At 45.7% G+C, this 56329-nt stretch carries 60 protein-coding genes (2 of these 60 only partly in view); 22 read left to right on the forward strand and 38 right to left on the reverse strand.

The window, feature by feature from the left end:
- Nucleotides 1-1130 carry the 3' portion of a D-alanyl-D-alanine carboxypeptidase family protein gene (locus tag L3V30_RS13940; protein WP_237309128.1) on the forward strand. The gene continues 28 nt to the left of window position 1, outside the view, so the window shows 1130 of its 1158 coding nt (coding positions 29-1158); its start codon lies off the left edge, out of view; it ends in the stop codon at nt 1128-1130.
- Between the two features lie 84 nt (nt 1131-1214).
- Here L3V30_RS13940 and L3V30_RS13945 read toward each other — a convergent pair whose 3' ends face one another.
- Nucleotides 1215-3872, reverse strand: coding sequence for an alpha-amylase family glycosyl hydrolase (locus L3V30_RS13945; protein WP_237309129.1), 2658 nt, complete (start codon nt 3870-3872; stop codon nt 1215-1217).
- Between the two features lie 129 nt (nt 3873-4001).
- On the reverse strand, nt 4002-5465 hold the full coding sequence (locus L3V30_RS13950) for a helix-turn-helix transcriptional regulator (RefSeq protein ID WP_237309130.1): 1464 nt from the start codon (nt 5463-5465) through the stop codon (nt 4002-4004).
- Between the two features lie 167 nt (nt 5466-5632).
- Between L3V30_RS13950 and L3V30_RS13955 the strand changes: the two genes are divergently transcribed.
- Together L3V30_RS13955 and L3V30_RS13960 are read left to right on the forward strand one after the other, a co-directional pair.
- Nucleotides 5633-6286: an oxygen-insensitive NAD(P)H-dependent nitroreductase NfsB gene (locus tag L3V30_RS13955; RefSeq protein WP_053808262.1), complete on the forward strand. Its 654-nt coding sequence runs from the start codon at nt 5633-5635 to the stop codon at nt 6284-6286.
- Nucleotides 6287-6355: 69 nt separating this feature from the next.
- A complete protein-coding gene (locus tag L3V30_RS13960; RefSeq protein ID WP_237309131.1) occupies nt 6356-6646 on the forward strand; it encodes a putative quinol monooxygenase in 291 nt (96 codons plus the stop codon).
- On the opposite strand, the gene L3V30_RS13965 is transcribed toward L3V30_RS13960, so the two are convergent.
- A complete protein-coding gene (locus L3V30_RS13965) occupies nt 6643-7566 on the reverse strand; it encodes a LysR family transcriptional regulator (RefSeq protein WP_005484216.1) in 924 nt (307 codons plus the stop codon). The two genes, L3V30_RS13960 and L3V30_RS13965, sit on opposite strands and share 4 nt — an antisense overlap.
- Nucleotides 7567-7698: 132 nt before the next feature.
- Here L3V30_RS13965 and L3V30_RS13970 point away from each other — a divergent pair, with 132 nt between their 5' ends.
- Nucleotides 7699-7917, forward strand: a complete 219-nt coding sequence (locus L3V30_RS13970) for a VF530 family protein (protein WP_069537417.1) — start codon at nt 7699-7701, stop codon at nt 7915-7917.
- A 437-nt stretch (nt 7918-8354) separates the two neighbouring features.
- Here L3V30_RS13970 and L3V30_RS13975 read toward each other — a convergent pair whose 3' ends face one another.
- Complete coding sequence (locus L3V30_RS13975) at nt 8355-8807, reverse strand: thioesterase family protein (RefSeq protein WP_237309132.1); 453 nt, start codon at nt 8805-8807, stop codon at nt 8355-8357.
- 210 nt (nt 8808-9017) lie between these two features.
- Here L3V30_RS13975 and L3V30_RS13980 point away from each other — a divergent pair, with 210 nt between their 5' ends.
- Nucleotides 9018-9782, forward strand: a complete 765-nt coding sequence (locus L3V30_RS13980; protein ID WP_237309133.1) for a ferredoxin--NADP reductase — start codon at nt 9018-9020, stop codon at nt 9780-9782.
- Nucleotides 9783-9916: 134 nt separating this feature from the next.
- On the opposite strand, the gene L3V30_RS13985 is transcribed toward L3V30_RS13980, so the two are convergent.
- The 10 genes from L3V30_RS13985 to L3V30_RS14030 form a co-directional block, all read right to left on the reverse strand.
- Entirely contained in the window at nt 9917-10588 is a 672-nt protein-coding gene (locus L3V30_RS13985) for a DUF2057 domain-containing protein (protein ID WP_237309134.1), read from the reverse strand.
- A gap of 216 nt (nt 10589-10804) precedes the next feature.
- A complete protein-coding gene (locus L3V30_RS13990) occupies nt 10805-11953 on the reverse strand; it encodes an AI-2E family transporter (protein WP_005396613.1) in 1149 nt (382 codons plus the stop codon).
- Nucleotides 11946-12632, reverse strand: coding sequence for a potassium channel family protein (locus tag L3V30_RS13995; RefSeq protein WP_005396612.1), 687 nt, complete (start codon nt 12630-12632; stop codon nt 11946-11948). The genes L3V30_RS13990 and L3V30_RS13995 overlap by 8 nt, the downstream gene beginning before the upstream one ends.
- 16 nt (nt 12633-12648) lie before the next feature.
- Complete coding sequence (locus L3V30_RS14000) at nt 12649-13539, reverse strand: HlyD family secretion protein (RefSeq protein ID WP_006740779.1); 891 nt, start codon at nt 13537-13539, stop codon at nt 12649-12651.
- Between the two features lie 12 nt (nt 13540-13551).
- Nucleotides 13552-13755, reverse strand: a complete 204-nt coding sequence (locus tag L3V30_RS14005; RefSeq protein ID WP_005462724.1) for a DUF1656 domain-containing protein — start codon at nt 13753-13755, stop codon at nt 13552-13554.
- Nucleotides 13755-15398 carry a TolC family protein gene (locus L3V30_RS14010; RefSeq protein WP_237309135.1) on the reverse strand — a complete coding sequence of 548 codons (1644 nt, stop codon included), beginning with the start codon at nt 15396-15398 and terminating at the stop codon, nt 13755-13757. Before L3V30_RS14010 ends, L3V30_RS14005 begins: the two co-directional genes overlap by 1 nt.
- 10 nt (nt 15399-15408) lie before the next feature.
- A complete protein-coding gene (locus L3V30_RS14015; protein WP_237309136.1) occupies nt 15409-17583 on the reverse strand; it encodes an FUSC family protein in 2175 nt (724 codons plus the stop codon).
- Between the two features lie 388 nt (nt 17584-17971).
- Nucleotides 17972-18841 carry a DMT family transporter gene (locus L3V30_RS14020; protein ID WP_170902735.1) on the reverse strand — a complete coding sequence of 290 codons (870 nt, stop codon included), beginning with the start codon at nt 18839-18841 and terminating at the stop codon, nt 17972-17974.
- A gap of 141 nt (nt 18842-18982) precedes the next feature.
- Complete coding sequence (gene yidZ, locus L3V30_RS14025; protein ID WP_237309137.1) at nt 18983-19951, reverse strand: HTH-type transcriptional regulator YidZ; 969 nt, start codon at nt 19949-19951, stop codon at nt 18983-18985.
- Nucleotides 19926-21116: an MFS transporter gene (locus tag L3V30_RS14030; protein WP_237309138.1), complete on the reverse strand. Its 1191-nt coding sequence runs from the start codon at nt 21114-21116 to the stop codon at nt 19926-19928. The genes yidZ and L3V30_RS14030 overlap by 26 nt, the downstream gene beginning before the upstream one ends.
- A 132-nt stretch (nt 21117-21248) precedes the next feature.
- On the opposite strand from L3V30_RS14030, the gene L3V30_RS14035 reads away from it, so the two are divergent.
- From L3V30_RS14035 to L3V30_RS14045, 3 genes are all read left to right on the forward strand, one after another.
- A complete protein-coding gene (locus tag L3V30_RS14035; RefSeq protein ID WP_237309139.1) occupies nt 21249-21719 on the forward strand; it encodes a GNAT family N-acetyltransferase in 471 nt (156 codons plus the stop codon).
- Nucleotides 21720-21837: 118 nt separating this feature from the next.
- Nucleotides 21838-22920, forward strand: coding sequence for a type I restriction endonuclease (locus tag L3V30_RS14040; RefSeq protein WP_024701019.1), 1083 nt, complete (start codon nt 21838-21840; stop codon nt 22918-22920).
- A gap of 185 nt (nt 22921-23105) precedes the next feature.
- A complete protein-coding gene (locus tag L3V30_RS14045; RefSeq protein ID WP_025499054.1) occupies nt 23106-23561 on the forward strand; it encodes a GNAT family N-acetyltransferase in 456 nt (151 codons plus the stop codon).
- Nucleotides 23562-23571: 10 nt separating this feature from the next.
- On the opposite strand, the gene L3V30_RS14050 is transcribed toward L3V30_RS14045, so the two are convergent.
- Nucleotides 23572-24084 carry a DUF2799 domain-containing protein gene (locus tag L3V30_RS14050; RefSeq protein ID WP_226421305.1) on the reverse strand — a complete coding sequence of 171 codons (513 nt, stop codon included), beginning with the start codon at nt 24082-24084 and terminating at the stop codon, nt 23572-23574.
- Nucleotides 24085-24426: 342 nt separating this feature from the next.
- The gene (locus L3V30_RS14055; protein ID WP_237309140.1) at nt 24427-25101 is read right to left on the reverse strand and encodes a fructose-6-phosphate aldolase; all 675 of its coding nucleotides are present in this window, start codon (nt 25099-25101) and stop codon (nt 24427-24429) included.
- Nucleotides 25102-25315: 214 nt separating this feature from the next.
- Here L3V30_RS14055 and L3V30_RS14060 point away from each other — a divergent pair, with 214 nt between their 5' ends.
- Nucleotides 25316-26245, forward strand: coding sequence for a glycyl-radical enzyme activating protein (locus L3V30_RS14060; RefSeq protein WP_237309141.1), 930 nt, complete (start codon nt 25316-25318; stop codon nt 26243-26245).
- A 2-nt stretch (nt 26246-26247) separates the two neighbouring features.
- A complete protein-coding gene (locus L3V30_RS14065; protein ID WP_237309142.1) occupies nt 26248-28671 on the forward strand; it encodes a formate C-acetyltransferase/glycerol dehydratase family glycyl radical enzyme in 2424 nt (807 codons plus the stop codon).
- A 49-nt stretch (nt 28672-28720) separates the two neighbouring features.
- On the opposite strand, the gene L3V30_RS14070 is transcribed toward L3V30_RS14065, so the two are convergent.
- The 4 genes from L3V30_RS14070 to L3V30_RS14085 form a co-directional block, all read right to left on the reverse strand.
- Nucleotides 28721-29803 carry a saccharopine dehydrogenase NADP-binding domain-containing protein gene (locus L3V30_RS14070; protein ID WP_237309143.1) on the reverse strand — a complete coding sequence of 361 codons (1083 nt, stop codon included), beginning with the start codon at nt 29801-29803 and terminating at the stop codon, nt 28721-28723.
- Nucleotides 29804-29827: 24 nt separating this feature from the next.
- Nucleotides 29828-30772 carry an SDR family oxidoreductase gene (locus tag L3V30_RS14075; RefSeq protein WP_237309144.1) on the reverse strand — a complete coding sequence of 315 codons (945 nt, stop codon included), beginning with the start codon at nt 30770-30772 and terminating at the stop codon, nt 29828-29830.
- A 253-nt stretch (nt 30773-31025) separates the two neighbouring features.
- On the reverse strand, nt 31026-31463 hold the full coding sequence (locus tag L3V30_RS14080) for a MerR family DNA-binding transcriptional regulator (RefSeq protein ID WP_109169236.1): 438 nt from the start codon (nt 31461-31463) through the stop codon (nt 31026-31028).
- A 98-nt stretch (nt 31464-31561) separates the two neighbouring features.
- Nucleotides 31562-32107 carry a TetR/AcrR family transcriptional regulator gene (locus L3V30_RS14085; protein ID WP_065646206.1) on the reverse strand — a complete coding sequence of 182 codons (546 nt, stop codon included), beginning with the start codon at nt 32105-32107 and terminating at the stop codon, nt 31562-31564.
- A 98-nt stretch (nt 32108-32205) separates the two neighbouring features.
- Here L3V30_RS14085 and L3V30_RS14090 point away from each other — a divergent pair, with 98 nt between their 5' ends.
- The 4 genes from L3V30_RS14090 (at nt 32206) to L3V30_RS14105 (ending at nt 33759) form a co-directional block, all read left to right on the forward strand.
- The gene (locus tag L3V30_RS14090) at nt 32206-32679 is read left to right on the forward strand and encodes an HPP family protein (RefSeq protein WP_048625404.1); all 474 of its coding nucleotides are present in this window, start codon (nt 32206-32208) and stop codon (nt 32677-32679) included.
- A gap of 139 nt (nt 32680-32818) precedes the next feature.
- Nucleotides 32819-33034 carry a TIGR02450 family Trp-rich protein gene (locus tag L3V30_RS14095; RefSeq protein WP_237309145.1) on the forward strand — a complete coding sequence of 72 codons (216 nt, stop codon included), beginning with the start codon at nt 32819-32821 and terminating at the stop codon, nt 33032-33034.
- 118 nt (nt 33035-33152) lie between these two features.
- Nucleotides 33153-33530 carry a PH domain-containing protein gene (locus L3V30_RS14100; protein WP_005396583.1) on the forward strand — a complete coding sequence of 126 codons (378 nt, stop codon included), beginning with the start codon at nt 33153-33155 and terminating at the stop codon, nt 33528-33530.
- Nucleotides 33531-33540: 10 nt separating this feature from the next.
- Nucleotides 33541-33759: a DUF6500 family protein gene (locus L3V30_RS14105; RefSeq protein ID WP_054866829.1), complete on the forward strand. Its 219-nt coding sequence runs from the start codon at nt 33541-33543 to the stop codon at nt 33757-33759.
- Here the strand turns inward: L3V30_RS14105 and L3V30_RS14110 are convergent.
- The 9 genes from L3V30_RS14110 to fliD form a co-directional block, all read right to left on the reverse strand.
- Nucleotides 33756-34043 (reverse strand): hypothetical protein, encoded by a 288-nt coding sequence (locus L3V30_RS14110; RefSeq protein ID WP_031780567.1) that lies wholly within the window; start codon nt 34041-34043, stop codon nt 33756-33758. The genes L3V30_RS14105 and L3V30_RS14110 overlap by 4 nt on opposite strands.
- A 78-nt stretch (nt 34044-34121) precedes the next feature.
- Entirely contained in the window at nt 34122-35114 is a 993-nt protein-coding gene (locus L3V30_RS14115) for a flagellar motor protein MotB (RefSeq protein WP_005396581.1), read from the reverse strand.
- Nucleotides 35114-35971 carry a flagellar motor stator protein MotA gene (motA, locus tag L3V30_RS14120; RefSeq protein WP_005396580.1) on the reverse strand — a complete coding sequence of 286 codons (858 nt, stop codon included), beginning with the start codon at nt 35969-35971 and terminating at the stop codon, nt 35114-35116. The genes L3V30_RS14115 and motA overlap by 1 nt, the downstream gene beginning before the upstream one ends.
- A 10-nt stretch (nt 35972-35981) precedes the next feature.
- Nucleotides 35982-36710: a FliA/WhiG family RNA polymerase sigma factor gene (locus L3V30_RS14125; protein ID WP_237309146.1), complete on the reverse strand. Its 729-nt coding sequence runs from the start codon at nt 36708-36710 to the stop codon at nt 35982-35984.
- 12 nt (nt 36711-36722) lie between these two features.
- Entirely contained in the window at nt 36723-37223 is a 501-nt protein-coding gene (locus L3V30_RS14130; protein ID WP_005398533.1) for a flagellar basal body-associated FliL family protein, read from the reverse strand.
- A 22-nt stretch (nt 37224-37245) separates the two neighbouring features.
- The gene (locus tag L3V30_RS14135; protein ID WP_237309147.1) at nt 37246-38319 is read right to left on the reverse strand and encodes a flagellar hook-length control protein FliK; all 1074 of its coding nucleotides are present in this window, start codon (nt 38317-38319) and stop codon (nt 37246-37248) included.
- Entirely contained in the window at nt 38316-38636 is a 321-nt protein-coding gene (locus L3V30_RS14140; protein WP_005398525.1) for a hypothetical protein, read from the reverse strand. The genes L3V30_RS14135 and L3V30_RS14140 overlap by 4 nt, the downstream gene beginning before the upstream one ends.
- Complete coding sequence (gene fliS, locus L3V30_RS14145) at nt 38620-39006, reverse strand: flagellar export chaperone FliS (protein ID WP_005375014.1); 387 nt, start codon at nt 39004-39006, stop codon at nt 38620-38622. The genes L3V30_RS14140 and fliS overlap by 17 nt, the downstream gene beginning before the upstream one ends.
- A 19-nt stretch (nt 39007-39025) precedes the next feature.
- The gene (fliD, locus tag L3V30_RS14150; protein WP_104970451.1) at nt 39026-40363 is read right to left on the reverse strand and encodes a flagellar filament capping protein FliD; all 1338 of its coding nucleotides are present in this window, start codon (nt 40361-40363) and stop codon (nt 39026-39028) included.
- Nucleotides 40364-40776: 413 nt separating this feature from the next.
- Here fliD and L3V30_RS14155 point away from each other — a divergent pair, with 413 nt between their 5' ends.
- Nucleotides 40777-41064 (forward strand): hypothetical protein, encoded by a 288-nt coding sequence (locus tag L3V30_RS14155; RefSeq protein ID WP_053807552.1) that lies wholly within the window; start codon nt 40777-40779, stop codon nt 41062-41064.
- Nucleotides 41065-41123: 59 nt separating this feature from the next.
- On the opposite strand, the gene lafA is transcribed toward L3V30_RS14155, so the two are convergent.
- From lafA to L3V30_RS14200, 9 genes are all read right to left on the reverse strand, one after another.
- A complete protein-coding gene (gene lafA, locus L3V30_RS14160; protein WP_053807553.1) occupies nt 41124-41978 on the reverse strand; it encodes a lateral flagellin LafA in 855 nt (284 codons plus the stop codon).
- Between the two features lie 305 nt (nt 41979-42283).
- Complete coding sequence (locus tag L3V30_RS14165) at nt 42284-43054, reverse strand: EAL domain-containing protein (RefSeq protein ID WP_047009608.1); 771 nt, start codon at nt 43052-43054, stop codon at nt 42284-42286.
- Nucleotides 43055-43073: 19 nt separating this feature from the next.
- Nucleotides 43074-45164, reverse strand: coding sequence for a flagellar biosynthesis protein FlhA (gene flhA, locus L3V30_RS14170; protein ID WP_237309148.1), 2091 nt, complete (start codon nt 45162-45164; stop codon nt 43074-43076).
- Nucleotides 45165-45195: 31 nt separating this feature from the next.
- The gene (flhB, locus tag L3V30_RS14175) at nt 45196-46323 is read right to left on the reverse strand and encodes a flagellar biosynthesis protein FlhB (protein ID WP_237309149.1); all 1128 of its coding nucleotides are present in this window, start codon (nt 46321-46323) and stop codon (nt 45196-45198) included.
- Nucleotides 46320-47096, reverse strand: a complete 777-nt coding sequence (gene fliR, locus L3V30_RS14180; protein ID WP_237309150.1) for a flagellar biosynthetic protein FliR — start codon at nt 47094-47096, stop codon at nt 46320-46322. The genes flhB and fliR overlap by 4 nt, the downstream gene beginning before the upstream one ends.
- Entirely contained in the window at nt 47096-47365 is a 270-nt protein-coding gene (fliQ, locus tag L3V30_RS14185) for a flagellar biosynthesis protein FliQ (protein ID WP_005375036.1), read from the reverse strand. Before fliQ ends, fliR begins: the two co-directional genes overlap by 1 nt.
- Nucleotides 47366-47378: 13 nt before the next feature.
- Nucleotides 47379-48137: a flagellar type III secretion system pore protein FliP gene (gene fliP / locus L3V30_RS14190; protein ID WP_005398045.1), complete on the reverse strand. Its 759-nt coding sequence runs from the start codon at nt 48135-48137 to the stop codon at nt 47379-47381.
- An 18-nt stretch (nt 48138-48155) separates the two neighbouring features.
- A complete protein-coding gene (fliN, locus tag L3V30_RS14195) occupies nt 48156-48527 on the reverse strand; it encodes a flagellar motor switch protein FliN (RefSeq protein WP_005398044.1) in 372 nt (123 codons plus the stop codon).
- Nucleotides 48524-49342, reverse strand: coding sequence for a flagellar motor switch protein FliM (locus tag L3V30_RS14200; RefSeq protein ID WP_005398043.1), 819 nt, complete (start codon nt 49340-49342; stop codon nt 48524-48526). Before L3V30_RS14200 ends, fliN begins: the two co-directional genes overlap by 4 nt.
- A 384-nt stretch (nt 49343-49726) precedes the next feature.
- Here L3V30_RS14200 and L3V30_RS14205 point away from each other — a divergent pair, with 384 nt between their 5' ends.
- The 7 genes in view from L3V30_RS14205 to fliI are tightly spaced (at most 15 nt apart) and all read left to right on the forward strand, a layout consistent with a single transcriptional unit that may run on beyond the window.
- Entirely contained in the window at nt 49727-50746 is a 1020-nt protein-coding gene (locus L3V30_RS14205) for an OmpA family protein (protein ID WP_139060533.1), read from the forward strand.
- Nucleotides 50746-52077 carry a sigma-54 dependent transcriptional regulator gene (locus L3V30_RS14210; protein ID WP_237309188.1) on the forward strand — a complete coding sequence of 444 codons (1332 nt, stop codon included), beginning with the start codon at nt 50746-50748 and terminating at the stop codon, nt 52075-52077. The genes L3V30_RS14205 and L3V30_RS14210 overlap by 1 nt, the downstream gene beginning before the upstream one ends.
- A 15-nt stretch (nt 52078-52092) precedes the next feature.
- Complete coding sequence (fliE, locus tag L3V30_RS14215) at nt 52093-52449, forward strand: flagellar hook-basal body complex protein FliE (protein WP_005375045.1); 357 nt, start codon at nt 52093-52095, stop codon at nt 52447-52449.
- A gap of 3 nt (nt 52450-52452) precedes the next feature.
- Nucleotides 52453-54201: a flagellar basal-body MS-ring/collar protein FliF gene (gene fliF, locus L3V30_RS14220; protein WP_237309151.1), complete on the forward strand. Its 1749-nt coding sequence runs from the start codon at nt 52453-52455 to the stop codon at nt 54199-54201.
- Nucleotides 54170-55183, forward strand: a complete 1014-nt coding sequence (locus tag L3V30_RS14225; protein WP_005394839.1) for a flagellar motor switch protein FliG — start codon at nt 54170-54172, stop codon at nt 55181-55183. The genes fliF and L3V30_RS14225 overlap by 32 nt, the downstream gene beginning before the upstream one ends.
- Nucleotides 55184-55187: 4 nt before the next feature.
- Nucleotides 55188-55943 carry a flagellar assembly protein FliH gene (fliH, locus tag L3V30_RS14230; RefSeq protein ID WP_005394841.1) on the forward strand — a complete coding sequence of 252 codons (756 nt, stop codon included), beginning with the start codon at nt 55188-55190 and terminating at the stop codon, nt 55941-55943.
- Nucleotides 55936-56329: the 5' portion of a flagellar protein export ATPase FliI gene (gene fliI, locus L3V30_RS14235; protein WP_005394843.1), read on the forward strand. 953 nt of this gene lie beyond the right edge of the window; 394 of the gene's 1347 nt are visible here — the first part of the coding sequence; the start codon lies at nt 55936-55938; its stop codon lies off the right edge, out of view. The genes fliH and fliI overlap by 8 nt, the downstream gene beginning before the upstream one ends.

Genomic DNA, 56329 nt, shown 5'->3' on the forward strand with positions numbered 1-56329 from the left:
TTGTGACTTGTTTAATAAGCGTACCTACTTTTGCCGTTGTTACGCCCAACCCACCTCAATTAAAGGCGAAAGGTTACGTATTAATGGACTTTCAATCCGGTGCCATTATTGCCGAGCATAACGGGCGAGCAGGCCTTGCTCCGGCTAGTTTAACCAAGTTGATGACCGCTTACGTCGTTGGACAAGAAATCAAAGCGGGGCGTTTGAAATGGGATGATGTTGTCACCGTGAGCGAAAACGCGTGGTCGGCCAAGTTTCCCGGATCTTCTAAAATGTTCATCAAACCGAAAGATGAAATTAGTGTTGCGAACTTAATGCGCGGTGTGATCATCCAATCGGGTAATGACGCGTGCGTTGCACTGGCTGAGCACGTTGCTGGCAGTGAACGCGGCTTTGTCGCCTTGATGAATGGCTGGGCGGAGAAGTTAGGGCTGCAAGACACTTATTTTGTAAACTCCCATGGTCTCGATAGTGAAGGCATCCAAACCTCACCCACCGATATGGCAAAACTCATGCAGTCGATCATCAACGATGTTCCCGCTGTGTATGCGCTATATAGTGAGAAAGTCTTCAAGTGGAACGACATTACGCAGTACAACCGCAATAAATTACTGTGGGACAATTCCATTGACGTCGACGGGGGCAAAACCGGTTACACCAGCAATGCGGGATACAGTTTGGTGAGCTCCGCCAAAGAAGGGAAAATGCGGTTGATTTCGGTAGTGATGGGCACGCCAAGTAAACAGGCTCGAACGAGCCAATCCAAGAATTTGCTCAGTTATGGTTTTCGTTTTTATGACACCAAACAAGTTGCCAAACAAGGGCAGGTTGAGTCTAAAGTTCGCGTTTGGAAGGGAAATGCCAATCAAGTTGAGGCGATCTTCGCTAATGATGCCTATCTCACTCTGCCTCGTTCTATGACGGCTGGACTTGATAAGAGTGTGGTGTTAAATGAACCGTTGATTGCGCCGCTCGCACAGGGGGATCAAATTGGTAAGGTCGTTTGGAAAAGCGATGACAGTACCGTGGCGAGTTATCCCTTGGTCAGCAGCCAAGCGGTAGAAGAGGGCTCGTGGTTCGCTCAGCTTTGGGACAGTTTGGTGCTGTGGGTGAAATCGTTCTTTAACTAAAATAAAAACGAGCAGAAGTGTCTTTCTGCATTCTTTGGTTGATGACCGCCCAGCTAAACGCTGGGCGGTGTCTTATTTAACGGTTTATTCCGACAAGGTGGTGATTGGTAAATCGTCCCAAATCTTACTTTCATCCGATGCGCCACCGGAGAAGTTCCAAGGGCCTTTGTTTTGTTCCAGTGGACGGTAAGTGGCAGACAATCCATCCAAGTCCCAAGTTGTCACATAGAATCGAATGCCATCCAGTGAATCAGGTCGACCCAGCGCGTCACTCGCAAAGTCCATCGAAATAGTGTTATTGGCTTTGTCTACTGTCACTGTTGGTGCTGGCGTGACCGCTTCTCCCCATGTCGTCGCATTTGCTCCTTTGGTGTTGTAAATCGAGCTTTGCCAGCCAAAAACAACCGCATTACGACTCCACGTTCCGCTTGGTATAGAAGCGTTGATCTTCGGTAGCTCAGACAAGTTAGTTGCGGCTTCTTCAGGTAAATCAATAAAGATGGTGAAACCAACGTGGTCAAAGCCGTTTGGCGGCAACCAAGTATCGGTGATTTTGTCCATGGTGAAGGTCAAACGTACGTTACTGCCAACGGTAAACACTTCTGCTTTGTTTATCGCGAGCTGGCTGTTGTCTTTGTCGAACGTTGGATCGGTTGGTAATGAGTAGTTACCGTTTGGACCGCCCATGCCGTCTTGTGCATCGCCCGCATCATCAATGGTGTCATCCGGCGAGCTTGACCAGCTTAGGTTCGAGACAAAATTCACGTCCTCGATGCCTGTTTTTTTCTCGGTGGAATAAATCGCGAAGCGGTGCTGTTGTTCGCCAATAGCAAAGTGACGAGTCGACAGCGTGACACTAAACTGACCATCAGCACCTACAGTAATGGTTTGCGCTGTTTCCAAGTTACCATCGACGACGAGGTTCAACTTCTCGTTGGCGTTCGCACTACCCGCGATAACAATATCACCAGTGATGGTTTGTCCTTCCCAATCCTGCGCTAGTTGGATGTTGAGGTCTGGGGTCTCTACAGATTGGTTGTTGCTTGTTTTTGAGTAAATCACTGCAGACTTGGCTGGTAGCTCAAGGGTTACGTTACCATTTTCATCTGCGACTAACTGTTCTGGAGCGTTTGCCCAGTTCGATATGATTTGTTGTTTGAAGACGGTGCCGCCAACTTGTTCTACATTGAGTTGGTTCATCAACATCGGCGAGTTGGATGTATTCATCACAACCAAGACTTCGTCGTTATCCAACGTTCGGGTAAAGGCGAAGACGCCCGCGCCCGCTTTATCGCTGCCAATCACTTTTATTTCGCCACGTGTCATGACTTTGTTTTCAGTGCGTAGCTTAGCAAGCTCTTGGATGAACAAGTACATCTCGCTGTTTTGGTCGAATGAGTCTACGTAGTTGCCATCTTCACGGTACCCTCCGGCGAACATCGCATCACGCGCCGATGACATCGCCTGTTCAGTACCTTGGTAAATCACAGGAATACCCGGCACGCTCATCATGGTGATCAGTGCTTGTTTCATGTCATTCACGCTACCTTGCGACAGAAAACGCGGCATATCGTGATTATCAATGAAGTTCGGCATGATGTATGGATTTGGGAACATCTCCATCATTTTCTCAAGACGGAAACGTAAATAGTCGGTCGGTTGTCCTGATGCAAATACGCGCGTCATGGTCGCTTGCAATGGGAAGTTCAATACCGAGGTTAGCTGTTTCGGCGAGCCACTTTCACCGATGTAAGTCAGCATCTTCTCTTCGCCTTCGGTGTGGTAAGGCGTCGATGTTTCGAATACTTCACCAAAAGTGAGGAAGTTGTCATGACCGGTATCAACCGCTTGCGTCATCACACCATCGTCGGCGTGTAGGAAGTCGTTCCAGAAATCGTGTTCAACAAACTTCACCGTATCGATACGGAATCCGTCGACGCCGACTTCGCGAATCCATTTTCGGTAGCTCTCTTTTAGATAAGCGCGTACTTCAGGGTCGGACGTATTGAGGTCATCTAAATCTGAGAGCTGCCAGGTTTTCTCTTGTACCGGATCGTTGTGGTCGGTGATGGTTGGCGTCCAGTGGTAGCTGCCTGTGCCGTCTGTTTTACACTCGTTCATGTTGAGGGGGTACGGCAGCTCTTGCCCGGCGGGTAGTGCATTTTCAATCAAACGGAAACCTTGGCAAGGTAGGCTTGGATCATAACTGTAAGGATCATCGTAGGTAAAGAAGTTGCCTACATGGTTGGTCACGATGTCCTGAATTAAGAACATGTTACGCGCATGCACTTCGCGTGCTAACGCTTGGTAGCTTTCCATGTCACCGAAGTGTTCATCCACTTTTTGAAAATCGCGCGCCCAGTACCCGTGGTAGCCGCCGTAGTTTTGCTCTGCATCCCACCATTGGTTAGCAACTGGCGGAGTAATCCAGATCGATGTGGCACCGAGATCTTCGATATAGCTTAACTTATCACTCACACCAACGAGGTCGCCGCCGCTGAATTTTTTATCCGAAGTCGGATCGAATTCGTTTTGCCCTTGATCATTAAGAGCGCTGTCGCCGTCGTTAAAACGGTCGATCATCAGGAAGTAAATGATTTGATCTTGCCAATCAGGAGATGCCACGTGGCTGCCTGTATCGATTGGTGTGGTTTCGTCGCTTCCACAGCCAGAAAGAGCAAGAGCGATCGCTAAAGGAAGTATTTTTATTTTATTCATTGGGTTAGGTAGAGTTTCAAACACAGTTTTTGCCTCCGTTATGCAGCAATGCATAAACGATAAAGCAAAGGTTTGAAATTGAGAGTGTTATTTCACGCCAAAAAAGACGTGAAATGATGTCACGAAGAGATGATTTTGATCTGACCGACAGTTTTAATTGAGCGGTTGCACAATAGGATATTGTATCGGGTAATGCTCTTTCGCGAGCTCGTTGCCGGATTCATCATAAAGGCGGAAACGGCACTGCTTTGCAGTTTGAGTGAGCGATAATTGCAGCACCCAACAAGCATAATGTAGCGAGTGTTTGGTTAAGCGCATTGCGTGAGGTGTGGGGTCATCATCGACGTAACAGTCAATCCTCACAACGTTTTCAAGTCGGCATGCCAGTTCGATAAAGAGCGTGTATTGCGCCCCAATATTAATAAGTTGCCTTGTCGGGACAATGTATTCCGTTGCGCCAATCAAAAGCCCTTTAGAAACCATGTAATCACGCTGGTGGTTGTTATCAATGTAGCGAGCACCATCGACTTCATAACACAGTCTAAACGTCAGTGGATGAGCGACAGGAAGCTCTGTTGTCGCCCATAGTTCGGTGCCATTATTCAGAAAACGCTCGAAGAAGGCTGGGTAGCGACGCCACGCGCCATCACGGTCTCGACACTCAACGGAGACCACTTTTTCAAACGCAATATTATCCACTTCCATCCAGATTTTACCGACGGGTTGGTCAATATCGTTATCGGCTAAAGTATTGGCTTTGGCATAGTACAAGCGGATCGGTTGCTGATTTAGCTGAGTTCGGTTATCCAAACATTGTTGGCGATACTGCATGGGTGAAAACGGATACCAACGACGAAAAGTGCGGTGAAAGTTCGATGGTTCTTCATAACCGAGTTGATAGGCGATTTGCTGCGTTGTGAGTTGGGTGTCGGCAAGCAAAGTGAGTGCTTGCTTTCTTTTAGCGAAATCAACGCATTGAGAGTAGCTCATTTGCTTTTCTTGCAGTCGACGTTGCAGGGTGCGTTTGGAGACGCCCAGTTGCATTGCCGCTTGCTCTAACTTGAGCGCGTAATTGCTGTTTTTGATGAACAAGGCGTTCAAAACACTCAGCAACTCTGGTTGTTCAATTGGTTGGTGGGAAAGCAGCAAATAAACATGTTTCACCAAATCAAACACGCTTGAACTCGTTTTAGAATCTCGCGTTTCCTCTAGAAAAATATCGGCCGCGAGTGGATTGTTGGCGTTAACTTGTACCTGTATTGATTCGCTTAGCTCAAGCATCTCCAACTGCATTTTGAGCAAGCCAAACACCGACTCCGCCCAATTTGGCATATCGGCCGTTCTGCATTCGACTTGTAGATGGATTTGGGCATCACCATGTTGAAATGTGACGTACAAACGGCGGTCGAATAATGAAACACTTTTACTCCACCAAAGCAGCCCTTCTTGGAGGTTAGGCGCTTCTTTCAACATCATGCATTGCAAGGCAACCAACTTCTCAATGTGCCAATATTCGCCGGCAATTCGCAGATGATTGTGACCAAGCTTTTTGCACAGAAAGGATGTAATAACGTTATCTTGAGGCAGCATGAGTTGAGTTCGGTTGCGAGCAAACATGCATTATTGCTGAAAGGATGAAGAAGTTCAGTGAGAACGCTCAAAGCCTTTCTTATCGTTATATTTTCAAATTTATTTTGAAAATGTTTTTAATCGAAATCGGTTTTTCCCTTTATCTCATGAGGTTATGCTGTTACACAGCTTAAATTCATTAATTGGAGAACCTCATGGATATCGTACAAGCTGCAAAATCTCGTTACTCAACGAAAGTGTTTGACCCAACGCGCAAGCTATCTCAAGAAAAAATCGACGCAGTTAAAGAGCTGATTCGTTTTAGTCCATCGAGTGTGAACTCTCAACCTTGGCATTTCATTCTGGCAAGCACAGAAGAAGGCAAACAGCGCATCGCTAAAGCGGCGCAAGAGAACTACGCGTTTAACGCGGCGAAGATTCTCAACGCTTCTCACGTATTGGTGTTTTGTGCAAAAACAGGCATTGATAACGACTACATTGAAGCGCTAATGGCGCAAGAAGAAAAAGATGGCCGATTCCCAACTGAAGAAGCGAAAGCGGCAGTGCGCGGTGGTCGTAGCTACTTTGTAAACATGCACCGTTTTGATCTGAAAGATGCGAACCATTGGATGGAGAAACAAGTTTACCTCAACGTGGGTACGTTGCTGCTGGGTGCTTCGACGCTAGAAATCGATGCAGTGCCAATTGAAGGGTTTGATCCCAAAGTGCTGGATGAAGAATTTGGCTTGCGTGAAAAAGGTTACACCAGCGTTGTGATCGTGCCGCTTGGCTACCACGCGGAAGATGACTTCAACGCGAAAACGCCAAAGTCTCGCTGGGACGCAGAAACCGTATTCACCGAGATCTAATTCGAGCTTACTTGCAGGTGACGTAGAACCCTGTAATCAATATATAAATCGCAAAAGAGTGAAAAAACGATGATCCACTTAGTTGCAGAAGTGAAAGCCTATCCAGACAGTAAGGATCAGGTGGTGAATTTGCTTGCTGGTTTGCTAGAGCCAACTCGGAAAGAAGAAGGCTGTTGCCAATACGAGTTGTATCTTGACGAGAAAGTTGAAGGCCTATTTATGTTCCAAGAAATTTGGGCATCGCAAGAGGCATTGGATCAGCACTTGCAAAGTCCACACATGGCGACGTTTCTTGAAACATTGGAAGAGAATGATTGGGTTGAATATACCCAGATTCGTCCTCTTCGATTTATCGCCTAATGACAGAAGGTTGCTAGCACGTTGGCGCGTTGCTGGCAGCATTTTTGTTGGATAAAGTCGCGGAAAGTCCGAATCGTTGGCGTCAGTAAGCGACGATCGGCACACACCATGTAGAGTGGCACTGGGCCGCAATCCCACTCTGGTAACACTCGCACCAATCTTCCCTCGATTAAGTCTCGGCTGATGTCCATCAACGATTTATTCGCAATGCCTTTGCCTTTGATCGCTAACCGGTGTGGCAAGTCACTATCGTTGCTCATCAAGTTACCGCTGACCACGACTTGTTCTTTCTCGCCGTCACGCGTGAGCGTCCATTTGTTGTAGACCGAATCCGCGACCATGTAGCACAAGCAGTTGTGTTGCGTTAGATCGGCAGGAGAGGTGAGTTCTGGATGTGTGGCTACGTACTCTGGCGATGCACATAAGATCCGTTCGTTTGACCCACACAAAGCCAACACGACCAGATTGGAGTCGGCCGGCTCGCCGTAGCGAATCGCAATATCGACAGGCTTGGTGTACATATCCGTCAAGCTATCGGACAGCTCTAGTTTGATGGAAACATTTGGGTAGAGATCGATGAACTCATCCACCCAATCGAGCAACATGTTGCGACCAAAATCGGAGGGCGCGGTAATGTGTAGCTGACCAGACAGTTCACCGCGCGCACTTGAGATCTGATCCAACCCCTCTTGCAATGTTGCCAACGCTTGCGTGGTTTTGTCCAAAAACAGTTCGCCCTCTGAGGTTAAACGCAGGCTTCGGGTAGAACGCACAAACAGCGGGAAACCGATTTGCCCCTCAAGACGCTTAATCGATGCACTAATGGCGGCAGGTGTCATGTCCATGCTGTTAGCAGCTTTTGAAAAGCTGCCTTGGCGCGCGGTTTCGACAAAAATATTGAGGTCGTTGAGGGCTTTCATAATGAAAAGGGCTTTTAAGAAGTTTGGGTTACTATAGGGGAGAGTCGCACGGCAATTCAAGGTTAAAACATTAGGTTGCACGGCGAGTTTGGGTTAGATTAGCGCGCAACTTCACTTTACCGGATCAATAGCATGAACCAACAGCAGCCGAACAACCCACTTCACGGGTTGAGTTTAGAAAAAATCGTCACCCGACTAGTTGAACACTTTGGTTGGAATTGCATGTATGAGCGCGTTCGAGTGAACTGTTTTAAGAAAGATCCGTCGATCAAATCTTCGCTGAAGTTTTTGCGTAAAACGCAATGGGCAAGAGATAAGGTGGAAGCGCTATACATCGAGACGTTCTGCTAATCACTCTATGGCCTGCAGCAAGCGGTAATAGATTCTTAGTCTCGCCTTGGCTCGCTAGAATGACGCAGCTTTTCTTATCGCGTAGGCTGGAAGAGTAGCTCTGCTATTACGTCTAAAGCGAGATTCCGAATGACTCGCTTGTGCTCGTCCGGGATGGTTTTTTTAGATAGTGTTTTAGAGTCAGAACCTAAACGAGGTTCGTCATTCTGAACAGCGAGGAACGAGCGTGATTCAGAATCTACTCTCAGATTGTATTGAGTTTATTAATCGCTCTAGGGTCTGCAGCAAGCGGTAAGTAGATTCTTAGTCTCGCCTCGGCTCGCTAGAATGACGCTAGTTCTCTTATCGCGTAGGTTGGAAGATTAGCCATACGTTATTCCCGACAGCGATGAAGAAGCGCTGTCGGGGGAATCTCGCCTTTAATCTCTCGTTTCTTGCTACTCTAAATGATGCGTGCTACCCACAGTTCCTTCCAAGTCTAAAATCGACTGGCGAACGTTGTCTGGAATCACAGCTTTTACGTTGTTCTTAAAATCAAACATCACACCAGTAGCGGTGGCGATGGTCGCAATCTTACCCCACTTCTTACTCAGCACTTGGTATTCCATCGTGATGCGATCTTCTTGCATGTCGATCACGCGCGAGCCGACTAATAACGTGTCTGGGTAAGTGACAGGAAGCTTGTAGCGGCATTGCGTCTCGCTCAGTACTGGTCCAATTTGCGAGGTTTGCAGGTCGACCAGCAGATTAATTTTGTTGAAGTAATCTAAACGCGCTGTCTCGAAGTAGCGAAAATAGACCACGTTATTGACGTGTTGCAGAGCATCCATTTCACCCCATGCGACTTTGATCTCTGTGATAACGGGAAAGTCCTTTAACAGTGTGTCCATTTTTAGTGCTCCTTTTTCATCTGCATTGCCACAAATTGCGACGCGACTTATCACTTTGAGCATTTATTCTAGATGTAATCATTTAATATGTAATAAAATTGTTTTTAAAATGTGAAATTAAATGGCAGTCTGATTATGTAAACTAGAAACTTTACATAATCGAATTGAAGGCGTAAGTTTAACTAAGAGTAACCAAATAGGAGGTGTCTCATGACTGAGCTGAAAGGTTTCAATCTAGCCAAGGTGGAAAAACGCATTGACTGGACTGGCGAGCTGTTCAGTTTAAGGGTCTCAGGCGCGCCTCTTACCTTTAAAGCCGGTCAGTTCACCAAGCTTGCTTTGCTTGATGATGAAGGCAAGCTGATAAGTCGTGCTTACTCTGTGGTTAATGCGCCAAGCGAACAGTTCGATTGGTTGGAGTTCCTAATAGTAGCCGACCCTCAAGGACAACTTTCTCCAAGGCTTCAAAAGCTTAAATCTGGTGATAGCATTTATGTCGGTGAGACCGCACATGGTGACTTAATCCTCGACTCTATTCCTAAACAGGCTCATGATCTGTGGCTGCTATCTACAGGTACAGGTATTGGACCGTTTTTATCGCTACTGGATGATATAAACTTACCACCTCATAATGAGCGAATTGTGCTTGTTCATGCGGTTCGCTACGAAAAAGATCTGGTCTACAAATATCTGATTGAGCAACTACAGCAACGATATGAAGGCAGACTAAAGTACATCCCGATAGTCAGTAGGGAAGTGGTGGATGGTCAGTTACAAGGTCGAATTCCCGAACTCATCGAATCGGGTAGACTGTCCAACGCTGCTGATGTGCCATTCTCTGCTCAAAGTAGTTTTGTCATGATGTGTGGGAACCCGCAGATGATCAAAGATACCTTGCCAGTCTTACAAGGGCTTGGGTTGGAAAAGTATCGTCCTAAAACAGGAGGCAATATCATCTATGAGCGTTACTGGTAGCGTTTGGTTAAATTGATATAACCATATTGAACACATGATGATCACCAATACCAAAGTCGTTCAAACGTCCTAGCTTGTTCGATCAAAAAAGCCACATGAAGTAGCTTTTTTAATATCGATAGAGTCAATCAGACTTATTGTTGATTAACGTACGCTTTAAAGCGAGCTTTGGTTTCTGCGTCTGCTTTTTGGTACCAGAAGTGCAGCATCTCTTCTGCTGTCGAATCTGATTTAACCGCAGTCGCTCTTGCTTGTTTCATATCTTCAGGAATCTTTGCTGGTAGTGTGACTGGTTGAGCAACGACTGCACCAGCAACAGCGATAGCAGCAACGCCGCCTGTTTTGTTGTAGCTTTCCACTTCACGCACGTAATCACGACCGATTTGCATACCCGGTTTGATCAATTTGTCTTGCTCAACGGCGACGGTGTTGCCTGAATCATCAACCAGTTTCCAATCTAAGTCCTTGATCTTTTCTTCCGCATCGCGAAGGTTGCGGTATTCTGGCATTTGTAGCGTCAGCTCGGCATTGGCAGCGTCAAATCGTGTAACGATAACATCGCTTTCAACACTTAAACGGTCATTGCCTTGGTTAAAGTAAGGGGCGAAGCGAAATACGACTTGGTTAACGCCATCAGGTAACGTTAGTGTTCTTTCCGAGGCGAAAAAACCACCCGAAAGGTCTGCTTTTTCACCGTTAGCCGCTAATACTGAAACGTTGTCAGGAACACTCACGGTTACATCTGCGAATGCCATGCCACTCATTGCGAGAGCAAGCGCACAAGTTAAAGGCTTGATCAATTTCATTGTTTTTATCCTAAGCAAATTAGTGGTCATCGAGAGTGCATCGTTCATTGCCCGATTGCAACTCCCAAGTGTAAGAAGTATGAAAATTTAACAAGAACGTCATTTTTATCGCATTTATTACGGGGAAACTGTGATCCAAATAGAATCAAACCGCTGCAATAGAGCGGTTTGATATCATAAGTTATAGATTAAATTTCTTTCTAACTTATTGATTTATTATATGCCAGCACCGTGTCCAGGCTCTGATTGGTCATCAGAAGCGTCTTGTTGTTCTGCCATTTCTTCTTGCTGTTGTGCTTTCTCAATGCTCAACCACCAAACAAATAACTCATACCAAATCGCCAGGATAACAGCACCTAAGAACAGACCAACGATGCCGTAGAAAAGCATACCACCGATGGCACCGAGCAGAATCACAGGCATTGGTACGTCGACACCACGTCCCATTAACATTGGTTTGAACAGGTTTTCAGAAAGAGCTGCAACTACTACCCAGACAGTAAACATGGTGGCTGTCGTTGTATCTTGAGTCATGTACATAAAGCCAATCACTGGTAGTACGGCAAGCAGCGCCGGTAGCTGAGCGATACACAAGATCATCAGAATCAGAGTGAGCAAACCAGCTGCCGGAACGCCAAATACAAAGAAACCAGCACCGATCAATAGCGCTTGAATCGCCGCCACACCGACTACGCCAAGCAGTACGCTTTTAATGGTTGCTGCGATAAGCGTGGTCCAGCTTTTAGCGTTTTCACCAGCGGTACGAATAGCGATGGTTCTTAGCCCTGATGCTGCAGATTCAGAGTACGTCATAAAACCTGCTGCAATCGCAAGTGATAAGATTGAAAGCAGTAAACTTCCCAATACACCGCCAAGTGTGCCGAGCAAAGAAGTGAGCGCGGACTTTATCTGCGGCATAAAGGTTTGAATCGCTTGTTCAAGGTTAGTCGCGAATAGGGTCCACACCTCATAGAGCTTATCACCTACGACAGGCCAATCCGCAACGGAAGGTTTTGGACCAGGGATCTTCACTTGTCCGTTTTGCAATACTTCAAGCGCATGCGTTGCACCATCTACAATGGAGCCTGACACCATAACAAGTGGTGTGACTAAGAGTGCAATACCAAGTAAAGCAATCGTCGTGGCTGCCAGCCCTCTGCGACCGCCATATGCACGCTCCAGCTTTTTTGTAAGTGGCATTAAAGCGACGGCTATAATTGCACCCCAAATAACGGGAAGAATGAAGGGTTTGATGATGTCGTACGTAAACATCAGCAAGACGAAGATCAAGCCAATGCGTATTGCCGATTCCACCATATTACTGATGAAAAGCTTACTGTCGATTTTTACCGATTGTTTATCCATTTTTGTTTACCTGATGATCAATGTTAGAACTGACGAGACTTGAAACAACAATCGCCATATAGAACACACCTGTAATGGCCTCTAAATACACCACGACTTGAGCCAATGGTGTTAGAGGGCTGATATCGCCATAACCAAGCGTGGTTAAGGTGACGAAACTAAAATACGCCGCATTAGAGAAATTCTGCCCCCAAGAAATGGCTTCCATACCAGTGAATGAGGTTGGTGAGAACTCTAGAAGAATGAGATAGGCAATTGCCCACATCAGACCAAGCAGTAAGAAAAGCGCGACTGAGCCAATGACTTTGTTGCTATTGACGTGGCCAGTGAAAAGAATCTGCCTTGCGATGGATTTAAAAGTGCCGAAAAAGAATGCGAAGGTGAGGGCAAGCATCACTACATTCATCTCTCGGATGTTGAAAACGGTCTTGATAACAATCACAAGAACCCAAACGCCAAACAGGGTATAGAGGAAACGAGACCACATTTTGTCGAAGCGAAGGCTGGCAAAACAGACAATGAACGTGAGAACCGTGAACGCCTGCAGTATGTGTTCAATCGTACCTTCACCCACCACTTGTGCCATTGCACTCCCTAGCAACAAAATCACCAGCGCTAAAGTTAGATAGAAGAAGTTGTTTTCTTCATTAATGTTTTTGAGTTTTTTACCAATGACCATGGTTCTTCTCACTTAGTTACTGTTCATTTTCTGCCGATGAATCTTTCATCACCATGATGGACGCAGAAAGCCCGAATCGAAGATCAACATCTTCTGGAAGTTCTTGGATTGAGATTCGCACCGGAATACGTTGTGCTAAGCGAATCCACTGAAATACAGGGTTCACGTTTGGAAGAAGGTTGTAGCCGACCGTGCCGTCTTTCGGCGCAATACCCCAACCGATAGAGTCAACCGTTGCGTCAATTGGCGTGTCTGGGTGAGACATCAAAGTGACACGTGCTTGGCTACCCGGTTCGATTTGCGCGAGTTGGTTTTCACGGAAGAAACCAAACACCCAGAAACTGTTCTTGTCGATCAGCGCCAGCAGTGGCTGGTTTGCGACCGCTTGCGTACCGTTTCGAATATCGAGGTTAGACACAAAACCATCGACGGTCGCATAAACTTTGGTAAAGCTGAGGTTAAGGCGCGCTGATTTTAATTGCTCTTCTGCAGATTTGATTTGCAGTAGCGATTCTTCGTAAGCGATTTCACGACGAATCAGATCCTTGTGAGAAACCGCGCCGCGGTCTTTGGCGCGAATATCTTTAAGGCGGTCGTATTCGATTTTTTTACCGCGAGAGCTAACAATGGCGCGTTCTAGTGCCACTTCGGCTTGAGACAAAGCAACTTCGTAAGTCGCAGGGTCGATTTCAAACAGTAAATCGCCTGTTTTCACTTCTTGGTTGTCTTGCACCGCGACATTTACAATTGGGCCTGATACACGAGGAGCTACTTTGATGACGTTCGCGCGCACTTGGCCGTCGCGTGTCCAAGGGTTATTAAAATACTCTTCAAATTTTTGATAGCCGAGCCAAGCTGCGCCACCAAGAATGACAAGATTGAGTGCGATTACGAATAGTTTTTTCATCTTGTTTGGCACCTAAAATTGAATATAAAAGCTGTCGATGGCCACCACATAACCGACCATGATGGCAATAAACGTCAGAGACGGAAAAGCAATGAAGCGAGACAGACGTGTCTTGTTCAATATCATCACCGTTATCCACGTTGCCGTGACGGCGAGAAAGAGCACCAGTAACGTGGGAGAAAAGTAAATGTCTCCCCAAGAGAGTTCATGAGGCATTAGAGATCCTCCGTTTTGTTCTCATCACTGGTCTCATCCGGAGTTTCGAGGCGCAAAGGCGGCAATACGCGGTTTTCTTCATTTAAATAACCATCCCAGTCAGTTCGTTCTGTCATTTGCTTGGCAATAGATTCACTGAGGAAGGGTTTGCCTGTTTGGGTTTGCCAGCCTCCACCTAGGGCTTTGTAGAGCGCTACAACTTGGTTCGCGACGTTCCCTTTGATCGTTGCGTAGCTGTCTTCTGCACGGGTCATTTTCTCTACCGAGTTGAGCAGACGTTCAAAAGAGATTTGGCCGTTTTCGTACTGCGTCATGGAGATGTTGAATGCACGAATGGAAGAGTTGACCGATTGCAGACGTAAATCTTTTTGCTGCAAATACAGGTCATACGCTTCGATCGCATTGGTCACTTCGTTCACGGCTTGCAGCACTTTTTTGTTGTAGTTAGTCAGTGTTTCTTGGAAGCGAGCATCTTCGAAACGAATGTTATTTTTCACGCGCCCGTATTGGAAAATGTTCCAACTGAACGTTGGGCCAACCACCATGGTGAGCGAATCGCTAAAACTGAAACTGCTGCCATCGGGAACCGAACTGTCGATACCGATGGAGCCGAACAGTGAAAAGCTTGGGTAAAGAGCGGTTTCCGCCACGCCAATTTGCGCACTCTGCGCGCGAGCTTGCATCTCAGAGACTTGTAAATCCGGGCGGCGCATCACTAAGTTCGCATCCACTTGGGTATCCAACAGCGGTGGACGCGGCACAATGGAGCGCTCGTCGGTGCCCGATAACGCCGATTTTCTGCCTGTCGATTTGAACTGTTTTTCGTAGTCAGCAATTTGCTTATGCATTCCATCTGATTGCAGCAGCTCGTCTACTTCTTCCGGTAATGCACCTAGTAATAACGCCAACGCGGTACGTGATTGTTTCATCGCGACTTCGATACTCGGTAATGCCGCTTTGGTGGTATATAGTTGGTTTTTCGCCTGTTGAACGTCCAATTCTGTAACGTTGCCAGAGTCGAACTGCACCTGTGTAATGCGGACGACACGCTCTTGAATTTCGATGTTGCGACGAGACAGCAAAATGCGCTCTTGGAACGTGCGATAGTTAATGTAGTTACGCGCCACTTCGGCGGTGATGGTGACCATTATGTCGTGATACGACGCGATGGATGCGTAATAACCCGCTTCTGCCGACTCAATACCGCGAGCATACTTGCCCCAAATATCCATTTCCCACGCAGCATCAAACGACAGAGCGGCGTTGTTTACACCCTGATCATTCACGTAGGCACGCGCTAGATTTCCTGACACGGTTTGAACTTGCGGGTATTGCAAGCCAGTCGAAATGCCAAGCAATGAACGAGCTTGGACAATACGCAGTCCCGCGGCTTCTAAATCGAGGTTTTGTTTGCTCGCCAACTCAACCAGTTGATTGAGAGTTGAGTCATTAAATTGCTGCCACCATTGTTGTAGCTGTTGCTCTGATTGCTGCGTATCTTTGGCTGCTTTTTGCACCGACCAGTCACTTGGCATTGGCGCCTGCTTTGGATGAACATAATCTGGTCCGACTGTGGTACACGCACTGAGCCCGAGCAGAGAAAGTATGGCGAGGCTTGGTTTAGTTAGTTTTGGAAGCATCATATCCCCACCTTTAAAAACGCTTCTGTTGTAAGTTCACCCAATCGATATCCTCGTAGGTTTGCTTGCAATGCTTGATTGCTTCGAACACGTTCCGTTTTAAATTCAGCAAGATATAAAAACCGGCTATCTCTGAATAAGCGTAGTCAGATAAATCTAACTCACTAAAAAAATCTTCCAGTTTATCTTCGAATGATTGGTAGTCCTGACTGTATTGGTCGAATACGGAATCGAGTTCTTGTGTTGCTTGGTGGCTGGCTAAAGCGCCCGCCATCAAAGGAATGATGGAATCGCGGTGTTGTTGGCGAAGCTGAGTGATCAGCGGATTGGTCAGCAACTTTTTCTCGGCGGCCATTAAGATGTTGATGTGATTACTGAGTACATCACACGCTTTGCTAAACGCGCCAATCGCTTCTGGCGTGGTTTTGTCAAAGTGTTTGTGGTTGATTTTCGAACCCCACACCTTGAGCTTTTTCGATGAAACGTTGAGCGTCACCAAATGCAAGGCCCGTTTGAGCGGCGTGATAATCGAGCTGGATTGCTTCTGATAGGAGTCAAACAGCTCCCGAGTGTGCCTAAAATAGCGCTCTTTTATGGTCAAAAAGAGGTGTTCTGGTCGTGAGCTAAACGGGAAGTAGTGCGCGAAAATAATCATGAACACCACCATGTAGAACAACAGCATGATCGTCATGAGGATGCCGAAGTGATAAAACATGTTGTTGTCTAAACCGAGAACAAACAAGCCCACCATGTAGAAAATCGTCACTGGCCCGTTGAACAGATAAAAGCCGATAAAAGTGTAGATAAAAATGAACAGGCCAAGTTCTAACCCGAGATCCAATTGCGGAAGAATGAAGACGTAAGAAGGCACCGCGAACAAGAAGCCGAAAGTGAACAGCACAAGCAACAAAATCGGGTGCACAGGTACGAACGACAGCAAAGACATAAACATGGTCGAGAAGACTACGAACGAGTAGCCGCCTGGTGGATTGAAATAAATCCAAATCAGTCCTGCAACCCAATAAGTGACAAAGGTTTTGACCGCGGTTTTAAAGTTTTCTGCGTCCCACCATAGAAACTTGCCTTTCGGTTTTGGCAGTGGCACGTCAAAGGAGACATTGTTCGTCACAGAGTCAATGCAGCTAATGCTCTCCGCCAAACGCGACAAGTTTTGATGCATGAGCCCCAAGAGGTGCCCCAGCATAAGCGCAGATCCTTTCTCTAGGTGCGCTGCGTCTTCAAGCAACGCTTGGTTGTATTCGACTTTGAATTCTTGAGCACGAAAAGCGGGCTCTTTTTCGTCCCAGACTTGTTGGCAGGTATCAAATAGCGCGTCAATTTCCGCAACGGCTTGATCAAAGTTGCTGATGCTTTCACGGTCTTGCTGGTGGCTAAAGTGGCTGTGCGCCGCGACGGTCAATTGTTGCGTTACCTGCTTGTTCAAATGAACCGCAAAGCGCCACTCTTTCATGTAGGCCGACACGTCGCTGCATTCCACACTGACTGTAGCAAAACGCTGTTCGAGCGCATTTTGGGTGGCAAACATCTGTTCGATAAGAGAATCCACGCTAGGTTGTGGCTCTCCTGCTTCTGGATTTTCTTCTCCCTCTTGTTGAGGAGAGACTTGTCCTGCCGATTTTTGCTCGAAATTTTGCAGGATAGCGGTGAACAACGCGCGTTGTGCTTGGTTGAGTTGTTCGATGAGCTGTCTTAGATTTTGTTCTGTTTTGGTCGGGAATAAGAAAGTCCCCACGAGTGTGTAAACCACCACCCCAAACACCGTCATATAAGCGCGGTCAACGCCATAAAGAAACGCACCTTCTGCGTCACCGCCATTGGACATCATCAGCGTCATCACACCGGTCAGCATGAGTAACGTTGGATCTTTTTGATAGGCATTACGGAAGTAAAAAATGAAAGAGACCACAACCGACACGCTCAGCATGTACAGCAAGCGGTCTTGAGCAAACAATCCCACCAGTAACAAGCCAACGACGGCGCCAACCAACGTACCGAACACACGTAAGGTACCTTTGGCGAGGGATTCACGACGACTGCCTGTGGATGCAATCAGCATCACTGTGGTTGCGGCCGTCGATGCTTGCGGCCAACCCATGGCAAACGGGATTAGATAAGCCAGAGTCAGGCTAAGCGATACTTTAATAGCGAATTTTATTTTGTCGTTCATAGTGTCAAAGTTTGCTCAGGCTTATCGTTATAAGTTGATGAATTTCTTATGTGAATAATCAGAATCTTGTTCTGAATAAATTCGGGGGGCGGAATATAGCGGGTGAAAAAGTGTGCTTTGTAAACCCTTTGTCAAAACACAAAGTGCGTATTTGGCTCGATCTCGCGCTAGCCCTTGGCGTTATTGACGAAACGCCTAAAACGAGCAAAATCGCGATCTGTGACAATTCTCACTTTTGAAACAAAATCGTCGTGTTGTGTGAGCCAATTCTCACCTTATACCCTTCGCCTGATACTAAAGCAGGCCGCTCGTACCATCTGCAATGAGCTTTGCTGCTTTAAAAAGCATAGATGATGAATGGGTATTTGAGAGGGAAAGTTATTACTTTTTATCGGCTTGCCGGTTGTTTGCTTGTTTTTTTGGATCGAGATAAAAAAACCAAAGCGATACCACCAAGAATGATGCCACTGGTTAAAAGTGTATGCAGTGAAAGAGACTCGTGGAGTACGACGGTACCTAACAGCAAAGCAATGGCTGGCACGGAAAGTTGGCTGACGGCGGCTTGAAGTAAAGAGAGCTTACGCATGACTTGATACCAAAGCGTATACCCAAGGCCAGATGCAATGGCGCCAGACGTGATAGCGAGCAAGATTCCGCTCAAAGAGAGATAGATTGAGGACAGCATCAACGGTGATAGGAGTATGCCAATTATAGATGCAGCGATAAACCCCCATGTGATGCCACTACTTGGAGAAGGCGCTTGTTTGCCGAGCGCAGTAAACGCAGCCCAACAAACGCCAGAAATCAACATGAGAAGTGCAGAACAGATGTCGGGGCGAGTGGCAGATGGCAACATTAACCAAACAAAGCCAGCAATCGAAAGGCCGATACCGATGATTTCGAGAAACTGAAAGCGCTCACCTTGCCACCAATAGATGGCCAGTAACGTCAGTTGCACGGCACCAAACAAAAGCAAAGCACCGGTTCCTGTCGCCAGTTGTAAGTACGCGAAAGAGAAAAGGGCAGCGTAACCAAATAAAGCCATGCCAGAAAAAAAGCGAAAGCGAGAAGTTGGCCGATCGGTTTTCCACTGACCTCTCACGACAAGCAATGCGATTAAGGTAATCGCGCCAGATATCAATCGAACGAGAGTGAAGCTTCCTGCATCAATCAACCCTTCGGCCAATGCAAGTCGGCACAATAATGAATTGGCAGCGAACGCCAGCATCGTAATAGCAGTGAGTAAAAAGGTCGACATCCTTGGCCCTTAACGCAGAAATATGGATTGAGTGTAGCGTCAAACGACCTTTTTCATTAGTTGATAAAGTGATTAGTTATAGCCATCAGAGCGAGAAAATCATCAAAAATCACCAGAGAAAACCTGACCTTAGCCTGAGTGTTACTGTGGTAGGGGTGGTTGTTCGTACAATGACTTGATGGTGTTTTTCAACCATAGCAATTTGGGATTGTACGCATTGCGTTTATGCCAAATCATGGTAAATGGAATCAGTAACTTGTCTTGTTGAGTTTGGTCTAACGGAATTGGCAAGCACACCAAATCGAGATGCAGCTTTTCTGTGTAGCTTTTGCAATAGTGCGGCGCGGTGGTGATCATGCCATGAGTCGGCTGCGCTGCCATAAAAAGGGATTGCTCAAAGTTGGACATCGTCAGCCCGATAGAGCGCTGTAGCCCTAGTTCCGTTAACACTTCATCCAACGCCCAAGTTTCACTTTTTTCCCAAACAATATTGATGTGTTGGTAGTTCAGAAAGGTCTCGAGATTCCACTCTTGCTGTAATGCCGGATGATCTTTATGTAAATACACCATCGGCAGGTCATAAAATAGAATCTCAAAATCCAAGAAATACGGCAGAAGATCCAACGACTCTTTCGATCTAGGGTGACTTTCTCGGCCGGTAAAACCGATATCCGCCTCGCCTCGAATGATGGCGTCGAGTGAATCGTAATCCCAGTTACTGGTTTTTACTTTCGCTTCAGGGTATCGCTGGTGGATAGCGATGATGAGTCTGTCCAGCACCGTGAGCACTAATGGCGACTCAATCGTGATATCAAAACGCACTCCTTTAGGCGTAATATCGCTGCGTTTTTCTGCAATCTGGCTGCCAATTTGCAGCCATTCTGCAAGATCTTGCTCCATGCTTTGTGCCAAAGGCGTTGGCGCAAGACCTTTAGGTGTTTTGACAAACAAAGGATCATCGAACCAATGACGAAGTTTGTTGAGCGACTTACTTACGGTAGAGGGCGTAACGTTCAGCTTTTTCGAGGCTCTCGAGACGCTTTGCTCTTGCAGCAATAATTGCAGAGTGAACAGTAAGTTTAAATCAAGTCGCGCTAGGGATTTCTTCATAATGGGTATCGTGAACAGGCTTTGGAATCAATAGTATTAGAGCAAGGCTGATTACGCTACCTAACACTAAGATAAACACCAACATATTCAGAGCACTAACGCCGATGAAACCCATAAACCAAATATAGAACGCGGAACTACAAACTTGAGCAATGCCCAGTAACGAGCTTGCCACGCCAGCTTGTTGAGAGAATGGGCTGAGCGCTTGGCTCATGGCCACGCCAAAGCCACAAGCGAAGCCAGCGCAAATCAGCCCAAGTCCGAATACATAGTAAAGAGATTGTCCATCATGGAAATGGGCAGCACTGAGTACTATGGCTGCACAAGCGAGCAATACTTGAGAGGTGATCATTAAGGTTCGCTGCTTAAAAATCCCCAATGCCAATGGCGCCGAGAACGAAATCAACATGCTGATCGTCGCAGTCCCTGCCATGATGGAAGAATAGCCGCCGCGATCAAAACCAAGCATGCTCATCACGACAATTGGTGAAGCGTTAACAAAGGTCAGAATGGTGGTCACTCCAAGTGCAGTAATGATCAGCCTACTGATAAAAAATCGCTCGAAGAAAGTCTCTTGATGGCTCTCTGGCGTTGTCTGTTCTTCACCTTGTTGGCTGGGTAGTGATTCCTTGAGAACAAAAATGGCCAATACACTGACGAGAATGCCCATTCCTGCCATTGTGGTAAACAAACTCGGCCAAGGAAATTTCAGCATAATCAAGTGACCAATCACGGGTGCGATCACTGGGATGATACAGGTGATGCCATTGAGCATCGACAATACTTTCGCGCGGCGCTCATCGTCTAACGTGTCGCGTAAAATCGCGAACGCGACGACATAGCAAGATCCAGCTCCGATGCCTTGGCAAAAGCGAGCAATCAAGAAAGCGTTTGGTTGCTCAGCCATCCCGCCGAGAAAAGACGCGAGCACGAAGATCATCGCGCCGACGACGGCAACAGGCTTTCGTCCCACAGAGTCTGCAATTTTCCCCGCGAATAACATGGTGGTAGCCATGCCAGCTAAATAGATCGAAAACGCAATATGCAACTGAGATTCACTGGCGTTGAGATCTGACGCAATTTGAGGCAAACCAACAAGATACAAATCAATGGCAGTAGGGTAGAGTAAAACGAGTGCAAAACTACAAAGTAAAAAACGGGACATGGAAACCTCTCTATCGAATGGCGAGGATAATAGAGTGCTAAACGTTTGCCTGCGAGTGGGAAATACGACACTAGGTATTTCTATTTACGACATACCCTGTATGAATTGAGCATAAAAACAACAAGGAAGATTATGATTACTATTGAAAAGTATTCGCCCGAGCGACATGAACAAACTTGCGAACTTAGCGTGCTAGAAGAGCAATCGCAGTTTACGGTCGCGGATGTGGGTGAAATGCTGACACGTCTTGAACCTACAGAACTTCCGCATCTGATTTTGGCAGACGATGACGTGGTTGGTTTTTTTCTGTTCGATGCTGCTTACAGCGAGAAATACGATTTTTGCCCGAAAAACAGCTTAGGCGTGCGTGCTTTGCTGGTGGATCACCGTCATCAAGGCAAAGGCATCGCCAAGCAAGCCATTCAACAGTTTGCCGATTTCGCCAAACGCCATTATCCCGAGTTTGGTGCGCTTTATCTCACCGTGAATTGCCGCAACATACCCGCTTATCAGTGCTATTTAAAATCAGGGTTTGAAGATACCAATGAGCTTTACCACGGCGGCCCCGTTGGACCGCAGCACATTATGAGACAACCGCTTTAAGTTCGCTGTTGGGTGAGTGTTTGCATATGGCATTCAAACTTTTAACTACACAACATTTTAAGACACCAGTGTCATATATACTTTAAGTGTTTAAATGAACAATATGATGGAGTGTCTTATGGATTTTATAGAACGAGTTCAAGCTCTTTCCAAAAAAATTCCCCAAGTATCAGCGAGTTTAGCTACAGAAGAAGCAACAAAAAACGCATTAGTAATGCCATTTTTGCACTCTGTATTAGGTTATGATGTCTTTAATCCAAATGAGGTTATCCCTGAGTTTACTGCTGACATTGCTACGAAGAAGGGAGAAAAAGTAGATTACGCGCTGATTAAAGATGGGGTTGTACAAATTCTTATCGAGTGTAAAAAATTTGGTGAGCCATTGGCCACTAAACATGCTAATCAATTGTTTCGGTATTTTTCAGTAACCAATGCACGTATTGCGATTTTAACTAATGGATCTGAATATCAGTTTTTTACGGACTTAGACGCTCCAAATAAAATGGATGAAAAGCCGTTTTTGACTTTGGATCTTGCCAATCTTGATGAGCACGTAATTCCCGAAGTGAAAAAGCTTACCAAGTCTTCTTTTGATGTTGAGTCTGTAGTTGATGCTGCCGGCGAGCTCAAGTACCTCAATCAAATTAAAAAAGCACTTCATGAACAGTTTCAGAACCCTGAAGAGGAGTTTGTAAAATTCTTTACTTCAAAAGTGTACGATGGCGTCCAAACCGCAAAAGTCAAAGCACAGTTCATGGATATTACAACGAAGGCTCTAAAACAATTCTTGAACGACAGCATTAATGCTCGATTGAAATCTGCAATTGGTGGAGATGATAAAGCACCGATCAAGGTAGACGATAGCGTTAACACCTTTGAAGAATCTGTTGAACCCGTTCAAGATAAACCCAAAGTTCAAACGACAGATGAAGAGATCGAGGGTTTTAATGTCGTTAAAGCGATATTGCGACAACAAGTTGATGTACAGCGAGTGTGTGCCCGTGATACGCAAAGTTATTTTGGTATCCTGCTTGATGACAACAATAGGAAGCCATTATGTCGCCTTTGGTTCAATACCAAACAAAAGTACATTGGCCTCTTTGATGAAGCTAAAACAGAAACCCGTCATCCAATCGACTCGATTGATGATATTTTCAAATTTAGTGAGCAATTACAAAGTACGCCAGCACTTTACGAATAGACTTACATAGAAATGCAAATGAAGCTCCAACACATGATTTTTCTGATGTTTGTGTTGGGGCTTTTTTATTATTCAATCATCTTAGTTTCGTGCAAACCTAGGTATCTTTGAGGTTTGGATGGACATTTAACTTTAAAACATATAGTTAAGGTGACTTGGATAGTAAAAACACCAAGGATGGAAATATGAGAATTGAAATCGACGATTTAGAACGGCCGCAGGTGCTTGCGTTGTTGGAAGAGCATTTGCAGGACATGTACGCTACATCGCCACCAGAGAGCGTGCATGCGTTAGATGTAAGCAAGTTGAAGCTGCCTTCAATCACGTTTTGGACGGGGTGGGATGGTGAGCAGCTATTGGGATGTGTGGCAATGAGCCAACTAGAAGATGGTCACGCAGAGTTGAAATCGATGCGTACGACGCCGTCGGCGAGAAAACAGGGCGTGGCATCCCGCTTACTCAATCACGTGATTGAGCAAGCGAAACATCAGGGGATACAACGTCTAAGTTTGGAAACTGGGTCGATGGCATTTTTTGAACCCGCGCATCGCCTATATGAAAAACATGGCTTCGCGTACTGCGAGCCGTTTGGCGACTATCAACCTGATCCAAACAGCCGCTTTATGACACTAGCGTTGTAGCCCGTCGCGACTAAAAGTTAAAGTAGTAATTAGCTCCTGGCGAGATGAGTGATGCACGCTCACGCGCCAGTTGTTTTCTTCTCTCTCTAATACGCTTCGCGTTGTCTTTATCTAAGTTTGCATCCAATTGATGATCAAGGCGTGATATCTCCGCATCTAACGCATTAATGCGTTGTTGACGCTGATATTCTTGATGGCCTAACTGATAGTTTTTAAGGAAAAGATCGTTAGAGCAAACGCCATAGTAGGTTTTTCCTTCTACACCCACCGTGTAACCATTGTCTGGCGAACAGTAAAGAGTGGTGCCTTTATCAAAACCGTCTTGCCACTCAACGTGATTTGGCGTTACGCCTGCTTCGCGACAGTCTTTAATGTATTCGTACAAAATGTTTGGGTTGTTGCCTGAGCGGCCATCTTGGTAGCCGACGCGATACCAATCTGCGGTTTGGCATTGTTCTGGCGACATGCTGCTACAACCAGAAAGTAATGCAAACATGGCAAAGAGAAGCGCAATACGTTTCATGAAGTGGATTCCTTGTTACTGCGTTAGGTTCGCTGATTATAAATGAACAGTGTTCATTTCCAATAGATAAAATTAATAATTGCCGACTTATTGATGTGTTGCGCTTGTGAGTTTGTCGGCTTGAAGCAAAATTTTTTGCTTGTGGAACGAACGTTGTTCGTCAGTAGTGATGTTACGAATAGAGTACTTTGCGTGAAGGGAGAGGCGAGACTAGTGGGGTGGGAATCTCTTCGTAAGCTGCATCTATAAACAGTTGCCTGCGCGAATGTTACTTTTTCTCAGAGATTCCCATATCAAAAGCCCCTCGATCGAGGAGGAACGGGACTTTCGATAATTTTATGCTTAACTTTCAAATGAAAGTTTGTTGCCAAACGCGGATTTCCAGTCTTTATCAAATTGATCGACAGCCGACTGAACTGCTGGATGAGAAAACATCTGCGCGGCCACATCGACAGGCAAGGTGATCGCTTCAATGCCTAACTTCATCACTTCCATCGCTTGTTGGGTATTCTTAAAACTCGCTGCCAAAATTTTTGCAGGCAGTTGGTTTTGATCCAGTAGCAATTGCAGGTCTGCGACCACTTCTACACCGTTTCCGTTCATCGCATCAATACGGTTCACATAAGGCGCAAGATAGTCAGCGCCGCACAATGCCGCAAGGAAACCTTGCTGAGCAGAGTAAATAGCAGTGGCGAGTACTTGAATTCCCTCTTTTTTCATTAACTTAATTGCCGATAAACCTGTTTCGGTTGCTGGCACTTTGACGACCATATCATAGGGTAATTCATGGATTTGGCGCGCTTCTTCCACCATGTCTTCTACAGTTGTGCTCACCACTTGAGCATGGAAACGGGGTGTGCCCCCTAGCGCTTCTTGCATGCCAGCTAAGGTTTGGTTCAAGCCTTGTTTTGACTTCGCCAAAATACTTGGATTTGTGGTTACCCCTTTCAGAGGTAGGCATTGGTTAAAGCGTTTTACTTCTGCCACGTCAGCAGTATCTAAATAGAGTTCGATCATGGGTTCTACCTTATACAAAATCTTCGTTTTGATGATGGGATCACTATAGATCTGACAATCCGCTGAGATCTTGATTTCGATCAATTGTAATTTCAATTGAAACTATAGTAATTTCACAAAACGAAAGTTAAGTGGCAATATTTCATTATCAAGTGAAGCTTTCAGAAAAAGAAAAGCGTGAAAAGTAGAAGAGCAAACCAAGAGGCGGACAGCAATGTATTTCAATATTCAGAGGTTCTCGACCCACGATGGTGATGGTATTCGCACCATTCTGTTTCTGAAGGGATGCAGTTTGTCCTGTCCTTGGTGCCAAAACCCAGAAAGCCGCAGTGAAAAGCACTCTCTGCTGTTTGATGAGCGCAGTTGTATAGCGGACTGCCAGCTTTGTGTGTCGGCTTATAAACAAACCGTAAACGGCGACATGGCGAGCGATGGTATCCGACGCATTGACGATCAAATCATCATCAATCGAAAAGCCATGAGCGAAGCGCAGATCATTGCGCTGCGAAACGTATGTCCAACACAAGCGCTCAGCATATGTGGAGAAGCGGCGAAATCGGACGACTTGTTTGAAGTGTTGATGAAAGACAAGCCTTTTTACGATCAAAGCCAAGGTGGCGTGACGTTTTCTGGTGGCGAGCCGCTGATGCAGCCAAATCTTGTGGCAGAACTTGCCGAACGTTTGCATCAAAACCACGTGTCTACGGCGGTGGAGTCGTGCATGCATGTTCCGTGGAAAAACGTAGAAAAAGTCGCGCCATATATTGATTGCTGGTTAGCGGATCTTAAACACACCGACGAAGAAAAGTTTCTCCGCTGGGCGAAGGGATCGTTAAAACGCATCAAAGACAATTTTAGAAAATTGGCACCAATTGCCAAACGCATTGTGATTCGCGTGCCGGTTGTGCCGGGCTTCAATGACACCATTGATGAGCTCAAAGCGATCATTGATTTCGCTGCTTCATTAGAAAGCTGTCAAGAACTCCACTTGTTGCCTTACCACACCCTCGGCATCAATAAATACCGTTTGCTCGATATGCCTTACGAGTGTTCTGACAAACCATTAAATAATCCAGAACTGCTAGAAAACGCAATGCAATACGCAAGCGAACATACTCAACTTAACGTGATTGTTAGAGGTTAACCATGGACCTACATACCCTTCCTGAGCGGATCAAAGCCCACAAATCGGCACTGGTCAACATCATAACGCCGCCTATCTGTACCGAGCGCGCAGAGGCTTACACTCGGGCGTATCAGGCAAATGAAGACAAACCTGTGATTGTGCAACGAGCGTTGGCGTTACAAGAGCACTTACGCACTCGTACCATTTGGATTAAGCACGACGAGCTGATTGTCGGTAACCAAGCGAGCAAAGTACGCGCTGCGCCGATCTTCCCTGAATACACGGTGCGTTGGATTGAAGCGGAAATCGACGAACTGGCCGACCGACCTGGGGCTGGTTTTGCGGTAAGTGAAGAAGACAAACAAAGCATTCACGCCATTACGCCATACTGGCGCGGTAAAACGGTTCAAGATCGCTGCTATGGACTTTTTACCGACGAGCAACAAGAGATCCTAGCCAGCACCATCATTAAAGCCGAGGGCAACATGACTTCGGGCGACGCGCACCTTGCAGTGGATAACGAAAAAATCCTGAAGATCGGTATGAACGGTCTGCTGGATGAGGTTCGTCAGCATCGAGCTAATAACGACGTGTCGACGTATGAAGGGTTGAAGAAAGAGCAGTTTTATAAGTCCGTCGAAATTGTCTTGCTTGCGATTCAGGAGCACATGGTGAGTTACGCCGATCTCGCTCTGGAAATGACACAAAACGAAACTCGACCAGAGAGGAAAGCGGAACTGGAGACAGTCGCAGAAAACTGTCGTCATGTGGCTTTCCATGCGCCAACCAACTTCTGGCAAGCTCTGCAACTGAGCTATTTTGTGCAGTTGATGTTGCAAATTGAATCGAATGGCCACTCTGTTTCATTCGGTCGGATGGACCAGTTCCTAAACGACTACTACGTGCGTGATCTTGAAAGTGGCGCGATGAACAAAGCGTTCGCCCTTGAGTTATTGCAAAGCTGTTGGTTGAAATTGCTTGAAGTAAACAAGATTCGCTCTGGCGCGCACTCAAAAGCATCGGCAGGTTCTCCTCTGTATCAAAATGTCTGTATCGGTGGCCAAAAGCTGAATGAGAATGGAGAACCTGAAGACGCCGTAAATCCGCTATCTTGGGCGATTTTAGAGTCTTGTGGTCAGCTACGTTCCACACAACCGAACTTGAGTGTTCGCTATCATGAAGGTCTGAATCAAGAGTTCTTGATGGGCTGTATTGAAGTGATCAAATGCGGATTCGGTATGCCTGCATTCAACAACGATGAAATCGTCATTCCAGAATTCATCAAGCTAGGTGTCGAGAAAGAAGACGCTTACAACTACGCGTCTATTGGCTGTATTGAAACCGCTGTTCCAGGCAAATGGGGTTACCGTTGCACGGGCATGAGCTTCATTAACTTTGCGCGTATTTTACTGGCTGCGCTTAACGAAGGTGTGGATGCAACGACGGGCAAAGCCTTCTTGCCGCATGATAAGTCGTTGGCAAAAGGCAACTTCGAGAGCTTTGAGCAAGTCACCGCTTCTTGGGCGAAGCAAATTCGCTACTACACACGTAAATCGATAGAGATCGATACCGTAGTCGACAGTGTGCTTGAGCAGCAAGCGCAAGATATTTTCTGCTCATCGCTGGTGGATGACTGTTTGGCGCGTGGTAAAACAGTAAAAGAAGGCGGAGCGAAATACGATTGGGTATCTGGCCTGCAAGTGGGCATCGCCAATTTAGGTAACAGTTTGGCGGCGATCAAACATTTGGTGTTTGAAGAAGCGCAAATCAGCCAAACGGAACTGGCAAAAGCATTAGAAGAAGACTTCGATGGTATTGAGAACGAACAACTTCGCCAACGTTTAATCAACTTCGCGCCAAAATACGGCAATGACGACGATTATGTCGACCAATTGCTGGCTGATGCTTACCAAGTTTATATCGATGAGTTGGCGCAATTTGTCAACACACGTCATGGGCGCGGACCAATTGGTGGTGGCTACTACGCGGGAACATCGAGCATCTCAGCCAACGTGCCATTTGGCGCATCCACGATGGCAACACCAGATGGTCGAAAAGCGAAAACGCCACTGGCGGAAGGCGCAAGTCCAGCATCGGGCTCTGACCGTTTGGGACCAACGGCGGTGTACAACTCAGTCGGTAAAATTCAAGCTAATAAAATCTTGGGTGGTGTGCTGCTTAACCAGAAGTTAAGCCCAGCGGCTGTCGCTTCAGAAGGAGATAAGCTCAAGCTATCGATGCTGATTCGTACCTTCTTTAATCACCATAAAGGTTGGCACGTGCAGTACAACATCGTCTCTCGTGAAACCTTGCTGGCAGCGAAGAAGAACCCTGAGCAATATCGTGACCTTGTCGTGCGAGTTGCGGGCTATTCAGCCTTCTTTACCGCGCTGTCACCAGACGCGCAGGATGACATCATCGCCCGTACCGAACACGAGTTGTGATGGCCTCAACCCCGGTTAATGCAGAAGGCACCGATTGGTGCCTTTTTGTTTACTCTTCAATGGTTATGCCACTAGAGCCGGGAAGCTGCGACACAAAATTGGATCCCATGAGCTTAGATGGGGTGTATACACCGGCTTCAGGCTTCGTATGTAGCAGGTGTTCTACAATCGCCAGAGATCCCGTTACGGTTAAGCTATAGCCATTGGCCGTTTGTACTCGTGCTGTTTTGCTTTGTCCGAGCTTGTTGCTTGCTTTACCCCATACGTATGTGGGTAATTGGTTTCTTTGCTCCTCATTCGGTCCTTTTACGGTTCTTTCAATACGGCTTTTTATGAGGCTTTGTACCCAGGTTATGCCGAGAAGGGGGCGAACCCAATTCGCTCGTTTAGCGTTTTTTATCATGTTTGGCGATCCGGGAATAAAAACATCAATATTCTCAATCCCCGTGGTGTAATAGGCGGTTGAAACATCGCCCCACGGAATGGTCATCGCAAGTTTTTCGCCGTCACCAAAATCAATGTTGCGAACTTTATACGCTAGCGGAGCGGTGGTGATTTTTCCGTTAAGCCGCACTTTACCGCCTTGAGCCAAACCTTCGACAGACGTTTTCGCCGTGCCCGGAGAAAAACCAGAGCGAGAGTCAAAACCGAGAGACAGGTGTGTTGCATCTGGTAGCGCAGCTTTCAATGTGGCTGCAATGCAATCCGTTGGAATAACATCAAAACCAACACCGGAGCACAATACGACACCAGCTTCGTTTGCTTGTGATTGCAGCGTTTGTGCAAACTCAAATACAGAGATCTCACCTGTAATATCGAGATAATGTGCGCCAGCTTCTAGGCTCGCTTTCATCATCGGTTTTGCCGTCGAAGAAAAGGGCCCTGCGCAGTTTAATACCAGTGAGGAACCCGAAATATGTTGGACCGCGCTGCTTTTATCCTCAAGAGAAAAAGCAAGACTTTGCAGCCCTAGTTCAGCCGCTAGGCTTTGTACTTTCTCTAAACTTCTACCTGCAAGGATTGGGTGGTGACCTCGTTTTACGGCCTCTCTCGCAATCAGCTCGCCTGTATAACCATTGGCTCCGTATATGATCCAACGATCTGGGGATGATGCCGGTGTGTTATCTTTCATCAAAAAGCTCCTATCAATGCCTGCTTAAAGAGGTTTCTGGTCATTGGCTTTTTCTTGTTGAATTGTGGTCAAGCCTTGTTCGAATGTGGTGATTTGAAAATCTGGAAAACGAGTCTGAAACTTATCCGAAACAAAAAGGTTGTCAGATTCGTAGCGAGGCAAAAGCTCGGCTGCATCTCGAATGGTTTGATTAAATCGCCCAGCTAGCCACAATTGCCAGCACTTGATGACTTTGTATTTCGGTTGAACGTTAAAAACCTTTGCTGCAACAGCGATAAACTCCCGATACGTCAGTCGACGATCATCGCAAGGCAAATGCCAAGTTTGTCCGTAAGCATCGGGCGTATTCCCAATTAGCGCCATCGCTCGGCTTGCGTCTGGCGTATAAATTAAGCTGCGTTTGGTGTCATCACGTAAAAACACTTTTGCGCTCTTTTGGTTAAGTAGATTATCGATAATGGCGGAATTAGTGATGCTTTGCGTTTTCCCCGGGCCGTAAAACTCCGGAGCGCGACAGATAACGGCTTCGATTTCTCCTTTATTCATCGATTCTAGCAGCATGTCAGTAATGACCGCACGAATTCGACCTTTTTCTCCATTGGGCTGAAATGGTGCATCTTCTTGTTGAGGTGTATCCGTTTGCGGGTACATGTAGGTATTATCAAAGTAAACAAGCTTTGCTTGATGAGTTTTACATGCGGCGATGACATTACGCATCATTGTTGGCCACTGTTCCACCCACAGTTGAGTATCCATTGGTAGCCCTGCAGTAAGGTAAACGATACTAGAACCTTTTACGGCATCTGATGTTTGTTTCGCGTCGAGCAAGTCCGCTTTTACCAGTTGATCCGTCTCGTTGACTCGATGTGGATTGCGGCTCACCAATCGGATGTCGCTCGTAAAGTCTCGTTTTAGGCTTAATGCCAGCTCACGGCCAATTTGCCCACTTGCACCCAATATCGTTTGCATTCACCAATCTCCTGCTGTGTTACTTTGATATTCATCCTAACGTTAAAGTTAGGTTTAAGGTCAACCCACATTTTGAAGATAAATTGGATTGATTTTTTATTGAGTATAGAAACAAAGAGATGGCACACCTGAGCTAAGGGCGAATGGTTTTTACAAACTCAATTTAGTGGCTGGCAGGGGAATTGGCGAATCTTTAACCCAACATCAAGAGTAAAGCTTCGCTTGTTAACATTGCTTTGATTTGGTGACGGTCTTATTTTTTATTTGAGGGATTTTCTTTGGTCAGAATCGTTTGACCAAGTTGAGACATGACGCGTTTTGCATTCATTGCACAGTCCATGTCATCTGGCTTAGCTTCAATCTCTTTAAGTACTTCTTTTAACTTGCTTTTACTCTGCGCAATTTTTCGCTCAAGCTCGTCGAGCTCTTGGATTTTTTGCTGCAAGGTTGTCAATAACTGATGATGATCCCAGTTAGAAAGGTCGGATGGCAGTAAGGCACTTAGTTCATCCAAACTGAAGCCAGCTTGCTGACCCGTTGTGATCATGTCCAGAATCATTAGTGCTTCTTGCGGATACTCGCGGTACCCGTTGGCTTTACGGGTCACGGTTTTTAGCAGCCCGATGCGCTCGTAAAATCGAATACGCGAGGGAGCAAGGCCAGTTTTTTGCGCCAGTTCGCCAATTTTCATATCAAGCGTGTCTCATTAGGTGGATAAAATAACCTTACCATTTCTGAATATTCTCGCCAGTTTGGTGCTCGGTCGATTCGTTTCTTGCTTTCTTACCGTTACAGCTTATGCAAAATTTCCACGCATTTCTTTGTGACGTCGTCGTACTCTTTTGTCATGTAAGCGGTGGTGATGGCACCTTCTTTCATGATGCAAATGGCATTGAGTAATGATGTGTTGTCTGATTTGAGATAGCGTTGAATTAGCTCACGAACCTGTTGTTTATGGTGGCGGCAATACGTTGCAATCTCGCCGCGGTCGTCACTGAATTCGGCGGACGTGTTGATGAAAAAACAGCCGCGAAACTCGCCCAATTTTTCCTCAGAACCATGAAACCAGCCGTTAAGCGCGGTAAACAACTGGTCGATCACGTCTGTGCTCGATTGTGCTGATGACAGTTTCTCCTCTAGCCACGCCATGAAGATTTGGTGGCGTTGTTCTAGTGCGGCAAGGATGAGCGCTTCTTTGCTTTCAAAATGGCTGTACAGCGTGCGTTTAGCCACGCCAGATACTTTAAGGACTTCATTGATGCCAATGGAGTTGATGCCCTGTTTGTAAAACAGCGACAACGCGGTATCGATCAATAACTGTTTCTTTTTGTTCATAACTACGTCCTCAAAAAGTTCTACAAACACATATTGACAAAGGTAGACAGGTTTGTCTATTTTAATTTGTAGACAATTCGGTCTACTTTGAGGTGTTTATGAATAATTTAATTTTATCGTTGGTCGCGGGGCTTGGTGCGACATTGGCTATTGGTGTGTTGTCTTACGCCGAGGTGTCTCTTACTGAGGTTGTACTTCTCATGGCGCCATTTGGTGCTACGGCGGTGTTGGTGTTTGGGGTGCCTAGCAGCCCTCTCGCTCAACCAAAAAATGTGATCATTGGTCACTTCATTACGGCATCTATCGGTATTGCGTTTAGCCAATATGTTGAGGTCACGCCAATCACCCTCGCGATTGCGACTGGGTTAGGAGTGTCAGCAATGCTGATTACGAAGACAACGCATCCACCTGCGGGCGCAAATCCAATCTTGATCATGGCATCTGGGCAGGGGTGGAGTTTTCTGTTCACGCCCGTATTGATTGGCGCGGTGGTGATTGTGCTGGTTGGTAAGGCGTTGCAGTTGCTACAGAGTCAGTACTTAAACCCTCGTTTGAACGGTCAAAAGACCTAATTGGGTTGCAAGTAAGGCCGCATTAGGGGATGACCTCTTTTGCGGCTTTTTCTTTTCGTGGATGCTTAAAAATAAAATCTGATTCTCTCTTGGTATTCAGTCGTATACATAAAGATGCTAGTTAAATTGGTATACCACTATGAATAGAATTCACCCCAAGAAGCTATTGCACAGCAAATGGACGGCGACGTCACCTAAAAATAAAGAGAAGCACTTTGTCGTAACTGAAATGGAACTGGATGAAGACGGCAATGTTGTGAAATGTGTCATTGAGGCGGTTATGAGTAAACGTGAGCAAGAGATGAACTGGCAAGAGCTGAAAGACCCAGAGCTATGGCGGCAGGGCTGGAAGTAATGCACTTTGTTGAATTTTTTCCTAGGTTTGAAATCGAAAGATGGTACTTAGCTGATAGGCAACGGTCTGTGTATCTGCTACGTTGAGTTTGTTCGCTATCAACTAAAAAGGAATGACTATGATCGATTTCGACAATTCATCAGTGTTTAAGCTTAAACCCATTGAGGTATCAAAAGTTAGGGAAGATTTTCACAAGTTTCTTATTGATGGCGAGTCGGTATTTGCGGGCTTTAAAACGGTTCGCGACCAAGTGGTGTTTACCAACAAGCGAGTGATTGCGGCGAATGTGCAAGGGATTACGGGCTCAAAAGTGGATTACACGTCGCTGCCTTATAGCAAGATCAATGCATTTTCTATCGAGACGTCTGGTACTTTTGACTTAGATTGTGAAATTGAGTTCTTCATGAGTGAGGTGGGAAGAGTACGTTTTGAAATTAAAGGTTCGTTTGATCTGATTTCTTTCAACCGTATGGTTAGTGAGTATGTACTAGCGTAAGGGAATAGAAATGAGAGCTTCATTGAGAGACAAAATAATAGAGGTCTGTGACAAAAAGATCGAAAGCAAAGGTGAGCAGGTTGGGCTCTCATTTTATGCGTTTTTCGCCAACAAAAATGATGATCCTGAACAGTTGATGGAGGCGGCTACGTGGTGGATTCAGACCCATCGGCTCGACCACTTCGAAAAAGCAGTAAAAATCAAATCAATGGTGGAGTCTGGTATCTAAATTAAAAAAAAGAAATAAAGAAAGCAGACAAATGCCAACAACGTCGCGGATAAAACAGGGTAGATAATATAAGAGTCCTGTTTATTGGTTCTTTGAAAGCACAGAGAAACGAGTAAGACGTTGTAGACGACGAGCAGCATACTGATCATGGTCCCACTGTTAAGCGTTAAACTGGACAGCTGAGTTAAGAAAAACGCCAATAAAAGGTAGTCGAAGACAATTAACCATAAAAAGGCTTTCTTCAACAGATCGCGTTTTTTGTTTTCGGAAGGTGTTATGTGCATATAGAACTCAACTAAAAAGTCACAGTAACAGAGGTTTCAGTTAGAAAGGTCACCATCAGGCGAGGTGACCTTTTGAGGTTATAATTCTTGAATATTTACTTCGTTGGTGGCCGTATCACCCGAGTAATTGATGACTTCTTGTCGAATGACTGGTTGGTTAAATTCGGCTTTATCTTTCGCTTTTTGCAGTTCACTTTCTTGGTGGTTACCAAAAAGAGTTTCGAGTACTTTGGCTGCTGGCGTCGTTAAAACGAACAGCTCGATACGGCGGTTTTCGCTTGAATCTGGTTCATCAGGGTTAAGCAGTGCTCTATCCGACATGCCTGTGACCTGCATGACTCGATCATCCGGCATGCCACCTTCAACCAGCGTATTTCTTGCGACATCAGCTCGAGATGCAGATAGCGCCCAGTTTGATTGACGACCAAAGCGTTTTTTAAATGGAATCGCATCCGTATGTCCGCTGATGATCAGTGGGTTGTTCACACGCTGAAATACAGGCGCAAGTGCAAGTAATAAGTCTTCGAAGAAAGGGGTCAGCTCTGCGCCACCACGACTGAACATATGCTGTTTGTAATCATCTTGAAGGACGATACGTAGGCCTTGTGGGGTCACGGTGACGTTGACATTTCCTTGTGCGTTAATCTGAGCGGTCATTCGTTCAATGACTTTCGCCAACGCTGCAAGTTGCTCCTGAGTATCGAAGTTACCAGGAATCAACGAGTCGATTTCTGGCCCATCGCCGTCACCTCGAAAGTATGAGCTTACCACGTGGTTGGAATTGTGTTTACTTGGCACAGAAGAGTCCTGTGCCAAGTCAATAGGAGAGATACTTTGTGAAGTATCAAATGGATTACCGTAACTCTTGTCGAATACGCTTGAGCTATGTAAGTGGGCGACAATTGCTTTACGCTCTTCTTTGTCTACCACTTGCATAACCCAAAGCACAAGAAACAGCGCCATTAGGGCGATCATGAAGTCAGCAAACGCGACTTTCCACGCGCCGCCATGAGGTTCATCATGGCTGTGTGCTTTGGCACGTTTGAACACTACATGCTCTTGTTTTTGCATTATCCCTCCTGTTCAGCTAACCACTTCTCCATTTGGTTGAATGTTGGTTTGATGTCTAGCTGAATATGTTTACGACCAGCGTCAATGGCGAGCAATGTCGGCTTCTTCGCTACGTAGGCAACCAAGGTTGCGCGTACGCATTCAAAAGCAGTCATATTACGTTTTACTCGCTGAGCCATGGCGTTACTTAGTGGGTCTAAACCACAGTAACAACCGAAAATACCAATGAATGTACCTACGAGAGCTGCTGCAACGTGATAACCAATCATAGCGATTGAGCCATCAATGGCCTGCATGGTGATAATAATGCCACCAACTGCTGCAAGAATACCGAAGCCAGGTAGTGCTTCTGCTGTACGCTGTAGTGAGCGTGAAGGCAAAAGCATTTCGTTTTGGATAGCTTCAATTTCTTGCTCTAGCAGTCCCTCTAATTCATGAGGCGACATTTGTCCCATTGCCATTAAACGTAAATTATCAGTAATGAAAGAAATTAGGCGATGATCCTCAGCAATCGTCGGGTAAGCGAGAAACATAGAGCTCTGTTCTGGCGACTCAATGTGAGAGTCGAGAAACTTATAACCACGGTTGCGCGCTGTCTCGAGCAAGTTATTGAGCAGCGCCATTAATTCCATGTAGTACTCATGCTCTTCTGTCGGGCCTTTGATGGTCGCAGGCACTTGGCGACGCATTTCTTTCAGTACGTGAGGTGGGTTACCGATGATCAAAGAACCAGCAGCAGCGCCAATGATGATAAGGAATTCGGCTGGTTGCCAGATAGCGCCTAAGTTACCGCCGGCCCACATGTATCCACCGAAGACGCACACCAGGATAGTGAGGACTCCAAAAAACTTTTGCATCTTGTGACTCCTAAGAGGACATTAATTGGTTGAGTTGTTTCAGCGCTTGTTTGTGAAGCTGACATATACGAGGTGGTGTCAGATCCAATACCAGAGCTATTTCGTGTAAGTTGAGTTCATGTTGATAGAACAGAGTAAGCAGCAATTGATCACGCTTCGGCAATTTGCCTAAAGCGCTATCTAAACTACGACGAATATGCTTATGTTCCATGCCATCATATTGCCCGCCAATATAGCTATCACCACTGCTTTCCATCAGTTGGTCAAGGCTTTGCATCTCTCCCGCAAGGGCGGCATTTTGGCGGTTGTAATAGTCCTGCTCATTCGTCCCCAAGGCTTGGATGATTTCTGCATCCGTGGGCATCCGACCTAAAGAGCGTGTGAGATCTCGAGTCACGTCATTGAGTTCGTGAGCCTGTTGGCGAGTTTTACGTGAGCGCCAATCTAGCCGGCGCAATTCGTCTAAAATTGCACCTCGAACACGACACACGGCAAAGGCAGGGAAATGAGGATCGTCAACATCGCCGTATCGGCGTCCAGCTTCAACTAGAGCGATAAGGCCAATTTGCTGCATATCTTCAATACTACAGTGAGAAGTGGCATGAACACGTAGCTGGTTAACGACGCGTTTCACCATAACTTGATGACGTTGCAGCAGTGCATTTTCGTCAATTGGGCGTGATGGCGTCGTCACTTCCTCTTCTGTGGTATAGGTGTCTTGTATATTCATGTCTAACATGGTTGTGCTCCGTTATTGCACAACATATTTAGTCAACAAAACATCGTCGATTTCGCGAACGATGTCTGTCTTAGCAAAAGCCAGTAAAAGCGTTTGTTTTACTTCGTTTTGCAGAATATCGATGGCACCCGCTTGCTGTAACTCATCAAATGTTTTGTCGCTAAACAATTTTAATAATGAGTTTTGTACCATTGGCATGTATTCATCAATGTCTTTGATGCGCTCAGGACGGCGTGTTTCAATCGCTAGTTCTAGCATGACAAAGTGAGTCTGCTTTTTACCTTTTACGGTTAAAACGACTTTGTCTAAAGGATGGAAGCTAGGACCTTTGCTTGTCGGTTCTTCTGTGACTAAAAATGACAATGGAGAATCATCGATCAAGGAACCAGAGTCAGGGGACTCTTGAGCGTGTTTGTTTAAGTACCAGATTCCGCCCATAATCGTGGCGGCCGAAACGAGGGCGCTGGTGATGATCATGGCGATAAACAGGGCGATCATTTGTTGTTTGGTCATAACCTTTTTCCTCGAGGATTAACTAGGCTTGAGTGTTCAGCCAGTGTTCTGAATAGTTTGTTGTTGTGGTTTGGAATGCACCAGATTCTCGTGCTGCGAAAATAGTGGCGTCTTCTTCATTTGTATGTTGGTCATTGCGACTCTGGCTTTGATCAGAGCCCACGTTGACATCGACATGGACGAAGTTCTGCTCTTGCAGTTCTGTGCGCAGACGCTCAGACACTTGCATTAAAGCTTCTCGTGTTGCGGCTGTATTGGCATTGATGTGCACGCTTAGTCGGTCGCCTTCAACACGTACAAGTAAATCCAGCTTACCTAAATCCGGCGGGTCGAGGCGGATTTTGGCTTCTTGTACATTTTGTTGCGCTTGAAGAGTCACACGGTCATGCAGAACTTGCATCATTTGCTCTCCCCATTTTCCAGCACTGGTGTCAACGCGCACAGCCGCCCACTCAGAGCCTTGAGTTTGAATATGACTCGTGGCAACGGCGGTGTTCGGGGCTTGTGGCGTTGGTGTTTGTCCTTGGAGTGGTGAGGCCGTTGGTTGCCCTTGAGCTGGTTGACTCAATAGGGTCTGAAAGTCGGCACTGGAGATTGATAGACGCGAGTTCGATGACATCGGTTGGCTTTGTTGCACCTCTTGTTGCTTTGGAGAAGTGTTTAGCAAGGCGTTATTTGAGTCTTGTGTTGCAGACTTAACGTCGTTAGCTACCGCTAAAGGCGGAGTTTTTCCGAACTGACCCGGCTGCTTTTCGGCCATAGTGAGCATACTCTGGGTTAGAGCCTGAGCTTGCATAGCAAGATCAGGTGATTCTGTTGAACCCAGTGTACTTGTCAGGTGAGCATCTGCTTCAGAAGCCGAGTGTTCGTCAGTATCCGAACCACGATCATACGCCTTTTCTTCGCTGTCCAAAGCTGGAGCGGTAAGATGAAAACTCGGCACGGTTGAAGCTGAGGCGAAACCTTGGCCGTCATACTGGCTATGCTCAGACATAGGGTTATGAGAAAAACCGTGTACAGCTCTTGCTTGTTTTATGTTGCCTTCATGGCTAGGTGATGCATTGCCGGATATTTGAGTTGAAGGAGATACGATCATTGAGTTAGCTCCATGGTCATCGCTAATTGATAGGCCATAGCGCGCTCTTGATGGTCATTGACCATGTTCATCTCTTTTTCTAACTCGTTCTTCGACTTTTCTAATCTAGCGAATGCATCAGCATGAACGGTTTTGGCACGTTGAATTTCAGGTGCAAGCTTAGGATCCTTCAAAAAAGGTTTGTGACTGATCAATAGCTCTCGCAACTGCAAGTCATAGCGCTTAAGCGCATGCCAATCTGCTGTTTTTGTAGCGAATTGGATGAGCTGAGATAAATGACGAAATCGCTCTGGCGACACTTTATGCTTGTTGTCCAAAATTCATCCAACCTTCACGAATGTTACCCATTACACGCTCGACATTAACCAAGCGATTCGCATCGTTCTGCACGCTGGCGTAATAAAGCTCAACTTGGCAGAAGTCATACAGCTGGCGTAAGTTTTCAGCAATTTCGCCACCATTCTCATCATCTAGAGCGCTTGTGAGCCCAATCAAGATGTTCATGCATTTGTTGATTCCGTTACCTTTCTCAGCCAAGCGATTCGCAGCCAAATGGCCACGAATACGTTCAACTTCATCAAGTAAGCCATCGATCAACATAATGACTAATTGGTGTGGGTTTGCTGCTGCCGCTTGCGCGTCGAGATCGACTTGTTGGTACGAGTCATAGCCAGAGTCCATAAGCATGAGATATTCTCCTAAAGCCTTAGCCAAACATTGACATGGTTTGGTTCATTTGGGTCATTAATGTATTCATTTGAGTGAACTGTTTTAGGTAACGCTTGTACGACATGTCGTATTTACGCTCTAAAGTAGTTTGTTTATCTGAGATGCGATCAATGTTTGCTTGTAGCGATTCTTTACGAGATTTGAACGCTCCAGAAGAGAATTTGAGGAATGGTTCGACCATAGCATCAATAGAGTCGAGCAAAGCGCCGTCGCCATTGAACATCGCTTCCAAGCCCGCACCGTTGTTTTTTTGTGCCTCGGCAAACTTTTCTTGGTCCACTTTCATTTTGCCATTGCGGTCCAATGTCACACCGATTTCGCTCAAGCGCATGCCGCCGTGCTCACCTCGAACCAGGCTGGTTAACTGGCTTTCAATCGAACGCATAGTTGGATCGCTTGCCAAAGCGCCTCGCTTTTTATCTTCGCCGCCGATTTGCGTGTGCTCATCAATCGCAGATATCAATGTGTTGTAGGCTTCTACGAACTTATTGAGCTGCTCTTTTGTTGCTTCGTCGTCAGCTCCGATACCTAAACCAATAGCGGTTTCTCCTGAGGTTTGAGCCTTGGTAACGGTAATATCTACGCCATCGATAACACCTTCAAATGTATTGCTTGAGTTTGTTAGTTTTAGCCCAGTTCCTTCTGCTCCTAACCAAATCACAGCATCCTGTGGAGCACTTATCTGATTGAGGTTTGTGAATGCATCTTCAAACCAGGCTTGGCCAGTACCTGACGCCGATACGTTGATTTGGTTAGCTACACCAGTTTCAGTGCTTGAAAGCATAAAGTGAGTCTGGCCGTTTGAGCGCACTAATGTTGCATTTACACCTGGGTTATCGCTGTCGTTATTAATTGCAGTCGCTAAGTCACTTATTGTTGCTGTACCATCACCGTCGGTATCGACTGTTGATAGATCAAGTGTCATCGTTTCACCGTTGATGGTGAATTCGAGAGTTCCTGAAGTCGGAACCTCTGTAGTGGCGTCAAGGTCTGCAGGCATGCCTGTAGAGACTTGATGTGATGTTGCAACTTGTTCAACGAAAATCTGGTAGCTACCGGATAGCGCTTTTGCGTCAGCATTAGCTGTAAAGTAACCTTCTTGAGAAATGCTTGTTGAGTTTTTAATGATGCTGCTAGTACTGCTGTTCATCTCTTTGAGAGCAGTTCGGAACTCACGCATTGCACTTTCAACTTTGCCCAAGGCAGATAACTGAGATTGGTATTTATCGGCTTGTAGCTGATAGCGCTGTTTAAATGGTTGAACGTCGTACGTAGCCAACTTAGTTGCCATGGATATTGGATCTAATGAACTCACGAGCTTATTCCCTCTCTCATCGGTAATTGGCGTAACTCTATGCCTGGAATATATGTCTTATCGCAAGATACGTGCCCAATTAAAATGAGCTTTTAAAACATAAACTTACGATGTTATTTGGATTTGAGAGGAAGTAGATTTTCCACCTAGTGTGTTCCGCCTTCCTCTAGAAAACATCTAGTGTTTCCTTATAAGACAAGGCGACTAAAAAACTAAATTATTTAATCCACTTTAGGGGGAGGGAGTTTAAGTAAACTATCAATAGTGCGGTATTTTAGGTTCTTCCTGCTATTTTATTGGGACTATTCCTACATAGTGGGATGTCGCTTTTTGGTATCTTTAACTTGGTATGTATTTGGTGTTTGAAGATATTTTTCCAACGTTAGTTTAACACTTAGATAAGAACGGCAGAAATGAATGAATTTGTTTTGCGACTGATGAAATGTGCTCGATCTTACGAAACGTTTATTAGTGCTAAGTTATTGAGCAAACAAAATATTAATTCAGATGAACTAGCAAGTATCCTACAAGAAGCGATATCCAAGTTCCCTGAGTTGAAAACATATCAGCAAGGACAGGGAAGCGAGACAGTTGAGTTGGAGCTATTTAATAAAGTGCTTCATAATATAATGCGGAAAATAGGTTTTAGAGTACCGGAAGAGCAACGTGGGAATAAAAGCTATATTTATATTCGCAGGTGATAAAAAAGCCTCCTATAGGGAGGCTTTTTATTTTGGTATATTTTATTTCTAGTTCGTTATTAACGAAGTAGAGACATTGCCATACCAGGTAGCTGGTTAGTTTGAGACAGAACTGTCGTACCAGCTTGCATTAGCATTTGGTTCTTAGTCATGTTTGAAGATTCTACAGCGAAATCTGCGTCCATGATACGGCCTTTAGCAGCAGAAGTATTCTCAACCATGTTACCCAGGTTAGTCATAGTGTGCTCAAGACGGTTGATGTTCGCACCAAATTGAGCACGAGTAGCACCGATATCTTCCACTAGACCAGCTGCGCCACTGATTTTATCAAGAGCTGCTTTCGCTTTAGTTGTATCACCGATACCGTCTGTGATTGCTGCGTCAGCAAGAGTCGCTGCAACTTTCTGGATGCTTGCAGATGCGTCAACATCTAGAGTTTCAGCAGAAGAAGCACCGATTTGGAAGGTAACTGCACCAGCTTCAAAACCACCACCAGTTGCTAGTAGTTTTTGGCCACCAAAAGAGGTGTTGTCCACGATGTTCTTTAGTTCAGCTGTAAGCTGTTTAAATTCTGCGTCCATTGCCGCGCGGTCTTTATCGCTGTTTGAACCGTTCAAAGACTGTGTTGCTAGGTCGTTCATACGGTATGTGATGTTAGTCATCTCATCCATTGCGCCTTCAGCTGTTTGCATCATAGAGATGCCGTCTTGAGCGTTACGCATTGCTACTGACATACCACGCGTTTGTGCTTCTAGACGGTTAGCAATTTGAAGACCAGCAGCGTCATCTGCAGCTGAGTTTACACGGTAGCCTGTGCTTAGACGTTCCATTGCGGTGTTTAGAAGACCGCTTGTGTTGTTCAGAGTGTTTTGAGTTACAAGCGATGCGTAGTTAGTGTGCATTGATAAAGCCATCTTAGTCTCCTTAGTTAGTCACTATATCTTTCAGGCCTCGGGATATTCCCTAGTCACTAACTAGAGGCGGTCGGTCAGCTTTAATGATTAATTTGAAAATTAAAAAATTCCTAAAAAAGATCAAAATTGATGATTTTTAGTGACTTGTATTCCATGAAAATACAGATATAACATCAAATAACCTGAATAAGCCTGACTTAATCAGGGAAGCTGTCATCTATCAATATTGTCGTTCTTCGTTATAAATAAAAAAAACAGCGCGAATAATTCGCGCTGTTTTATAAAGATTAATAGTTAGGATTCTGTCATTCCTCACCAAAAGATTGAAAAGAGAGGGAGGTCGGGATGTCACTGAAATAACCAAAGTAATAATTGGCCCCTAACAAGCGATAGCGGTTTAGCTCTGTTTGGCTCGCTACTCGCCCGGCTACCCAAGGGTATTTGTGCTTTCTTAAGAACTTAGCAATCGGTAGGAAAGCATGTCTTTCTTCTTTATCCTCTAACGTGACTGATAGTTTGATCATATCGGGACTAAAGTCAGCGACTCGTTCGAAGTTCACTTGTGATGTCGCGACTTCAAACCAAAGTGAGTAGGCGTTTTCTCTTAACTTCTCTATCAGCGCTGAGACTTTATCATAGGCGCATAGCGTTTTGTCTGCTTGAAGAGAAGGAATCACATGTTGAAAAGCGCAAGAGTGAAACTGAATCATCTGTTCGAGAAAGTATATGCCTGGTTCCCATAGTAATGCGTCAATTCTTATCGGCACGACGACGTTACTGATTAAGTCGGGGTGAAAGGCTTCTAGCTGAAACTGTGTTTGTCGCAATGCGAGATAAAGGCTGAACAAATCTAGGCAGTACTGCATTTGTTCAGAGAGTTCGAATTGATAGACGCTTTGTTCGCCACGCGTGCCAAATCTCAACGTCAGGTGTTGGAATTCTACCTCGCCTGATTGAGTCTCGCGAATGGCTTGGCACGCGTGTTGAATGTCATTGTGCTTTAAAGCATCAAATACTAATTGATCGTCATCCGTGACGATATGTTGTACTGCGAGACCAACCAAATGTTCGTACATCGCATGTGTTGAAATAAGATTAACCAAGGTTTCCTACCACATTGATTTGTTTGTTTTCTGGAATTTCGTTGTAAGACAATACTGCCAGTCCTTGCGTAAATGTGCGTGCGTAACGAGCCAGAAGTGGACGTAACTGAGGCATAACGAGAAGAATCGGAGGTAATCCCTGTTGTTTGAGCTGTTGTCTTATCAGTGGCAAGTTTTGTTGGAACTGACCAAGAATATTTGGCTCAATTGGGAAGCTGTCTAACATTACTGTACCAGAAGATTGTGCTTGTTGTAGCGAAGTCAGTAGCATTTGTTCTAGTTCATCAGAGAGAGCATAGACATTTAATTCGTTTTTCTGTCCCGCAATCAGGTTTACGAGCGTGCGTTTTAGTGCGCAACGCACATCAGATGCCAGTAAAATCGGGTCTTTAGTGTTTTCCGCGGACTCCAGCATCGTGTTAGCAATCGTACGAATATCTTTTAGTGGCACTTGGTCTAGTAACAACTGGCGATATACTTTGAGTTGCTGCGCAGGGTTAAGTGCCGCGGCTAGGGCTTCGGCTAACTTCGGTGCTTGCTGTGTCAAACGTTGCGTCATAGCTTCAACATCGTCGTGCGTAAACAACTCAGCAAGGTTTGTTTTCATTATCTTGCTAATATGAGTCGCGATGACCGTGCCATCATCGACCACTTGATAACCCATGTTCAGCGCTTTCGCTTTGTCTTGATGTTCAATCCACACTGCTGGTAATTGGTAAGCAGGATCACTGCCCAAAATACCATCTACTTCACCGTACGTTTCTCCGACTGCAATCGCCATCAAACGTTCTGGCTCGATAAAGCCTTGTTCGATCACTTCGCCATTGAGAGAAATTGTATACTGATTCGGTTTAAGGCTTAGGTTGTCTCGAATACGTACCTCTGGTAATAAAAAGCCGACTTGTTCAGATAGGTTACGGCGCACACCGCGAATACGCTGTGATAAAGGTGCACCTTGTTCTTTGTTGACTAGGTGAACGAGACGGTAACCCAGGGAAAGTGACAACGTTTGAACATGAGGAATATCTTCCCACGTAAGTGGTGTATCGTCCTCTTGCATGGCTTGTGAAAGTGCTTCGACCTCCTCGATTTGGGAGTCTTGCACGGGCTTTTTCGTTTGACGCCAACCCGCGAAAGCTAAAGCACCCGCGAAAGCAAAAAAGGCCAAATGTGGCATGCCTGGTACCATGCCTATCACAGCCATGATGCCTGCGACGGTAAACAGTGTCGCCGGGGTTGCCAGCAATTGTTTTTGCATGGTTTCCGACATGCCATTATCGCTATCATTAATTCGCGTAACGATAATCGCTGCAGCCGTTGCCAATAGAAGTGACGGAATTTGAGCTACTAAGCCATCACCGATTGTAAGTAGTGCGTAGGTTTTAAAGGCGTCAGATGCTGCGAGTCCATGCTCAAAGACGCCGATGCTGATACCACCAATGATGTTGATAAACAGAATCAGCAAACCAGCGATAGCATCGCCTCGCACAAACTTTGAGGCACCGTCCATCGAGCCATGGAAATCGGCTTCGTTAGCGACTTCTTTACGACGCAATCGAGCGGTTTCCTGATCGATAAGACCGGCATTTAAGTCGGCATCAATCGCCATCTGTTTGCCCGGTAAGGCATCCAAAGTAAAGCGCGCAGACACCTCAGAGATACGTTCGCCACCTTTGGTAATTACGACGAAGTTGATGATCATCAAGATAACAAACACCACCATACCAACGACGTAGTTACCGCCAATAACGACTTCACCGAACGCTTGGATGACTTTACCTGCCGCATCCCCCCCATTATGTCCTTCTAGGAGTACGATTCGTGTGGAAGCGACGTTTAGTGTAAGACGCAATAATGTCGCGACTAACAAAATCGTTGGAAAAACTGAGAAGTCTAATGGTCGCTTTGCGGTAGTGCTGACCAGCAATACTAGGATTGCCAAGACGATATTGAAGGTAAACAACGCATCCAATAGCAGGGGAGGCAAAGGTAAAATCACCATTGCCAAAATCATTCGCAAGACAATTGGAATGCCAATGTAGCCTTTGGTTGATGTTTGAAGTTGTTTTAACCGGTTAAGCATACTTTCGTGTCCTTGGATAAACGCGGGTTAATCAGTGCTGCAAATGTTTTGGAATCGAAAAATGAGGCAAAGGAGTTGGCTCTTTTCCTTCACCTTTACGGAAGGCTTTCAATTGCAAAACGTACGTAAGAATATGTGCCACGGCAATGTACAGTTGGCTTGGGATTGCTTGTTCAATCGCTGTGGTGTGATAGATCGAACGAGTCAACGGTGGTGAGTTGATGATCTCCACCTTGTTTTCTCGGGCGATTCGTTGAATGTGCATGGCTGTTTCGTCTACGCCTTTTGCAACCACAAATGGAGCATCAGAAAGTGAAGGTTCGTACTTCAGAGCGACAGCGTAGTGAGTTGGGTTAGTGATGATCACGTCAGCCGTTGGTACCATCTTATCGATTTTACGGCGTGCAAACTGCTGTTGAATTTGACGGATTCGCTGCTTTACTTCTGGGCGGCCTTCGTTATTCTTGAATTCCTCCTTCAGCTCTTGTTTGGTCATACGCAGCTCTTTTAGGTGCTCCCAACGTTGGTAGGGAATGTCTACAACACCAAATAACAATAACGCAAACCCCATCAACAGTAAGCCTTCAAAGAGAATAGACATCACCAGGGAAAAGCCTTGGCTTAAAGGTAAGTTTTGCATACCTAGCAGAGGCTGTAAGTGGTTGTCTAAATAGCCATATAAGATGCCGAAAATAACGGCTACTTTGAACGTGGACTTTAATTGCTCAACCACTGAGCGTGTCGAAAAAATGCGCTTTATCCCACTTAAAGGATTAATTTTGCTCAGCTTTGGCATAACGTTCGCCGGACGGAACATCCAACCGCCTAGTACAAGGCTGCTACCACAGGTCACGATAATAATGACGGTAAACAACGGTAATAACATGTCGATGATTACCGCTAAACTTTGTCCCAATTGCTCGACAAGCTGTTTCGGGTTTTCTAAGTCGGCTCGCGTCAGCATCATGTTGTAGCGAAAAATACCTGACATACTTTCCCAAATGCTATTGAGCTGAGAGTAAAAGTAGAGCGCCACCGCTAGAAATATCACCGCAGTAGTAAACTCTTTAGCACGAGGAATTTGTCCTTCCTGACGTGCTTTTTTTACTTTCTGCGGCGAGGCTTTTTCAGTTTTGTCCTGAGACGATTGATCGCTCATGCGCCCCCCAACATAAAGTTACTCAAGTGTCTGATGGTGTCGTGCACAAGCGCGGTGTAGCGACCCGGCACACCAGATACTGAAATTAATACGCTGAACAGGCCAAGAAGCATCGTCATTGGAAAACCTAACGCATACACGTTGAGTGAGGGGGCGGCGCGATTCATCACACCAAAACTGATGTTGGCTAGGAGCATTGAAACAATAGCAGGCAACGCTAGTGCTAAAGCAGAGGCAAACATCCAACCGAAAATATTTACAACGCCTTGCAGAGAAAGCGATGTGATGCCAGAACCGACCGGCCACACGACAAAACTTTGAATCACGATATCAATGACGAGCAAGTGTCCTTCTAGCGCGAGAAATAACAAGGTTGAAAATATAAGAAATATGCGGCCCAAAATGGCGACAGAAAGTCCGTTGATAGGATCATTCATCATTGCCATACCCAATCCCATTTGCAGAGAAACGACCTGACCAAGCATGGTGAAAACGTTAAAGAGCATGTGCAAAATTAGCCCAAACATCACGCCCCAAATCGCTTGCTCAAAAGCAAGGAATAGAGACGTCATGGAGAACAATTCGACTTGTGGCATTGGTGGCATCAATGGTGCGGTAATCACGACGATCGAGAGTGCCAGTAAGGTACGGATCCAAACGGGAATGATTGCATCACCAAAGAAGGGCATCGAAATAAATATGGCTCCCACACGAAAAAACGGCCACCAGAGTTGACCGAGTATCGCTGAGAGCTCTGCAAATGTGATGGCCATTAGCCAATCATCCCCGGTATGTTGTGGAATAAGAAATCAAACAGTTCCATGATTTTTCGGAGCATCCAATGACCCGCAAAAATCACCATCAATAGCGTAACGAGCAAACGTGGTAAAAAGCTGAGTGTTTGCTCGTTGATTTGTGTGGCAGCCTGGAAAACGGCGATACACAAACCGACAATTAAGCCAGGAACAACCAGTACCGCAACCATCAGAATGATCAGCCATACTGCATCGGAAAATAACGTTACGGTTAGTTCAGGGGTCATAGCATGCTCCTATTTAACCGAAACTGGCAGATAATGTGCCAACCGTCATTGCCCAGCCATCCACGAGTACAAACACCACCAGTTTAAAAGGGAGTGAAACAATCAAAGGCGATAGCATCATCATACCCATTGCCATGAGCACACTGGCGACAACCAAGTCGATAACCAAGAAGGGGATGAAGAGCATAAAGCCAATTTGAAAGGCGGTTTTTAGTTCACTGATGACAAACGCAGGCAAGACAACCGCAAAAGAAATATCTTCAACGTTTTGGTCGAGTGGTTCATTGGCAATGCGCAGCATTTGCTCAAGAGAGCTTTGATGAGTTTGTGCCAGCATGAACTCTCTCACTGGTTTCTCTGCTACAGAGAACGCTTGTATTAGCGTGATTTCACCATTGTCATACGGTTGAAATGCATTTTCATGAATATCGCTCCAAACAGGTCGCATGATCAGCAAGGTCAATGCCAAAGCAATCCCAACCAATACGCGGTTAGGAGGACTTTGTTGAAGACCAAGGGCTTGGCGCAAAATCGCGAGGACGACGATAATCCGAGTAAAGCTCGTTGCCATCAGAATGAATGCTGGAAGAAAACTGAGCGCCGTCATCAACAACAGAATTTGCAATTTAACGCTGTATTCTTGCTGTGTGTCGCCATCAGAAACGGACAGGATAGTTAAGCCGTTGTCAGCCGCCATGGTTGGGAAAGCAAACAAAAGTGACACCAGTACCAAAAGAGGTAACCAACGGTGCCAAGCGCTCAGATTTTTCATTGTGATGCCTACCTAAGATTATTGACCAACGCCACTCAATGCAGAGTCATGTACATCGATCAGACGAAGTCCGTACTTATCATTAACGACGACGACTTCAGCGTGACCCATTAGAGAGCCGTTTACCTTTACGTCTAAAGGCTCACCATTGAGCTTTTCAAGTTCGATAACCGTGCCTTCTCCGGCTTTCATTAAGTCCCCAAGTGGGATTTCTTTGCTTGCAACTTCCAGCGTGACAGTGACAGGAATACTTTTGAAAAAGCTAAGATCACGTTCCGCAGTTGCTGGTTCTTGTTGGAGCGTACTTTCAGCTTCAAAGTCTTCTAATTGAAAGTCGTCAAAGTTCAATTCTTCTGCGTCGAATGCATTTGTTTCTGGCGCTTCGCTCATCGCTGCGGTTCCTTATCAGGGTTAAAGATCAAAACAAGTTGGCCGTCTTGCTCAGCAATACGACCTGTAAATAAAGATTGGTTACCAATGCTGACTGGAACCGTATTAAGAAGCTCAATTGGTAAAATATCGTTAGGTTGTAAGCCTACAACGTCGCTCAACGGCATCTTCTTTTTACTTAAAACAACATTCAGTCGAACAGGCGTTGCCTCTAAAGAGCGACAGAATGGTTGGTACAAATCCGTATCGGGCTGCAGTTCAAGCTGCTCGATCAGTGTTTGAATAAGGTGGCTATCTAGTTTGAGATGAATTGAGCCTTGGTGATCGTCAAACGCGATGTTTAACTGCACGTTAATCCCAATCCCTCGGGGTGCTTCGTACTCACCCATTTCCCACATCTCACCTGGTGCAAGCCAACCAATAATGATACGACTGATTCGCTCTTGTAGGCGGAGATCACTTGCTGTCAGTGTTGTTGCTGAACGCTCAGTGCTGGCACCATAGAACCGATCCGCCAGTTTTATTAACGTGTGAGCATCTCCATGAACAAATACCATGCCGCCCTCTTGGTGTTGATAGGTTGACGTTTGGTCTTTATCCATTTTTATCGGTGTAAAGCGATGCAAGTCTACAGAGGTTAAGCTAGCTTCCACTTTACTCGTACTGAGCCAATTTTGTAATTCAATCGTAAGGCTGGAACAAGACTCTGAAATCAAGCCTTCAAGCTTTTCACGAATGATATGAATAGGTTTGCCTAATAATTCTACATCAAGTAGTTGAATATCAGAAATAGGCTCGCTAACTCTATTTTCCATTTATATTTTACCGTGCGTTAACAATCGAAACTGTTTTAACTTAATGGCGTGTAGTCTACACAGAAATTTTAATGATCTTTTAGTTTCAAACTCTAAGATTGTGACTTTAGTTCACATGTTGCTTTGAGCATATAGTCTTAATCTTTTAATAAAATTTAAAAAGGGTTAGTTTCCTTTATAAATTGCTTAATAAGAAAATATAAAAATATTAAGCGTTTTTAGTTGTTATTAACTTTTTAAAACCATCTTCATGGTGTAACGGCTAATTTAGATAATTAAAATATAAGACATTGTTTTTAAAGCTTAAATCTTGATTTTAAAGGTTTAGCTATGCTCTTGTGAGTATTTTGTAACCAGTTTCAATATTCAGAATAGGTAATTAACATGATTAGCTATGCCAGTTATCACGGCTTAGTGGCATATTTAATCAAATTGATAAGGTCATGGAATTGTAAGATATACATGAATCCTAACGGTTTAATAAATTGTAAAATATTTATTTTTGTCAGTTTGCTAGTGTCTAAGGTGACATATTCAGGTGAGGTTGTGACTATCCCCATGGACCTTTCAAAGTGGACATATAAAGGAAACAACTTTGAATGCAACTTATTGCACTCAAGCACGCCGTATGGGAAGTTTTATTTCCGTTCGGAACCTAACAATAAAACTTATTTTATTTCCGATATACATTATGAAAATAATAAATGGAAAACGATTGCTCTAATAAGTCAAAGTGCCCCTTGGTCTAGTGAGCTTTATAGAAAAGAGTTTGCCACCCTTGATTTTACTAAGCCATCCCAACGATTTGTCTTCAGCAAAGGTGCTGATGAACTCATGGATTTAATTGCTACTGGTAATTGGGTGACGTTGTCACTAAAGGGAAGTAATGCTTCCTCTTTGTCGGAGATTGTGATTCCGACTATTCAAATTCAAAACGAGCTCAAGTCATTTAATGCCTGTCGAGCGCGTTTGCCTAAGCTTTCGTTTTCAGAGGCACGAAATCTTGTTCTGTCTTTTGACTTTGGTCAGAAGGCGCTCAGTCGTAAGCAGCAAGAAACGCTCGCAGCGCTAAATAGCTATGTATCTGTTGATGATCGTGTGACCAAGATCTTAATTGATGGCCACACCGATAACGTTGGTTCTAGCTTGGCGAACCTTTCAGTATCACGTACTAGAGCAGAGCAAGTTGCCGAGGCCTTAGTTGAACTTGGTATTGATAAATCGATGATCGAAACAAGAGCGCATGGTTCTCGTTACCCAATTGCCAGCAATAGTTCGACGAAGGGCCAAGCGAAAAATCGACGTGTAACGTTGCGCCTAGTTAGAGATAACGAGCGAACGGCAGTGAAACACCACCCTGATGTACAACAACAAAATCAACAAACGAAAGTTAAGGTTCAATGATGACGAAAACGAAAATTTTGTTGGTTGAGCCGAATGAAGCTCTTGCTCAACCAGTATTGGATGTGTTGCAAAATGCAGGTTACACCGCAAAACACACTCGTACTGGCCGAGGCGCAATACTTGAAGGGCGAGCAGAAATCACTCTTGTGAGCTCTACTTTACCGGACATGTGTGTCCGCGAGTTTGTTGCTTGCCACCAAAAGCAACGTAACTCTGGTGTTGTTATCGCTATTGTCGATCAAGAGCAGGGAATCTTGGCGGCTGAGACGATGAAATCGGGAGCAACCGATTATCTATTACGCCCATTTGAAGCGAATCAGCTGCTCAATTTACTGAAGCGCGTTGAAGCGCTAGGTAAGCCAATGGCCAACATTGTTGCGGAATCTTGGCGAAGCAAGCAGGTACTGCAATTGGCGCATCGTGCCGCTTGCACCAGCGCCAGTGTGTTAATTACAGGCGAATCGGGAACGGGTAAAGAAGTGCTGGCTCGATATGTGCATGAGCACTCTCCACGTATTGATGGTCCATTTGTAGCGGTTAACTGCGCCGCCATTCCAGAGTCGATGCTAGAAGCGGTTCTATTTGGTCATGTAAAAGGTGCCTTCACAGGAGCGACTAACTCTCAAAGCGGTAAGTTTGAAGAAGCGAATGGCGGGACGATTTTGCTAGATGAAATCGGTGAAATGTCCCCTGCAGTTCAAGCCAAGTTATTACGCGTTCTTCAAGAGCGTGAAGTGGAACGCGTAGGCAGCCACAAGGCGGTGAAGCTTGATATTCGTGTTATTGCGGCAACCAATAAAGACTTACGTGAAGAAGTTCAAAAAGGCACATTCCGTGAAGACCTTTATTACCGATTGGATGTTTTGCCTCTGCACTGGCCTCCTTTGCGTGAAAGAAAAGAAGACATTTTACCGATCAGCCAATTCTTTATTGAAAAGTATCAAGATAGCAGTCGCTGTCATCTATCCCAAGATGCGATCAGTGCGCTGAGTCAGTATCACTGGCCAGGCAATATTCGCGAGTTGGAAAATGTCATTCAGCGTGCATTGGTCATGCGTCATGGTGACTACATTACTGCCCATGATCTGATGCTGCCTATTGAACTTGTTGCGCCAGTTCCATCCGCTGCGCCAGCTTCAAGCTTTGGTCATGTAGAAGCGAAGAAGCAGGCCGAATATCAATTTATTTTAGAAAAATTACGTCAGTTTGGTGGAAACCGAACGAAAACCGCAAACGCGCTTGGAGTCTCTACTCGAGCGCTACGCTACAAACTCGCAGCCATGCGAGAACATGGTATTGATTTACAGTCGGCACTAGGCTCGGCTGCCTAATAGGAGAAAAAATAGATGGCAAGTCAACCTACTCATGCGGTCTCGGCAGAGCAACTTATGTTGTCAAAAATGCAGGCGATGCAGGCACAAGTGCAGCCGCCAGAGTTTATCGTGAGTGCAAATCCTTTAGATCAACAATCACTAAACGCACCATTATCGTTCTCACAAGCGATGACAAATGTGTTGGATACAGTGAATCAACATCAATCAGTGGCTAGTCAAAAAATGACGGCCGTAGAAACAGGAAAAAGTGATGACCTAGTTGGTGCGATGGTCGCTAGCCAAAAAGCCAGCTTATCATTTAATGCTTTGATGCAAGTGCGCAACAAAGTCGTGACCTCATTTGAAGATATTATGAAGATGCCGGTGTAATTCATGTCAGAACTAACCCCCCAAGTCGCCGGAAATACAGCCATGACCTCCGGCTCAGCACAGACATTTTCTACTGCGAATAGCATGGACGATGTAACAACGAAGCTGAAGCAAATCTGGTCGAGTAGCCAGAGAAACCTAGTGTTATCTGCCGTACTCGCTGCGATTGTTGCGGCAATCATTGTGGTCGCTCTTTGGAGTTCCTCACAAAGCTTCCGTCCACTGTATAGCCAACAAGAACGTTTTGATATCGGAGAGATTGTCTCGGTATTAGAAAGTGAAGGTGTGAGCTACCGTATGCAAGAGCAAAATGGCCAAGTTCTTGTGCCAGAAGGCGAAGTTGCGAAAGTTCGCATGTTGCTTGCGTCAAAAGGTGTTAAAGCCAAACTGCCGACAGGTTTGGATTCGCTTAAAGAAGACAGCTCTCTCGGTACAAGCCAATTTATGGAAACGGCGCGTTACCGTCATGGTTTAGAAGGTGAGTTAGTACGCACTATCATGTCTCTGAATTCTGTGGCGAATGCGCGTGTTCACTTAGCTATTCCTCGTCAAACCTTATTTGTTCGTCAAAACAGCGAGAACCCTTCAGCGTCAGTGATGCTTGAGCTGAAACCTGGCGAAGACCTCAAGTCTGAGCAAGTTGAAGCAATCATCAACTTAGTGGTTGGTAGCGTGACGGCGATGAAGCCTGAATTTGTATCTGTTATCGACCAATATGGCCGTTTACTCAGTGCAGATGTTGCTTCGGCGGAAGCAGGTAAAGTCAATGCAAAATACCTTGAATATCAAAAGAACGTTGAGAAGCAGATCATTCAACGCGCAGCAGACATGCTTACGCCAATTGTGGGTCCGAGTAACTTCCGTGTGCAAGTCGCTGCTGATATGGACTTTAGCCAAGTTGAAGAAACGCAAGAGATTTTGGATAACGCACCTGTCGTACGTAACGAGCACACCATTCACAACAACTCAGTTGACCAAATCGCGCTAGGCGTACCAGGTTCTCTAAGCAACCAACCGCCGGTAACTGGTGAAGAAGTAGAAACGAACGATAGCCAAAACACCAACGCACGCTCTGAAGTAAACCGTCAGTATGCAGTGGGGAGTAGTGTTCGTCGTACTCAATACCAACAAGGTCAAATTGAGAAAATGAGCGTGTCGGTACTGTTGAACTCGAAAGCCTCTCCGGATGGTGTTGCTTGGAGTGAAGCAGATAAAGAGCAGATTTCAAATATGATCATGGATGCTGTCGGTATTTCTGCGGCACGAGGTGACAGCTTAAGCTTGATGAGTTTCAACTTCACTCCAATTGAAATTGATGCGCCTCCTGCTCTGCCGTGGTGGCAAGACCCTACAGTACAGCAGCCAATACGTTACGTTATCGGTGGTTTGTTAGGCTTAGCGATGATCTTCTTCGTACTACGCCCATTGATCATGCACATCACTGGCGTTCATAAGCCAGTACCAGAGTTAGACTTTGCAGAGCCGCAAGAAGAACCTGATTACGACAACCTGCAAACGCGTGAAGAGCGTGAGCATGAAGAAGTGCTTGATCGTCGTCTATCAGAAAAAGGTATCTCAGCCTCTTCCGGTTTAGATGTAAACAGCGACATGCTGCCTCCAGCCGGTTCGCCACTAGAGATTCAATTGAAACACCTACAGCTTATTGCCAATGAAGAGCCAGAGCGCGTAGCCGAAATACTGAAACAATGGGTAAACATCAATGAACACAGTTCCATCAAAGCAGACGCTTAGTTATGTAGAACAAACCGCGCTCGTGCTATTAGGCATGGGCGAGGATGCCGCTGCGAAGGTTTTACAGCACTTTAGCCGTGATGAAACCCAGCGGGTGACTCGTGCAATGGCGAAGTTGAATGGCATTAAGAGCGATTCCGCTCGCGGCGTTATTCAAACTTTCTTTGAAGACTTTCGTGAGCACAGTGGCATTCGTGGAGCTTCTAAAGAATATTTGTCCAATACGCTACGTAAAGCATTGGGTAATGATTTGGCAAAAGGGCTGCTGAATACGCTGTATGGTGATGAAATTCGCAACAATATGCAGCGCTTACAGTGGGTGGAAGCAGAAACGCTTGCTCGTTTCATTGTGAATGAGCACCCGCAAATGCAAGCGATTTTTCTTGCGTATTTGCCAGCCGATAGCTCTTCAGCGGTGTTGAAGCACCTGCCACAAGATTACCATGACGAAATCTTGTTCCGAATTGCTCAGCTGCAAGACATCGATCATCAAGTTGCTATTGATTTGCATGAGCTCGTTGAGCGCTGCATTGAAAAAGTATCTGCAAGCCAAAGCACACCGCTATCTGGTGTCAAGCAAGCTGCTGACATCATTAACCGCTTTGAAGGTGATCGCGGGTCGTTGATGGAAATGCTGAAGTTGCATGATGAAGATGTCGTTAATGCCATTGAAGAGAATATGTTCGACTTTATGGTTCTTGGTCGTCAGCGTGAAGAAACCATGGACATGCTGGTGCAGCAGATCCCACTAGAATTGTGGGCGGTTGCACTTAAAGGTTCAGAAATTACGTTACAGCAAGCCATTAAACGTTCTATGCCTCAGCGTATGGTGAAAGCACTGGAAGACGATATGGAAGCGCGCGGGGCTGTTGCGCTAAGTCGTGTTCAAAAAGCGCGTCAAGACATCATGCAAATGGTGCGTGAGTTGGATGAATCTGGTGAAGTTCAGTTGCTTCTTTATGAAGAGCCAACGGTGGAGTAACGTCATGGTAGAGACAAAATCAAGTACGATGCGACTGCCGCCGAGTGGATACCGTTTGCACCGTTTTCCGCCTTTGGCGCAGCCTAAGGCTATAGAAGACGAATTCGGGCTAGATAACCAAGGTTGGCAAGAGCCGCAAGTTGATATTCAACAGCAGCTTGAAGCCGGTTTTCAACAAGGTTTACAACAAGGTCATGAAGAAGGCTTACGTCAAGGTATCGAGCAGGGTAAGCAACAAGGTCTGTTAGATGGGCAAAAAGAAGGCTTCCAAAAAGGCTTTGTGTCTGGTGAGCAGTCAGGAAAACAGAGCTTTCTAGAGGCGGCGAAACCCGTGAACGAGCTCTTTCATGCGCTGTCTCGTTGGCAAGACGAAAAAGAGCAACAGCAACGTCATATGATTTGTGAGCTGGTACAAAAAGTGGCTCAGCAAGTGATTCGTGCTGAGCTCACTTTAATGCCTCAACAGATCCTTGCCTTGGTGGATGAGACATTGTCTGCCATGCCAGGCAAAGCGGAAACCGTAACCGTGCATTTAAATCCGCAGGATTTAGAACGAATTACTCACATTAATGCTGATCTACCACAATCTTGGAAACTGGTGGCTAATACGGAACTTCCGATTGGTGGCTGCCAACTAGTGACCGATGATGCAGAGGCGGATGCAAGTTGCGACTCTCGTTTAGAAGCCTGTATGGACAATGTAAAACAACACCTTTTGGATGAAGTTAGTATTCCGCAGGTAGAATCAGAGCATGAGTAATACCTTAAGCCATGAGCTATTGAGTGAGCGTTTGAGCGAAGCATTGGCTTCGCTCGATTCAATCCCTGTTGCTCGCGTGACAGGGCGCTTGATTAAAGTAAACGGCTTAATGTTACAAGCCGTTGGGTGCCGGTTTAAACTGGAGCAGCGCTGTCTCGTAGAAACCGCAGAAGGCGACATGATCGAAGCGCAAGTGGTGGGCTTTGAGCACACTATTGCTTACTTAATGCCTATTCGGCGCTTAGGTGGCTTATTTGCTGGTGCGAAAGTCATTCCTCTGGACGGTGACAGTACCGTGCAGTTAAGTGCTCAGTGGTTAGGGCGAGTGCTGAATGGTTTAGGTGAGCCGTTGGACGACGGGGCACCGCTAAAAGGGGGAGATCGTG

The sequence above is a fragment of the Vibrio sp. A1-1 genome (assembly GCF_021728175.1).
GTDB classification, from domain to species: domain Bacteria; phylum Pseudomonadota; class Gammaproteobacteria; order Enterobacterales; family Vibrionaceae; genus Vibrio; species Vibrio diabolicus.

Coding starts and splice junctions, on each gene's coding strand:
- fliF (WP_237309151.1), top strand. CDS start 52,453: ATGTCAGAACTAACCCCCCAAGTCGCCGGAAATACAGCCATGACCTCC.
- L3V30_RS14090 (WP_048625404.1), top strand. CDS start 32,206: ATGAATAATTTAATTTTATCGTTGGTCGCGGGGCTTGGTGCGACATTG.
- L3V30_RS14080 (WP_109169236.1), bottom strand. CDS start 31,463: ATGAAAATTGGCGAACTGGCGCAAAAAACTGGCCTTGCTCCCTCGCGT.
- L3V30_RS14070 (WP_237309143.1), bottom strand. CDS start 29,803: ATGAAAGATAACACACCGGCATCATCCCCAGATCGTTGGATCATATAC.
- fliS (WP_005375014.1), bottom strand. CDS start 39,006: ATGCTTATGGACTCTGGCTATGACTCGTACCAACAAGTCGATCTCGAC.
- L3V30_RS14015 (WP_237309136.1), bottom strand. CDS start 17,583: ATGAACGACAAAATAAAATTCGCTATTAAAGTATCGCTTAGCCTGACT.
- fliR (WP_237309150.1), bottom strand. CDS start 47,096: ATGGCCATCACATTTGCAGAGCTCTCAGCGATACTCGGTCAACTCTGG.
- L3V30_RS14035 (WP_237309139.1), top strand. CDS start 21,249: ATGATTACTATTGAAAAGTATTCGCCCGAGCGACATGAACAAACTTGC.
- L3V30_RS13985 (WP_237309134.1), bottom strand. CDS start 10,588: ATGAAATTGATCAAGCCTTTAACTTGTGCGCTTGCTCTCGCAATGAGT.
- L3V30_RS14040 (WP_024701019.1), top strand. CDS start 21,838: ATGGATTTTATAGAACGAGTTCAAGCTCTTTCCAAAAAAATTCCCCAA.
- L3V30_RS14060 (WP_237309141.1), top strand. CDS start 25,316: ATGTATTTCAATATTCAGAGGTTCTCGACCCACGATGGTGATGGTATT.
- L3V30_RS14030 (WP_237309138.1), bottom strand. CDS start 21,116: ATGTCCCGTTTTTTACTTTGTAGTTTTGCACTCGTTTTACTCTACCCT.
- L3V30_RS14085 (WP_065646206.1), bottom strand. CDS start 32,107: ATGAACAAAAAGAAACAGTTATTGATCGATACCGCGTTGTCGCTGTTT.
- motA (WP_005396580.1), bottom strand. CDS start 35,971: ATGCAAAAGTTTTTTGGAGTCCTCACTATCCTGGTGTGCGTCTTCGGT.
- L3V30_RS14110 (WP_031780567.1), bottom strand. CDS start 34,043: ATGCACATAACACCTTCCGAAAACAAAAAACGCGATCTGTTGAAGAAA.
- L3V30_RS13970 (WP_069537417.1), top strand. CDS start 7,699: ATGAACCAACAGCAGCCGAACAACCCACTTCACGGGTTGAGTTTAGAA.
- L3V30_RS13990 (WP_005396613.1), bottom strand. CDS start 11,953: ATGGATAAACAATCGGTAAAAATCGACAGTAAGCTTTTCATCAGTAAT.
- L3V30_RS13960 (WP_237309131.1), top strand. CDS start 6,356: ATGATCCACTTAGTTGCAGAAGTGAAAGCCTATCCAGACAGTAAGGAT.
- L3V30_RS14125 (WP_237309146.1), bottom strand. CDS start 36,710: ATGTTAGACATGAATATACAAGACACCTATACCACAGAAGAGGAAGTG.
- L3V30_RS14005 (WP_005462724.1), bottom strand. CDS start 13,755: ATGCCTCATGAACTCTCTTGGGGAGACATTTACTTTTCTCCCACGTTA.
- fliE (WP_005375045.1), top strand. CDS start 52,093: ATGGCAAGTCAACCTACTCATGCGGTCTCGGCAGAGCAACTTATGTTG.
- L3V30_RS14075 (WP_237309144.1), bottom strand. CDS start 30,772: ATGCAAACGATATTGGGTGCAAGTGGGCAAATTGGCCGTGAGCTGGCA.
- L3V30_RS14010 (WP_237309135.1), bottom strand. CDS start 15,398: ATGATGCTTCCAAAACTAACTAAACCAAGCCTCGCCATACTTTCTCTG.
- flhA (WP_237309148.1), bottom strand. CDS start 45,164: ATGCTTAACCGGTTAAAACAACTTCAAACATCAACCAAAGGCTACATT.
- fliH (WP_005394841.1), top strand. CDS start 55,188: ATGGTAGAGACAAAATCAAGTACGATGCGACTGCCGCCGAGTGGATAC.
- lafA (WP_053807553.1), bottom strand. CDS start 41,978: ATGGCTTTATCAATGCACACTAACTACGCATCGCTTGTAACTCAAAAC.
- fliQ (WP_005375036.1), bottom strand. CDS start 47,365: ATGACCCCTGAACTAACCGTAACGTTATTTTCCGATGCAGTATGGCTG.
- L3V30_RS13975 (WP_237309132.1), bottom strand. CDS start 8,807: ATGGACACACTGTTAAAGGACTTTCCCGTTATCACAGAGATCAAAGTC.
- L3V30_RS14200 (WP_005398043.1), bottom strand. CDS start 49,342: ATGGAAAATAGAGTTAGCGAGCCTATTTCTGATATTCAACTACTTGAT.
- fliP (WP_005398045.1), bottom strand. CDS start 48,137: ATGAAAAATCTGAGCGCTTGGCACCGTTGGTTACCTCTTTTGGTACTG.
- L3V30_RS14135 (WP_237309147.1), bottom strand. CDS start 38,319: ATGATCGTATCTCCTTCAACTCAAATATCCGGCAATGCATCACCTAGC.
- L3V30_RS14100 (WP_005396583.1), top strand. CDS start 33,153: ATGATCGATTTCGACAATTCATCAGTGTTTAAGCTTAAACCCATTGAG.
- L3V30_RS14225 (WP_005394839.1), top strand. CDS start 54,170: ATGAACACAGTTCCATCAAAGCAGACGCTTAGTTATGTAGAACAAACC.
- L3V30_RS13955 (WP_053808262.1), top strand. CDS start 5,633: ATGGATATCGTACAAGCTGCAAAATCTCGTTACTCAACGAAAGTGTTT.
- L3V30_RS14130 (WP_005398533.1), bottom strand. CDS start 37,223: ATGACCAAACAACAAATGATCGCCCTGTTTATCGCCATGATCATCACC.
- L3V30_RS14165 (WP_047009608.1), bottom strand. CDS start 43,054: ATGTACGAACATTTGGTTGGTCTCGCAGTACAACATATCGTCACGGAT.
- L3V30_RS13980 (WP_237309133.1), top strand. CDS start 9,018: ATGACTGAGCTGAAAGGTTTCAATCTAGCCAAGGTGGAAAAACGCATT.
- L3V30_RS14115 (WP_005396581.1), bottom strand. CDS start 35,114: ATGCAAAAACAAGAGCATGTAGTGTTCAAACGTGCCAAAGCACACAGC.
- L3V30_RS14155 (WP_053807552.1), top strand. CDS start 40,777: ATGAATGAATTTGTTTTGCGACTGATGAAATGTGCTCGATCTTACGAA.
- L3V30_RS14055 (WP_237309140.1), bottom strand. CDS start 25,101: ATGATCGAACTCTATTTAGATACTGCTGACGTGGCAGAAGTAAAACGC.
- L3V30_RS14065 (WP_237309142.1), top strand. CDS start 26,248: ATGGACCTACATACCCTTCCTGAGCGGATCAAAGCCCACAAATCGGCA.
- L3V30_RS14105 (WP_054866829.1), top strand. CDS start 33,541: ATGAGAGCTTCATTGAGAGACAAAATAATAGAGGTCTGTGACAAAAAG.
- L3V30_RS13965 (WP_005484216.1), bottom strand. CDS start 7,566: ATGAAAGCCCTCAACGACCTCAATATTTTTGTCGAAACCGCGCGCCAA.
- flhB (WP_237309149.1), bottom strand. CDS start 46,323: ATGAGCGATCAATCGTCTCAGGACAAAACTGAAAAAGCCTCGCCGCAG.
- L3V30_RS14050 (WP_226421305.1), bottom strand. CDS start 24,084: ATGAAACGTATTGCGCTTCTCTTTGCCATGTTTGCATTACTTTCTGGT.
- L3V30_RS14045 (WP_025499054.1), top strand. CDS start 23,106: ATGAGAATTGAAATCGACGATTTAGAACGGCCGCAGGTGCTTGCGTTG.
- fliN (WP_005398044.1), bottom strand. CDS start 48,527: ATGAGCGAAGCGCCAGAAACAAATGCATTCGACGCAGAAGAATTGAAC.
- L3V30_RS14000 (WP_006740779.1), bottom strand. CDS start 13,539: ATGAAAAAACTATTCGTAATCGCACTCAATCTTGTCATTCTTGGTGGC.
- L3V30_RS14095 (WP_237309145.1), top strand. CDS start 32,819: ATGAATAGAATTCACCCCAAGAAGCTATTGCACAGCAAATGGACGGCG.
- yidZ (WP_237309137.1), bottom strand. CDS start 19,951: ATGAAGAAATCCCTAGCGCGACTTGATTTAAACTTACTGTTCACTCTG.
- L3V30_RS14205 (WP_139060533.1), top strand. CDS start 49,727: ATGATTAGCTATGCCAGTTATCACGGCTTAGTGGCATATTTAATCAAA.
- L3V30_RS14210 (WP_237309188.1), top strand. CDS start 50,746: ATGACGAAAACGAAAATTTTGTTGGTTGAGCCGAATGAAGCTCTTGCT.
- L3V30_RS13950 (WP_237309130.1), bottom strand. CDS start 5,465: ATGTTTGCTCGCAACCGAACTCAACTCATGCTGCCTCAAGATAACGTT.
- L3V30_RS13995 (WP_005396612.1), bottom strand. CDS start 12,632: ATGGTCATTGGTAAAAAACTCAAAAACATTAATGAAGAAAACAACTTC.
- L3V30_RS14020 (WP_170902735.1), bottom strand. CDS start 18,841: ATGTCGACCTTTTTACTCACTGCTATTACGATGCTGGCGTTCGCTGCC.